General features: G+C 42.9%; 57 protein-coding genes (1 of these 57 only partly in view). 38 read left to right on the top strand and 19 right to left on the bottom strand.

Going from position 1 to position 57,671, the window contains the following annotated elements; translation table 11 throughout:
* Positions 1-13 precede the first annotated feature (13 nt).
* The 12 genes from ACOQON_RS17995 to ACOQON_RS17940 all read left to right on the top strand — a co-directional run bounded on the left by ACOQON_RS17995 (position 14) and on the right by ACOQON_RS17940 (position 15,251).
* A complete protein-coding gene (locus ACOQON_RS17995; protein WP_420576819.1) occupies positions 14-1,810 on the top strand; it encodes a tetratricopeptide repeat-containing sensor histidine kinase in 1,797 nt (598 codons plus the stop codon).
* 104 nt (positions 1,811-1,914) lie between these two features.
* Positions 1,915-2,532: a response regulator gene (locus ACOQON_RS17990; protein ID WP_420576818.1), complete on the top strand. Its 618-nt coding sequence runs from the start codon at positions 1,915-1,917 to the stop codon at positions 2,530-2,532.
* A 115-nt stretch (positions 2,533-2,647) separates the two neighbouring features.
* Positions 2,648-4,561 carry a PQQ-binding-like beta-propeller repeat protein gene (locus ACOQON_RS17985; RefSeq protein ID WP_420576817.1) on the top strand — a complete coding sequence of 638 codons (1,914 nt, stop codon included), beginning with the start codon at positions 2,648-2,650 and terminating at the stop codon, positions 4,559-4,561.
* 69 nt (positions 4,562-4,630) lie between these two features.
* Complete coding sequence (locus ACOQON_RS17980) at positions 4,631-7,819, top strand: caspase family protein (RefSeq protein ID WP_420576816.1); 3,189 nt, start codon at positions 4,631-4,633, stop codon at positions 7,817-7,819.
* A gap of 3 nt (positions 7,820-7,822) precedes the next feature.
* The gene (locus ACOQON_RS17975) at positions 7,823-8,590 is read left to right on the top strand and encodes a hypothetical protein (RefSeq protein WP_420576815.1); all 768 of its coding nucleotides are present in this window, start codon (positions 7,823-7,825) and stop codon (positions 8,588-8,590) included.
* Position 8,591: 1 nt separating this feature from the next.
* Positions 8,592-9,770 (top strand): CHASE2 domain-containing protein, encoded by a 1,179-nt coding sequence (locus tag ACOQON_RS17970; RefSeq protein ID WP_420576814.1) that lies wholly within the window; start codon positions 8,592-8,594, stop codon positions 9,768-9,770.
* Between the two features lie 112 nt (positions 9,771-9,882).
* A complete protein-coding gene (bioB, locus tag ACOQON_RS17965) occupies positions 9,883-10,866 on the top strand; it encodes a biotin synthase BioB (RefSeq protein WP_420576813.1) in 984 nt (327 codons plus the stop codon).
* A gap of 99 nt (positions 10,867-10,965) precedes the next feature.
* A complete protein-coding gene (locus tag ACOQON_RS17960; protein ID WP_420576812.1) occupies positions 10,966-12,075 on the top strand; it encodes an aminotransferase class I/II-fold pyridoxal phosphate-dependent enzyme in 1,110 nt (369 codons plus the stop codon).
* Between the two features lie 77 nt (positions 12,076-12,152).
* Positions 12,153-12,758, top strand: a complete 606-nt coding sequence (gene bioD / locus ACOQON_RS17955) for a dethiobiotin synthase (RefSeq protein WP_420576811.1) — start codon at positions 12,153-12,155, stop codon at positions 12,756-12,758.
* Positions 12,736-14,067 carry an adenosylmethionine--8-amino-7-oxononanoate transaminase gene (bioA, locus tag ACOQON_RS17950; protein WP_420576810.1) on the top strand — a complete coding sequence of 444 codons (1,332 nt, stop codon included), beginning with the start codon at positions 12,736-12,738 and terminating at the stop codon, positions 14,065-14,067. The genes bioD and bioA overlap by 23 nt, the downstream gene beginning before the upstream one ends.
* 151 nt (positions 14,068-14,218) lie before the next feature.
* Positions 14,219-14,548 carry a hypothetical protein gene (locus ACOQON_RS17945; RefSeq protein WP_420576809.1) on the top strand — a complete coding sequence of 110 codons (330 nt, stop codon included), beginning with the start codon at positions 14,219-14,221 and terminating at the stop codon, positions 14,546-14,548.
* Between the two features lie 151 nt (positions 14,549-14,699).
* Positions 14,700-15,251 (top strand): hypothetical protein, encoded by a 552-nt coding sequence (locus ACOQON_RS17940; protein WP_420576808.1) that lies wholly within the window; start codon positions 14,700-14,702, stop codon positions 15,249-15,251.
* 28 nt (positions 15,252-15,279) lie between these two features.
* Here the strand turns inward: ACOQON_RS17940 and ACOQON_RS17935 are convergent, their stop codons facing one another.
* From ACOQON_RS17935 to ACOQON_RS17920, 4 genes are all read right to left on the bottom strand, one after another.
* Positions 15,280-15,858 (bottom strand): hypothetical protein, encoded by a 579-nt coding sequence (locus ACOQON_RS17935; protein ID WP_420576807.1) that lies wholly within the window; start codon positions 15,856-15,858, stop codon positions 15,280-15,282.
* Positions 15,855-16,205 (bottom strand): STAS-like domain-containing protein, encoded by a 351-nt coding sequence (locus ACOQON_RS17930; protein WP_420576806.1) that lies wholly within the window; start codon positions 16,203-16,205, stop codon positions 15,855-15,857. The genes ACOQON_RS17935 and ACOQON_RS17930 overlap by 4 nt, the downstream gene beginning before the upstream one ends.
* Positions 16,192-17,292, bottom strand: coding sequence for a hypothetical protein (locus ACOQON_RS17925; protein ID WP_420576805.1), 1,101 nt, complete (start codon positions 17,290-17,292; stop codon positions 16,192-16,194). Before ACOQON_RS17925 ends, ACOQON_RS17930 begins: the two co-directional genes overlap by 14 nt.
* A gap of 121 nt (positions 17,293-17,413) precedes the next feature.
* Positions 17,414-18,502 (bottom strand): aminotransferase class V-fold PLP-dependent enzyme, encoded by a 1,089-nt coding sequence (locus ACOQON_RS17920; RefSeq protein ID WP_420576804.1) that lies wholly within the window; start codon positions 18,500-18,502, stop codon positions 17,414-17,416.
* Positions 18,503-18,646: 144 nt separating this feature from the next.
* Here ACOQON_RS17920 and ACOQON_RS17915 point away from each other — a divergent pair, with 144 nt between their 5' ends.
* From ACOQON_RS17915 to ACOQON_RS17885, 7 genes are all read left to right on the top strand, one after another.
* Positions 18,647-18,898 (top strand): hypothetical protein, encoded by a 252-nt coding sequence (locus tag ACOQON_RS17915; protein ID WP_420576803.1) that lies wholly within the window; start codon positions 18,647-18,649, stop codon positions 18,896-18,898.
* Positions 18,895-19,584, top strand: a complete 690-nt coding sequence (locus ACOQON_RS17910; RefSeq protein ID WP_420576802.1) for a hypothetical protein — start codon at positions 18,895-18,897, stop codon at positions 19,582-19,584. Before ACOQON_RS17915 ends, ACOQON_RS17910 begins: the two co-directional genes overlap by 4 nt.
* A 21-nt stretch (positions 19,585-19,605) precedes the next feature.
* Positions 19,606-20,364: a DUF6090 family protein gene (locus tag ACOQON_RS17905; protein WP_420576801.1), complete on the top strand. Its 759-nt coding sequence runs from the start codon at positions 19,606-19,608 to the stop codon at positions 20,362-20,364.
* A gap of 148 nt (positions 20,365-20,512) precedes the next feature.
* A complete protein-coding gene (locus ACOQON_RS17900) occupies positions 20,513-21,238 on the top strand; it encodes a DUF6090 family protein (RefSeq protein WP_420576800.1) in 726 nt (241 codons plus the stop codon).
* Between the two features lie 147 nt (positions 21,239-21,385).
* Positions 21,386-22,117, top strand: a complete 732-nt coding sequence (locus tag ACOQON_RS17895) for a hypothetical protein (protein WP_420576799.1) — start codon at positions 21,386-21,388, stop codon at positions 22,115-22,117.
* 39 nt (positions 22,118-22,156) lie between these two features.
* Positions 22,157-22,864 carry a DUF6090 family protein gene (locus tag ACOQON_RS17890; protein ID WP_420576798.1) on the top strand — a complete coding sequence of 236 codons (708 nt, stop codon included), beginning with the start codon at positions 22,157-22,159 and terminating at the stop codon, positions 22,862-22,864.
* Positions 22,861-23,547, top strand: a complete 687-nt coding sequence (locus ACOQON_RS17885; protein ID WP_420576797.1) for a DUF6090 family protein — start codon at positions 22,861-22,863, stop codon at positions 23,545-23,547. The genes ACOQON_RS17890 and ACOQON_RS17885 overlap by 4 nt, the downstream gene beginning before the upstream one ends.
* Before the next feature lie 197 nt (positions 23,548-23,744).
* On the opposite strand, the gene ACOQON_RS17880 is transcribed toward ACOQON_RS17885, so the two are convergent.
* The gene (locus ACOQON_RS17880; protein ID WP_420576796.1) at positions 23,745-27,032 is read right to left on the bottom strand and encodes a WD40/YVTN/BNR-like repeat-containing protein; all 3,288 of its coding nucleotides are present in this window, start codon (positions 27,030-27,032) and stop codon (positions 23,745-23,747) included.
* A gap of 223 nt (positions 27,033-27,255) precedes the next feature.
* On the opposite strand from ACOQON_RS17880, the gene ACOQON_RS17875 reads away from it, so the two are divergent.
* Positions 27,256-28,251 (top strand): WD40/YVTN/BNR-like repeat-containing protein, encoded by a 996-nt coding sequence (locus ACOQON_RS17875; protein ID WP_420576795.1) that lies wholly within the window; start codon positions 27,256-27,258, stop codon positions 28,249-28,251.
* Positions 28,248-29,216: a porphobilinogen synthase gene (gene hemB / locus ACOQON_RS17870; protein WP_420576794.1), complete on the top strand. Its 969-nt coding sequence runs from the start codon at positions 28,248-28,250 to the stop codon at positions 29,214-29,216. The genes ACOQON_RS17875 and hemB overlap by 4 nt, the downstream gene beginning before the upstream one ends.
* Here hemB and ACOQON_RS17865 read toward each other — a convergent pair.
* From ACOQON_RS17865 to ACOQON_RS17850, 4 genes are all read right to left on the bottom strand, one after another.
* Entirely contained in the window at positions 29,173-30,003 is an 831-nt protein-coding gene (locus tag ACOQON_RS17865; RefSeq protein WP_420576793.1) for a hypothetical protein, read from the bottom strand. The two genes, hemB and ACOQON_RS17865, sit on opposite strands and share 44 nt — an antisense overlap.
* A gap of 82 nt (positions 30,004-30,085) precedes the next feature.
* Positions 30,086-30,454, bottom strand: a complete 369-nt coding sequence (locus ACOQON_RS17860; RefSeq protein WP_420576792.1) for a co-chaperone GroES — start codon at positions 30,452-30,454, stop codon at positions 30,086-30,088.
* A gap of 34 nt (positions 30,455-30,488) precedes the next feature.
* The gene (rmuC, locus tag ACOQON_RS17855; RefSeq protein ID WP_420576791.1) at positions 30,489-31,838 is read right to left on the bottom strand and encodes a DNA recombination protein RmuC; all 1,350 of its coding nucleotides are present in this window, start codon (positions 31,836-31,838) and stop codon (positions 30,489-30,491) included.
* A 39-nt stretch (positions 31,839-31,877) separates the two neighbouring features.
* Complete coding sequence (locus ACOQON_RS17850) at positions 31,878-32,594, bottom strand: pyridoxine 5'-phosphate synthase (protein ID WP_420576790.1); 717 nt, start codon at positions 32,592-32,594, stop codon at positions 31,878-31,880.
* A gap of 50 nt (positions 32,595-32,644) precedes the next feature.
* Between ACOQON_RS17850 and ACOQON_RS17845 the strand changes: the two genes are divergently transcribed.
* The 10 genes from ACOQON_RS17845 to ACOQON_RS17800 all read left to right on the top strand — a co-directional run bounded on the left by ACOQON_RS17845 (position 32,645) and on the right by ACOQON_RS17800 (position 41,758).
* Complete coding sequence (locus ACOQON_RS17845; RefSeq protein ID WP_420576789.1) at positions 32,645-33,094, top strand: GatB/YqeY domain-containing protein; 450 nt, start codon at positions 32,645-32,647, stop codon at positions 33,092-33,094.
* A gap of 1 nt (position 33,095) precedes the next feature.
* Positions 33,096-33,665, top strand: coding sequence for a CvpA family protein (locus ACOQON_RS17840; protein WP_420576788.1), 570 nt, complete (start codon positions 33,096-33,098; stop codon positions 33,663-33,665).
* On the top strand, positions 33,662-34,339 hold the full coding sequence (locus tag ACOQON_RS17835; RefSeq protein WP_420576787.1) for a hypothetical protein: 678 nt from the start codon (positions 33,662-33,664) through the stop codon (positions 34,337-34,339). The genes ACOQON_RS17840 and ACOQON_RS17835 overlap by 4 nt, the downstream gene beginning before the upstream one ends.
* 5 nt (positions 34,340-34,344) lie before the next feature.
* Complete coding sequence (locus ACOQON_RS17830; protein ID WP_420576786.1) at positions 34,345-35,211, top strand: NAD kinase; 867 nt, start codon at positions 34,345-34,347, stop codon at positions 35,209-35,211.
* 157 nt (positions 35,212-35,368) lie between these two features.
* Positions 35,369-36,451: a DUF6089 family protein gene (locus ACOQON_RS17825; protein WP_420576785.1), complete on the top strand. Its 1,083-nt coding sequence runs from the start codon at positions 35,369-35,371 to the stop codon at positions 36,449-36,451.
* The gene (locus tag ACOQON_RS17820; RefSeq protein WP_420576784.1) at positions 36,408-37,145 is read left to right on the top strand and encodes a DUF6089 family protein; all 738 of its coding nucleotides are present in this window, start codon (positions 36,408-36,410) and stop codon (positions 37,143-37,145) included. Before ACOQON_RS17825 ends, ACOQON_RS17820 begins: the two co-directional genes overlap by 44 nt.
* An 84-nt stretch (positions 37,146-37,229) precedes the next feature.
* Complete coding sequence (locus tag ACOQON_RS17815) at positions 37,230-37,949, top strand: isoprenyl transferase (protein ID WP_420576783.1); 720 nt, start codon at positions 37,230-37,232, stop codon at positions 37,947-37,949.
* Positions 37,946-40,600: a BamA/OMP85 family outer membrane protein gene (locus tag ACOQON_RS17810; protein ID WP_420576782.1), complete on the top strand. Its 2,655-nt coding sequence runs from the start codon at positions 37,946-37,948 to the stop codon at positions 40,598-40,600. The genes ACOQON_RS17815 and ACOQON_RS17810 overlap by 4 nt, the downstream gene beginning before the upstream one ends.
* A gap of 24 nt (positions 40,601-40,624) precedes the next feature.
* On the top strand, positions 40,625-41,158 hold the full coding sequence (locus ACOQON_RS17805) for an OmpH family outer membrane protein (RefSeq protein ID WP_420576781.1): 534 nt from the start codon (positions 40,625-40,627) through the stop codon (positions 41,156-41,158).
* Between the two features lie 69 nt (positions 41,159-41,227).
* Entirely contained in the window at positions 41,228-41,758 is a 531-nt protein-coding gene (locus ACOQON_RS17800) for an OmpH family outer membrane protein (RefSeq protein ID WP_420576780.1), read from the top strand.
* Between the two features lie 49 nt (positions 41,759-41,807).
* Here the strand turns inward: ACOQON_RS17800 and chrA are convergent, their stop codons facing one another.
* The 6 genes from chrA to ACOQON_RS17770 are packed head-to-tail and all read right to left on the bottom strand — an operon-like array spanning position 41,808 to position 47,715.
* A complete protein-coding gene (gene chrA / locus ACOQON_RS17795; RefSeq protein WP_420576779.1) occupies positions 41,808-42,989 on the bottom strand; it encodes a chromate efflux transporter in 1,182 nt (393 codons plus the stop codon).
* 3 nt (positions 42,990-42,992) lie between these two features.
* Positions 42,993-43,955 carry an isopenicillin N synthase family dioxygenase gene (locus ACOQON_RS17790; protein ID WP_420576778.1) on the bottom strand — a complete coding sequence of 321 codons (963 nt, stop codon included), beginning with the start codon at positions 43,953-43,955 and terminating at the stop codon, positions 42,993-42,995.
* Positions 43,956-44,011: 56 nt separating this feature from the next.
* Positions 44,012-44,689, bottom strand: coding sequence for a DNA repair protein RecO (recO, locus tag ACOQON_RS17785; protein WP_420576777.1), 678 nt, complete (start codon positions 44,687-44,689; stop codon positions 44,012-44,014).
* On the bottom strand, positions 44,689-46,857 hold the full coding sequence (locus ACOQON_RS17780) for a hypothetical protein (protein WP_420576776.1): 2,169 nt from the start codon (positions 46,855-46,857) through the stop codon (positions 44,689-44,691). Before ACOQON_RS17780 ends, recO begins: the two co-directional genes overlap by 1 nt.
* Positions 46,808-47,395, bottom strand: coding sequence for a thymidine kinase (locus ACOQON_RS17775; RefSeq protein WP_420576775.1), 588 nt, complete (start codon positions 47,393-47,395; stop codon positions 46,808-46,810). The genes ACOQON_RS17780 and ACOQON_RS17775 overlap by 50 nt, the downstream gene beginning before the upstream one ends.
* On the bottom strand, positions 47,395-47,715 hold the full coding sequence (locus ACOQON_RS17770; RefSeq protein WP_420576774.1) for a 2Fe-2S iron-sulfur cluster-binding protein: 321 nt from the start codon (positions 47,713-47,715) through the stop codon (positions 47,395-47,397). The genes ACOQON_RS17775 and ACOQON_RS17770 overlap by 1 nt, the downstream gene beginning before the upstream one ends.
* Before the next feature lie 18 nt (positions 47,716-47,733).
* Here ACOQON_RS17770 and ACOQON_RS17765 point away from each other — a divergent pair, with 18 nt between their 5' ends.
* The gene (locus ACOQON_RS17765; protein ID WP_420576773.1) at positions 47,734-49,011 is read left to right on the top strand and encodes a hypothetical protein; all 1,278 of its coding nucleotides are present in this window, start codon (positions 47,734-47,736) and stop codon (positions 49,009-49,011) included.
* 4 nt (positions 49,012-49,015) lie between these two features.
* On the opposite strand, the gene ACOQON_RS17760 is transcribed toward ACOQON_RS17765, so the two are convergent.
* Positions 49,016-49,474 (bottom strand): heme-binding domain-containing protein, encoded by a 459-nt coding sequence (locus ACOQON_RS17760; protein ID WP_420576772.1) that lies wholly within the window; start codon positions 49,472-49,474, stop codon positions 49,016-49,018.
* A gap of 667 nt (positions 49,475-50,141) precedes the next feature.
* Here ACOQON_RS17760 and ACOQON_RS17755 point away from each other — a divergent pair.
* Positions 50,142-50,696 carry an RNA polymerase sigma factor gene (locus ACOQON_RS17755; RefSeq protein ID WP_420576771.1) on the top strand — a complete coding sequence of 185 codons (555 nt, stop codon included), beginning with the start codon at positions 50,142-50,144 and terminating at the stop codon, positions 50,694-50,696.
* Positions 50,693-51,499 (top strand): anti-sigma factor, encoded by an 807-nt coding sequence (locus ACOQON_RS17750; RefSeq protein ID WP_420576770.1) that lies wholly within the window; start codon positions 50,693-50,695, stop codon positions 51,497-51,499. The genes ACOQON_RS17755 and ACOQON_RS17750 overlap by 4 nt, the downstream gene beginning before the upstream one ends.
* Before the next feature lie 37 nt (positions 51,500-51,536).
* Here the strand turns inward: ACOQON_RS17750 and ACOQON_RS17745 are convergent, their stop codons facing one another.
* A complete protein-coding gene (locus ACOQON_RS17745) occupies positions 51,537-51,845 on the bottom strand; it encodes a hypothetical protein (RefSeq protein WP_420576769.1) in 309 nt (102 codons plus the stop codon).
* A 93-nt stretch (positions 51,846-51,938) separates the two neighbouring features.
* Here ACOQON_RS17745 and ACOQON_RS17740 point away from each other — a divergent pair, with 93 nt between their 5' ends.
* Positions 51,939-52,178, top strand: a complete 240-nt coding sequence (locus ACOQON_RS17740; RefSeq protein WP_420576768.1) for a hypothetical protein — start codon at positions 51,939-51,941, stop codon at positions 52,176-52,178.
* A gap of 171 nt (positions 52,179-52,349) precedes the next feature.
* Entirely contained in the window at positions 52,350-53,258 is a 909-nt protein-coding gene (locus ACOQON_RS17735; RefSeq protein ID WP_420576767.1) for a DUF4382 domain-containing protein, read from the top strand.
* A 76-nt stretch (positions 53,259-53,334) separates the two neighbouring features.
* Here the strand turns inward: ACOQON_RS17735 and ACOQON_RS17730 are convergent, their stop codons facing one another.
* Positions 53,335-54,027, bottom strand: a complete 693-nt coding sequence (locus tag ACOQON_RS17730) for a response regulator transcription factor (RefSeq protein ID WP_420576766.1) — start codon at positions 54,025-54,027, stop codon at positions 53,335-53,337.
* Positions 54,024-55,499: a sensor histidine kinase gene (locus ACOQON_RS17725; protein WP_420576765.1), complete on the bottom strand. Its 1,476-nt coding sequence runs from the start codon at positions 55,497-55,499 to the stop codon at positions 54,024-54,026. Before ACOQON_RS17725 ends, ACOQON_RS17730 begins: the two co-directional genes overlap by 4 nt.
* A 117-nt stretch (positions 55,500-55,616) precedes the next feature.
* Between ACOQON_RS17725 and ACOQON_RS17720 the strand changes: the two genes are divergently transcribed.
* Positions 55,617-56,450 carry a GLPGLI family protein gene (locus ACOQON_RS17720; protein ID WP_420576764.1) on the top strand — a complete coding sequence of 278 codons (834 nt, stop codon included), beginning with the start codon at positions 55,617-55,619 and terminating at the stop codon, positions 56,448-56,450.
* A gap of 6 nt (positions 56,451-56,456) precedes the next feature.
* Positions 56,457-57,671, top strand: partial view of a carboxypeptidase-like regulatory domain-containing protein gene (locus ACOQON_RS17715; protein ID WP_420576763.1) — the start only. Its footprint extends 1,431 nt past the window's final position; the window shows 1,215 of its 2,646 coding nt (coding positions 1-1,215); it begins with the start codon at positions 56,457-56,459; its stop codon lies beyond the right edge, outside the window.

Below are 57,671 nucleotides of genomic sequence, written 5' to 3'. Positions count from 1 at the left end.
CCAAATTAGATGGATGAAACCAACAGCCTTAGTAACCTTCTTGGTTTTATCATCAGCGCTTTTCGCTCAAAAAATTGATCAAGAACTACTTAATAAATTAACAGAGGTAAGGAAAGCAGACTGTGATAGTGCGATATCTCTGATAAACCAATACCAAAACCTCGCTATCAACCACCCTGAAGCAGAACTTAAGGCGGAGTTTTTCATGGAGGCTGGAATAACCCATTATTGTTTGGGTAATTATGATAGTGCATTGGAAAGTTATCAGCTTTCACTTGACCTATTCAAAAGTATTGGCTCAATATCAAGGCCCGTCGAGCTTTTGAATTTGATAGGGACTCTTCAAAAAAAACAGGGGGATTTTGATCTCGCTGAGAAATACTTCAATGAAGGCCTGAATTATGCTTTAAACAAAAATGATTCTCTTGGTATCGGAAACAGCCTTAATAACATCGGAATTTTACTATTTCAGCAAGAGAAGTTTAACCAGTCTCTTGTCTATTATTTAAAATCAACAGCAGTAAAATCCGCTATTGATGATACCATAGGGTTAAGCTACAACTATGATAACCTGGGGATGAATTATGCGGTATTGGAAAAATATGACAGTGCGCAGTTCTATTTTGATTTGGCTACAAAGTATAAGTTGCTAATTGGTGACCGTGCAGGCTATGCCATCGTCAAAAATAATATTGGAGAAATGCTTCTTGAACTGGGAAACTTGAATGGGGCAGAGCCATATTTTGATGAATCACTGAGAATTGCAAGAGACCTATCGTATGCCGAACTTGAACAGCATGTGCTCAGAATGAAATCAAACCTTGAGGAGCAAGGTGGGGATTATTTGAGTGCACTCAGCTTTTATAAGGATCATATAGGCATAAAAGACAGCCTATTCAATGAAAGAAAAAGTCAACAGGTAGCCGAGCTTGAAACGAAATATCAGACCGAGAAAAAAGAAGCCGAAATCCAGACACAAAAAGCAGAGATTCAACAGAAAAACTTGTTTCTTTTTGGTGCTTTAGGCGCAATTTTTCTCTTAATTCTACTCTTCATACAACACCGACAAAGCAGCAAATTAAAGGCTGAAAAGCTTGTGGAAGCGCATAAACGGATAGCTCGGGAGGCAGAAATTCAGGCTGCCATTGCTTCCCAGGAAAAAGAACGATCACGCTACGCTCGGGATCTACATGATGGGTTCGGGCAGATGATTTCCATACTTAATATGAACCTGCAAAATCTGCAAAAAGGAGCCAAACCCAATGAACGTCAAAAGGTGTTTGAAGAATCTTCAAAGGTGATTGACGATATGTATCATGAGCTTAAAAACATTTGCTTTGATTTAATGCCGCAAACGTTGATTAAAAAGGGATTGGAAAGTGCGCTTAAAGAGTTCGTCGATCGAGTGAATCACACTGGAAAAATCTTTATCGAGTTAAATGTATTTGGTTTGAAAGATCGACTTTCAGAAGTGCAGGAAATTTCACTTTATCGCATTTCGCAAGAGTGGATCAATAACATCCTTAAGTATTCAAATGCTACTAAAGTGACCTTGCAAATCACGAAAGATGATGATGAGATCACACTCCTCATCGAAGATGATGGTACCGGGTTTGATAAAAAACTCCTTATCTCCGGAAAAGGAAATGGCTGGAAAAACCTGAATACCAGAGCCAACCTCATTAAGGGAGAAGTCGAGTTAGAAACTCAACCCGGAGCAAAAGGAAATACATTAATCATCAATGCGCCAGCATACACCGAATCACCAGAAGCCGATGAAGTAGAGCAAAATACCATGGAGGTGGTATAGCTTCAGTTGCATTCCTTTCCCTTCTTTGACTTCAAATATTTTGAAGCTTAGAGGGAAAACGAATGAATTTGCTATCTTTCATTGGCAGAGACAAACCTGCCAAAATGAAAATTTTTCTAACTGACGATCATGCAGTTCTCCTGGGTGGACTGATTAAAATTCTTTCTGCAGAAGATGACCTGGAAATAGTTGGCTCGGCAGGCACGGTTAGAGAAACCCTTGATGAGCTCACACAGAAAAATGTCGACCTCTTAATTACCGATTATAACCTACCGGACGATGATGGACTCACGCTGGTCCGAAGAGTAAAACAAAAATATCCTGAAATTAACATCATCGTGCTCAGCATGCATGATGAAGCACATTTGATAAAAGAAATTCTGAAAGAAGGCATTAATGGGTACATACTCAAAAAAGACTCCCATGAGGAATTGGTCAGTGCGGTCAGGGCTGTAAAAAATGGCAAAGTTTATCTCAGCTCAGATGTAAACACTATGCTCATGAAAGGCCTGAATGGAACAGAAGAGCAAAAGCTTTTGACCGATCGTGAGCGGGAAATCTTAAAACTCATTGCCAAAGAATACACCAACAGGCAAATGGCCGAAGAGCTATTCATCAGTGAGCGAACAGTGGAAACACACCGAAAAAACATCTTCAGAAAGACAGGAACCAACAACCTTGTCGGCCTGATCAAATTCGCCTACGCAAACAACCTTATTTAAGCTTCACCTACGGGTTTCACGGTATATAAATATCCCACACTGAGTGGATTCCATCGGATGGATTATTCGCCAAACTTTGAATCGAAAATTAACCGCGAATAAACTTCGATCCGACATGAAACATTTATTAAAAACTATTTTAGGCCTTCTGCTAATGGTGACCTTTAGCCAGGCAAAATCGCAGGATGCCCTTTGGCAACTTGATTTCGACAGTGAAATTGAATGGCAAAACTCAACTGAAAGTGGAATCCTTTTGGTTGGAACCAAAGATTTTACACTACATGGCATTGACAGCCGTGATGGCAATATTCTATGGTCCAGTGAGGCGTTCGAGCAAGCCAAGAAAATGAAAGGTCCTGATGGGAAGAAAGTAGAAGCTAAATATGCTTTTGAAAACTTCATCCGTGTGCTGAGCGATGATGAATATCCTGAAGTATCCGATTACATTGAACTTAAATTTACCGATGGATATCAGTACAAGCAGTACGCTGTTATCAATATCCAAACCGGTGAAGAAGTAATCAGTCCGAAGATTGCTGAGATGCCAATTACGAAAGTTCCATTTTTCGGTGAAATGGCCACATTCAACTACAATGGAACTGGTTACATTCCTGCGTTGAGAATGGTAATTATTTCCACCACTTATGTGGATTACGAACAAAAAGGAAACCCTACTATCAACATTACAAAAATGGTAGATCTCCTTTCGCAAAAAATCATCTGGACAAACGATGACATAGCTGTAAATGGTTTCCCGGCACTACTTGAAGATGGCGACATTGTGCTTCCGGGCACAACAAAAATTGCCAAGATGAACCCAAAAACAGGAGCTGTGAAATGGGAATACAACACAAGTGAAAAGAATCAGACCTTCGAAAGCTTCGATTTAAGCCTTGATTTGTCTTCCGGTTACTTCTTTGAAAAGAAGAAAAACAACGGAACACTTTCAGCACTTAATATGCAAACAGGAAAAAAATTCTGGGAACAGGATTTGAAGCTCAAAGAAGTTCCTGTTATGTCTGCTATGCGTGACGGTGTGGTTGTCATCGATGACAAATGGTTCACTATGTACGACCTAAATAACGGAAGTGTCAAATGGGAGGTGAAGAAAATTGATGGGTATGTTGTTGATCTTGGAGATAAAGGTATTCTTGCCACTTCCAAAGACAAGCAATTGATCCTTCTGAACAGAGAAAATGGAGAGGAAATATGGAATCAAAAAATCAAGGGAATCAATATTGATCAGGTTGCTGCTACTGGCATTATGTATTCCGATGACAAAAGTCGACTTGGTTATATCCAGTTCGACGGAGAGTTGATCTGGGATAAAAAAGGAATGCTTGAAGTCCCTTCTTTGAGGTATAAGCCTGAGCTCACAAAAGAGTTAATGTTGATTGAGGGAGATCTATTTGAAATTGACCTACTTACTGGTGATTACAAAGTGCTACATAAGAACCTTTCAGGAAAATTTGACGGAGATGATGCAGCTCCGGAAAGTATTCAATTAGTAGCAGGCGGATACCTATTCTCTGATGCAAACAACCTCGTGATGCTGGAGACTGATGGTTCAGTTCGTTTCGATAAATATTGGGAAGCACCGGGGATGAGCCTTGCAGCTAAGATCGCACTAAGAGCCGCTCAGGCTTCTGTAATGGCAATGGGTGCTGCATCTCAAATGAAGTCCTCTCATATTGCTGCCAACTCTTACTACGGAACAAATGACTATTACAGCAAGATGTATGCTCAACAAGCTCAGGACTTGTTTAATGCCGCGAGCATGGTCGGCTCTGAGGCCAAAAAGAAATTCCAGGCTTCAGTAACCAAAGGAGACATCCGAATGATCCTGACACGCGTAGGTGAAGGTGGTCAGGGTAAAAGCTCAGGATTAGTAAAAGTTGACCGAAGAACAGGTGAAGAAATGGGAACACTTCTTCTTGGAGATAAAGATCCTGTTTATGATTTCGATCCTATTTCCGGCCAGGTTTTCTTCAAGTCTGACAAGAAACAAATCATTAGTTATAGTTTCTAATTTCTCATAAGGTTCAGCGATCAGTCGTTTTACGGCTGGTCGCTCTTATATATTAAAACCTCCACTGCCATGACAAAACTGCTGACCCTATTTTTGATATTTCACCTTAGCTTCTTGTATGCTCAACAAGGTGAGCTAATAATTCGACAAGGGCATACCGCCGGAATCAACATGGTGCAATATTCCCCGACTGGTGAGTATGTCTACTCCGCCAGCGACGACAAATCCATAAAAATGTGGGACGTTCAAACCGGAATAGATGTCAACACATTTAATGCGCATGAAGCTGAAGTAAACTCGATCCAACTATCCCGGGATGGAATGCTGATGGTAAGTGCCGACAGAGCGGGGACAATCATCCTTTGGAATGCGATTACCGGTGAGATTAAAACCAAAATCAATGCGCACAATGGCTCAGCTAACACGGCCAAGCTATCAAAAGATGCCACCAAAATCATCTCAGGAGGAGACGATGAAAAATTAAAAATATGGAGCGTAGCAGGTGACTCAATCAAAACCATAACAGGCTTCTCTGCCCCAATCATGAATCTGGCCATTTCTCCAAGTGGGGATCGGATTGTGACGGGTGGAGGTAAAAATAACGGTGTGGAAGTCAAGCTTGTGGATCCGGAAAAAGGCGCCATTCTGGCAGACGCACTGGATAATGTAAAAGGATCCGGAGCAGCATTAGCCTATACCAAAGCAATTATGACAGGGTTTGCCGTGATAGGAAATGTAGCCAATGGTAGAGTTGGTAAAGACATGACCACCATCTTCGTAATGACTTACTCCAACATGGAGTTTACTAACGATGGTAAACGAATTCTTTTCTCACAAAATATTTTCATCCCATTCTACTCAGAAAAAGGAGATGAAGAAGAAAATGGAAGTGCCAGTGTCTCGCTGGTAGAGCTCAGCGATGACCGAAACAATTTTGGAGAAGTCTCGAAACCCATCCGATGGAAAATCAATAATCCGCGTGGAGTCGCCGTGCTGAGCCAGGATCAAACGAAAGTCATTGTAAATGAGGAACGTTCCATTAAGGTCTACGACATTGAAAATGCGGACTTTCCAGAGCCGGGAAACAAAGAGGCAGTCAACTATGTCCCTCCGGTAGTTAAAGAAATTAAAAACATCACAAAAAACACCAATTGGCTGGCACTCTCGCCGGACTACAGAACCATCGTCACTTCCGACCAAAAAAGACAGCTAAAGCTTTGGGACTATGAAACCGGACGAAAAATCCGTGATATGGAAGGTTTTGTTCAGCCTGCCCTTGCAGTGGATGTCATGCCCGATGGCAAGCACATTTTGGTAGGTTCGCTGGATCGTGATATGACCATGTGGGACATTACCACCGGTACTCTGGTAAAAACTTTCGATCGGTCTTCGGACGTCAACCACATTGATGTATCCGCTGATGGCAATTACATGGCTACTACGGCTGTTCAAACCTCCTTTCTGAAAATCTGGAACTTCAACACCGGGCGTCTTTACAAAACCCTAAAAGAAAAGAAAGACAACATTGTCTGGGTAAAATTCAATCCGGAGGATGAAGACAAAATCTGGGCACTCACGGACGCAGATGACTTAAATGAATGGTCTATAAGTGACTTTAAAGACAAAAAATATAAGGGAGATTATCGTACGCTGGAAGATAAATTTGAGCGAGGCGAGTACTCCATTTCTTTCGATGGCTATGATGTCAATATCAAAAAAGGAGCTCAGGAAATTATTAGCGATACCCAACAGGGAGTCATCACAGATGCGGTATTCAGCATTGACTCTCGATTTGCCATAACGACCAATGAAACCGGAGAGATTGCGTTATACGACCTGAAAGAAGGAAAGAAAACAATGAGCATGGCACTCATAGGTGAAAGTGGCTTTATCGCGTATACGCCGGACTTCCACTACACCTCTTCAAAAAATGCCGCCAGGGCAATTGCATTTAAGGAGGGAAACAATGTATTGCCGTTTGAGCAGCTGGAGCTTAAATACAATCGGCCGGATATTATTGCTAAAACACTCGGTTATGCTCCGCAAAAGCTGATAGCTTCTTATGAAGCCGCTTACAAAAAACGACTGAAGCGGCTAGGATTTAGTGAGGATGATCTCTCCACCTCTAATGAGCTACCAAAGATTGACGTTGATATTCTTTCCATTCCATTGGAAACAGACCAGCGAATGCTCACTTTTTCAGCCCAGGCAAGCGATAAAAATCAATCCATAAATCGACTGCAGGTTTATGTAAATGATGTGCCTGCATTTGGATCAAATGGGCTATCCGTCAATCCCTCCTCTTCCCTTAGCAAAGACATCACCGTTGAGCTGGGAAAGGACCTAAACGAAATCAAAGTGACAGCCATCAATAGTAAAGGACTGGAGTCTCTGCCGGAAACATTCGAGGTTCAACTGACCACAGACTTTGCTAAGCCTGATCTTTACCTGGTTTCAATTGGTGTTTCTCAGTATCAGCAATCCCAACACAATCTGGCTTTTGCAGCAAAAGATGCCGCTGACATTATTTCCACAATGAAAGGCTCTTCTGAATATGAAAATGTTTATGAAAAACTCATAGTCAATCAGGAGGCTACCGATGCAAATATTCAAGCCATTCGAAGCTTTGTTGAACGAGCTCAAGTCGATGATGTCGTGATGATATTCATCGCCGGACATGGTGTATTGGATAAAGACTACACCTATTATTTTGCTACGTACATCATGGATTTTAATAACCCGGCCAGTGGTGGGTTATCCTACGAACAGCTTCAGTCACTAATTGATGGAATTAAATGCAGAAACAAGCTTTTGATGATGGACACGTGTCATGCCGGAGAACTAGATGAGGATGACATTGAAGAAGCTGAGGAATCCATCAGCTCGGTAGGTTCGGTTTCATTTCGTTCCACCGGATCGCTCGCAAAGCTTAAGGAAAACAGTTTTGGCCTGGATAACACTTTAGAGTTATCAAAAGCACTTTTTAGTGACATGCGAAAAGGAACTGGGGCTACCGTCATTTCAGCAGCAGGCGGAACTGAGTTTGCTGCCGAAGGAGTCAACTCACAGAACGGGCTTTTTACCAGCTGCCTTATTCAGGGGTTTAGAACACGCAGAGCGGACATCAATAGGGACAGAGATTATCGTGTTTCAGAAATACGACAGTATGTTGGCGAGCAGGTAATCCTATTGAGCAATGGCAAACAGGTTCCGACCTCTCGTGAGGAAAATATCAAAAACGATTTTAAGGTTTATTGAGCTATGAAAAACGTTCTCGTGATAATGATCCTGATTGCCTTTCAAGGTCAAAGCCAATCATATACTGTCATCCATACCATCGGTAAAATCTATGACACTCAGTCAGGTACCTATCTGTCGAAAGGAAGTAAAGTTTCGGAAAATGCCACTCTCAAATTTGAAACAGATGGTGCTAAAGCCGCCGTTCTGAGTTCTTCCAGGGGCCGCTTTGTTATCAAGCAAAATGGCACATCTTCATCGCAAAGTGATGCTGCATATGTGCTTACTTCTGTGATATCTCCGGTGAGAGGAAGGCTCAGTACAAGAGCAGGGTCCATTAATAACACACTGGACTTTCAAAAGCATTTTAATGAAGGATCTATTGCGCTGTTGGGCAGATCATACCGGGTCACCGTATCCTCAACGGGTTTTCCGATGACAGAATCCAGATTCTTCTATGTCCAATATGAATACGAAGGAGAAACAATAAATAAAAAGCTCAGCAGTGATGAAGATAACCTGGTCATTAATTTGAATAATTTCTTCTCTATTGACGGAAATGCCATTGATCCCTCTGCAATTAGTGATGCCAGATTACACTACTACGATGCAAGTAAAGGTTCTTCAAAATTTATCACCGATATGGATATCACTTATGTTTCTGACGAAATTCTGAGATCTATGCTGGATCAGTTTGAGGAAGATAAAGAAACTGCAGTGCTTGAAATAATTAATTCAATGTATGGCAAATGCTCTGAAGACCAATTGAAAGAGGCAATATCCCAGCTATAGCGTGAAAAAAGTAACCCTTATATCATTGATCATCCTCACCACCGTGGTGATGATGGGGGTCACATTTTATTTGATGAAGCTTCCGTGGTTGGCCAGTGACGAAAAGTTTCTCATCTGGAGCACAACAGCACTAAATTTTGAAAATCGTGAGCAACAGAATTCGGAAGATTTTGCACTCATCAACACTTCTTATGACCTCCAGCTAATCGATCGATACGATGAATTTGGATTTCCCATTGGCAATCAAGCCATCACCGATCGTCAGCAACTCGCACAGCTCTTTCAGGTTATTAATGCTGCTGAGAAAAAACCAAAATATATCATCGTTGATATTCATTTTGTGGACTCCTCTTCCTACGATCGTGAGCTGGCCACTGAGCTAAACAAATTGGAAAACGTGATCTTGTCCGCACATATCAATGAGGTAGGTCGACTGGAAAAACCTCTTTTCTCCGAAGTAGATTATGGCATATCAGACTACATGATTGGTAGTGCTTTTGATGGCATCTATAAATATCAACTGATCTATAACGATACTGCCAAATTGTTGCCATTAAAGGTTCATGAAAAATTAAAGCGGGTAGATAGTGAAAAGATCGGCCCTTTTGTTCGGATTGGCTCAGATTGGACGATGAATAATTTTATCATGAACTACCGGATCCTTCAAAAAGACATCTATGACCTTGAAGCAGGCTTTAACCCGGTCAGCATGGGTGAGCTTCTATATCTCTCCGATCAGGATATACAGGATTTTGTATCTGGGAAAATCGTGGTTATCGGGGATTTCTTTGAAAATGACATGCATGAGACGGTGCTGGAAATCACCTCCGGTCCTTTGATTTTACTTAATGCCTTTTTAACAATTCAAGCCAGTGACACGATAGCTAATATTTACTTTCTTCTTTTTTTGGCTTTGGCTTACGGATACATGAGTTACCTGGTATGGGTTGAAGGGGATTTAATTGAAAAGTGGATTAACAAAATCTCAGGTAAAAGGTTTACCAAATATTTAGCTGGATTTGCCAGCTACTTTCTAATCCTGACAGCCGTATCGCTGGTTACTTATTTCTTTTTCAACATTCACATCAACGTATTTTTTATAGCCATCGGCTTTTATCTCATTGATCGAATTTCAGGCCTTTTAATTTATAAAAAACAACCTGCAGAAAATAAATCATGAATTTTGGTGAGACTAATTCATGACTGAAGCCCCGGCTACCTTTTGTCGGGGTTTTTTATTGCCTCCCGGCCTATTTGCCTATTATTGCATACTAATTCAATCATACCATTTTATGGCAGAAGTACGACACAACTGGACCCTTGAAGAAATAGCTGACATCTACAATCGCCCTTTGATGGAATTGGTATTTGAGGCGGCAACCATACACCGAAAATATCACGATCCCAAAGAAGTGCAGGTGAGTAGCCTGATCTCAATAAAAACCGGCGGATGTCCGGAAGATTGTGCGTATTGCCCACAGGCAGCACGCTACCACACAGATATCAAAGTGCATAAACTGATGGAAGTAGATGAAGTGCGTGCCCAGGCCGAATCGGCTAAAGCAAACGGTGCTTCCAGAATGTGCTTGGGTGCTGCATGGAGAGAGGTTCGGGATAACAGAGATTTTGATAAGGTGCTGGACATGGTGAAAACCGTGAACAGCATGGACATGGAAGTATGCTGTACCCTTGGAATGGTGTCAGAAGATCAGGCCAAAAAGCTCGCTGATGCCGGACTTTATGCCTATAATCACAACATCGATACCTCGGAAGCATATTATGATGACATCATCAGTACACGGGAATATGACGACCGATTGAAGACGATCAATAATGTAAGAAAAGCAAAAATTACGGTTTGTTCCGGAGGAATCATTGGAATGGGTGAGTCTGCCGAAGACCGCATGGGTATGCTTCTGACTCTTGCAACTATGGAAGTCCACCCGGAATCTGTTCCAATCAATGCATTGGTGCCGGTTGAAGGAACACCTCTGGCTGAGCAACCGCGTGTAGCCGCACATGAGTTGATCCGTATGATTGCAACAGCTAGATTGGTGATGCCGGCATCTGTCGTGAGGCTATCCGCTGGAAGGGAAGGAATGAGCCTCACCGAGCAGGCACTTTGCTTCATGGCTGGAGCCAATTCTATTTTCGCCGGAGATAAGCTACTGACCACACCAAACCCAGACTTCAATGATGACAAGGAGATGTTTGATTTGTTGGGGTTACAACCGCGAGAAGCATTTAAGAAAGTAAAGAAAGAAGAATTAGCTTAAAAACATCCCCCTAACCCCCTTCAAAGGGGGAATTGGATTCGTGTTTTATCGATAATGTCCCCTTGAGGGGACTATAGGGGTGTTTCAAAACGAATCAGTTTGAACATTTACCAAAAAGCACTCGAAGAACGAAAAAAGCAACATCTTTTGCGTTCCCTTCCCCTCATGCCCGAGGGAATTGATTTTTATTCCAACGACTATTTAGGTCTGGCACGATCTCAAAACCTAAGTCTGGCTATCGAGGAAGAATGCAGAAACGCACCGAAACTAAACGGTGCGACCGGCTCACGTTTGCTTAGTGGAAACAGTAAGTATGCAGAGAAAGTAGAACAGGAAATTGCTGAATTCCACAAATCTGAAAGTGCCTTGGTTTATGCCTCAGGCTACATGGCCAATCTGGGCTTAATTTCAAGCCTGGCAACCAAAGAAACCACGCTCATTTGTGATGAATTGATCCATGCAAGTCTGATTGACGGGGCACGGTTTGGGTCTGCAAAGAAGGTTCGGTTCAAACACAACGATTTAGATGATTTCGCTAAAAAATTAAAAACAGTAAAAGGTCAGGTGATCGTGCTGGTGGAATCCGTTTATAGTATGGATGGAGACATCTGCCCGATTAGGGAGATTGCAACACTTTGTAATGAAAATGACGCTTTACTCATCGTAGACGAAGCGCATGCCATTGGCATTTATGGTGAGAGTGGTGAGGGTTTGGTTCAGAGCTTAGGCCTAGAGTCTCAGATTTTTGCTCGAATAATGACTTATGGTAAAGCTCCCGGTATTCATGGAGCGGCTGTAGTTGGGCCCAAATGGCTGAAGGAATACCAAACAAACTTTTCACGGTCTTTAATATTTTCAACGGCTCCCACGCCACACCAATTTGCAAGTATTTCAGGGATGTACTCATACCTTTCAAAGGTGAATGGAGAAAGAAAACAACTTTTCGAGGTGGTGAATTATTTCATCTCTAAAAGGGAAAAACATAGTACTAGTTGGCTCCCTTCTGAGACTCACATTCAATCACTCATCATTCCAGGTAATGCCGCCGTAATTGAGGTCGCTGACAAGCTGAAAGATGCAGGAATCAATGCGCTACCGATCCGTAAACCAAGTGTGCCGGAGGGGAAAGAACGTATTCGCTTCTGCCTACATGCCTACAATACTAAAAGGGAGATAGATTTGCTATTTAAGACTTTAACATCCCCCTGACCCCTTCAAAGGGGAAATAATAATAGTCGAGAGGGGAATGTCCCCTTTAGGGACTACAGGGGTGTTCCAAGAAAATCATGAAACAAAAAATAATTGTAGCTGGCATAGATACCGACACAGGCAAAACAGTTGCTTCAGTCATCCTATGCAAAGCACTTAATGCAGACTATTGGAAACCAGTTCAGGCAGGAGATCTGGAAAACACCGATTCGCACAAAGTGAAACGGTGGAGTCCGGAGACCATTATTCATTCGGAAGCCTATCGACTGACTCAACCAATGTCTCCACATGCAGCCGCAGCGATTGACAAAATCGCGATTGAGGAATCTAAACTCCAGATTCCTGAAACTGACAATAATTTGATCATAGAGCTCGCAGGTGGACTCATGGTACCTATGCGTGAAGATTACCTGAATATCGATTGGGTGGCCAGCACCGGACTGCCGGTCATTTTGGTTTCTAATTATTACCTGGGTAGCATTAACCACACCCTTCTTTCACTGTATGCTTTGAAAAGCCGAAACATCCCTTTGCTCGGAATCATTTTCAATGGTGAAAAAAATCCCTCTACATTTGACGTCATCATGAACAGATCAGGTGCAAAATGCCTATTGGAGATCAATAAAGAAGAGGAGATCAATAAAGAAGTAGTAGCACAGTATGCAAAACAACTCACCGTCTAATGTAGATAATTTCCCCCTTTGGAGGGGGACAGGGGAAGGATTCGAAGAAGACATCAATTTCGATCAAAACCACATTTGGCACCCTTATACCTCACTTACTAAGCCATTACCTACTTACCCGGTTGTTTCCGCATCCGGTGTTCGGCTCCAACTCGCCGACGGCAAAGAACTGGTAGATGGCATGTCCAGCTGGTGGACAGCTATCCATGGATATAATGTTCCCGAGTTGAATGAAGCTGCAAATGAACAGCTACAAAAAATGGCTCATGTCATGTTCGGTGGAATCACGCATGAGCCTGCGATCAAACTCTGCCAAAAGTTGGTAAAAATCACTCCTGAAGGATTGGAGAAAGTCTTCCTGGCAGATTCCGGATCAGTATCGGTAGAGGTGGCGATGAAAATGGCAATCCAATACCAGCATGCAAAAGGGCAGGCACAGAAAAATAAATTCATGACCATTCGAAACGGCTACCATGGTGATACAACAGGTGCCATGTCTGTCTGTGATCCGGAGGGGGGAATGCATCATTTATTCTCGAAGTTTCTGCCGAAGCATGTTTTTGTCAATCAACCCAATAAACGATTCGATGAGTCTTGCGAAGAGGAAGATTATGCTGCGCTCGAACAAGCCTTTCGATTGAATGCGGACAAATGTGCTGCTTTCATTTTAGAGCCCATTGTACAGGGAGCAGGTGGCATGTGGTTTTATTCTCCAGACTATTTAGAAAGGATCCGGGAACTCTGCATTCAGCATGATATGCTGCTTATCGCCGATGAAATCGCCACTGGATTCGGACGAACAGGTAAATTATTTGCCTGTGAACATGCGAGTATCTCACCTGATATCATGTGTGTAGGTAAATCATTAACCGGTGGATACATGACATTAGCAGCAACACTTACTACGCAACACGTGGCAGAGACCGTTTGCAATGGAGAAGCAGGCGTATTTATGCATGGACCTACATTCATGGGTAACCCGCTGGCTTGCGCGATAGCCAATAGAAGTCTTGAATTATTGCTTGAATGCAATTGGCAAGAAAGAATCAGCACAATTGAAAGGCAACTGAAGCGTGAGCTTCTTCCTATTGGAAATGCTCTGAAAGTAAAAGATGTTCGTGTACTTGGAGCAATCGGTGTGGTGGAGATGAACGAATCCGTAGATGTATCTACAGCACAAAAGTTCTTTGTAGAAAATGGCGTTTGGATTCGGCCGTTCAGGAATCTCATTTATATCATGCCTCCTTATATGATTGCAAAAGAAGATTTGCAACATCTGACAGCCACCATTACGGATTTCATTGTTTAAGGTAAGCCCTGTTCTAATTCCGGGATCATCGAAAAAATGGTGATTATTTGAGGTTAAAAATCTTCTGGATGTAATCAGAATCAAAATTTGTGTAAATTCATCTCCATTCAGCGCCTGTATCGATTCTTTTCTGAAACGGTAACAACTACTTATGCCTAAACTTAAATTGGTCTCTGTTGCATGCATGCAGACAGATGAATCTGACAAAGACGAAATCTATCTAAAGGTGAATGACAAAAAAATCTGGCCGGTAAAGCAAAAGTTTTACCCAATTGATACAGATGAGGAAGCCAGTATTCAGCTAAGCTTTAACGTGACACCCGGAAAATGCAGCATCGACCTCTGGGAATACGACTTCATTGGAAGCAATGAAATTTTAGGATCATTCATTTTTAAAATCGATCAGCCCGGCAGTTACTCCGAAATGATGAGCAACCTGAAAGGGGATGCCTCATACATTTTGAATTATGAAATATCCTAGGCTCGATTGATGTTCCTCAAATAATCAAAGCGGATCGTCATGCGATTCATCTAGCGTTAGGCGACCATTTATCTAAAAACTCTCCTCCTATTTGGAGGATTCATGACCAATCACTTTTTTTTGTTTGACCACCAATCAAAACCTAACGATAATGGAAGTAAGAGGATCTGTCATCAGTAACATTAAAGCCTATGTAGAAAAAAAGCATCCTGATAAATTTGAAGAATGGCATAGTTCTTTGTCAGAAAAATCTCGGGAACTGATGGAACGCCCCGGTACCTCCAAATGGTACCCCATCAAAGAGGGAATCCTCGAGCCTACAGAAAAAATGTGCGACCTGTTTTATCTCAACGCAAGGGATGGAGCGTGGAAATCCGGCAGATTCAGTGCCGAAGAGGCTTTGACTGGTATTTATAAAGTATTCGTGGTGGTGAGCACACCTTTGTTTTTAATCAAACGTGCTTCCCGCATCATGGGCACTTTTTATAGACCTACAGAAGTAAATGTGGTAGACAATGATGACAAATCCATGTTAGTCCATTTTACCAAACTCCCTACAGAAAGCAGATACCTTGAATATCGGATTGCTGGATGGATGGAAAAGGCATTGGAAATTTGTGGCTGCAAAGAGTTATCTGTTAAAACTCCAAAATCCATCGCCAATGGTGATGAGGTATTTGAAGTGGATATTTCTTGGAAGTAAAACTTAAACAAAAAAGATTGGTATCGATTTAAGAGGTTTTATTAACTTCTATTTGCCATTTAAATAAAAAGAACTTCAATTCATTTGTTTCGGTACGGATTGCCTCTAGTCTCTGCCTGCTATACTTTGTTTTACCCTCTTCAATTTTTAAATCTGTATCTCCGGCAGGAGATGTATAAGTCATTAATTTTCTTACAGACCTTATAGAATGAACTATATCGCTCACATTCGATATTGGTGATACACCATTTTTATTAGATTTTTCCAATAGGTTCTTGAGGTATTTGATGTTAGCATAAATCTGCTTTAAATCAGAGTTAATAGTATCTAATTCAACTTGTACCCCTTTTACATAGGTGTGTAGACCTTCTATTTCATCGGATAAATATCCTATTTTCTGAATTATAAGATCTTTTTCAATTCTCCTATTTTCCTTTTGCTTTTCAAGAACTTCTACGAAATATAAGCCTAAAATTACAGTGGTAAGTATTGAAGCTAGCTCAACCAAGTTTACCTCATGGTCAAGTGATATTTCACCCCAACTATTCAATAATGAATGGAGATAAAATCCAATCGCTGGCAACAATATCCAGAGAAATTTTTTCACTTTTCCTTTTCTTTATCCTCAAAGGCATCTTTGAGATAAAAAGAAATATCATCCTTCAAAAAGTCCTCCTCATCACTAATTATTTCGATAGTATCTAAAATCTCTTTGTAAGATTCATTTTCTTCGCGTATTAAGCCTCCAAATGCTTCTTCAAGGAAGGATGTCCCATATCCTCGTGTTCCGTCCAAGTCAACAATAAGCTGAGTCCCTTTCTCTTTGGCCTCTCTATACTTTCCAATAAGAATCTCCTTTCTAAATAACTCCCCAGAGTTCTTTCCTTCCTTGATGTATCGTGGACCTGGTCTATCAGAAAAGTCAGTTGCTATCTTTATTCTAAGCGGCTGCATTGTAATTAAGGTTTTCAGGTAATAACTCCCAATAAACAAAGGTTCCACTAAAGTTAGTTTTTAATTGTTTAAAATCATTATTCGAAACATCCGCAAACACATTATTCGAGATTATGAAGAGATTGGAAAACGAACCTCGCTTTAGAGCATCATTAATACCTGGCAAACCCTTTCCTCTATAATGTTTCCCTGTTACAGTTTTATGCAAATCTCCTCTTAAAATCAATTCTAGCAGATGTGGATTCCCAGTTAAATTAAATGCACTGATCATTTTTGAAATGGCTCCATAGAACTTATTTCCTTTCGGCTTTTTCCCCAAACTTTCGAAAACACCTACACCATAATCCACGAAGGAAAAAGTTACTTTATTTTCCCTTTTAACATGGTTTACAGACAACCACCAATGTTTTTCTCCTTCAGCATCTACCGCAGCATGATTATTAGTGTTTTGCATTAGTTCAATTAATGCCCTCTGAACTCCTTGACACCTTTTTTTAGTTCCCCATACCGTCTCTGATGCTTTTTCGATTAAGTCTGCACTCAAATCAGAATCTACATTCTTCCATGCGTGAGTATGTATTGAATTTGTTCTATCCTCAAGAATTTGATACCTATCAGAGTCTTGAAATGATCTGAAAAGATTTTTTATAAAGCCTGACTCTCTTAATATTCTATCTGCCTCTCTATTTAATGGATAATTTCCATTGAACTTAATGCCTTTTGATTTGAACCTTATAAGAATGGATAACATTAAGACAATTGCATCGTACTCTATTTCCTCAACATCCTCCATCCGAACAAATACTTTTTGATCTCTTTCATAGCAATTTTTAATCTCATCAATAAAATCAATTACTCGGTCTGGATTTTTGATCAAGGAAAGGTTTGAAGGAGGAAAAATAAACTTATAGCCAGGATACCGAGTTTTATAGGCCGCATTTTTTTTCCTATTTTCTTCGTCAACACCTTGCTCAGCTCTATTTTTCTTTCTTTTGTAATCTCTAAATTCGAGACGTCTTCGAAGAGACTTCCTAGCTCTCCTCTTGTTGTATTTTTTGTATTTACTTTTTGTATAGTGCTTCTTCATTCTTAATAGAAACCAGAATTTGTTCTACTAATAGGACGCTATAATGAAGTGGTGAAACAAACATTACGCTTAACTCACTAAATTAAATATTCTTTTCTTTCCGGTCCTCCCGTTTAATACCCTACATCAAAACACTAAGCAATACATCAACCTCCTCCTCAGTATTCATCGGCCCTACACTAAACCGCAATGTGCCTGTCTCATTCGTACCAAGCGCTTCATGAGCCAATGGAGCACATTGAAAGCCAAGACTTCCCTTGATTCCACCTTGCCTCCAAAGATCCTCTTTAATCTCATCAAGAGACCTATCTGTGCTCGTGATGGAAACAGCACCGGTATATCTGCCATGGGTTTTGCTTCCCACAATTTCAATCCCTGGAATCTTACTTAGTCCTGCCCTCATCGTTTCTACCAGATGGTTTCTGTGACTTTCCAATTCATCCCAGCCCTTAGTCTCCAGCCATTTGATTCCAGCCGTTAATCCTGCAATGTTCATCATTGGGGCAGAACCTGTGTCACAATAGGTCGGAAAAATCGATGATTTCTCCCCAGGAGTGATCTCACAAGCGGCACTTGGGCAGGTCATAGTCACACGTTCTGAAATATATAACCCTCCGATTCCTTGGGGTCCAAAAGGGCCTTTATGACCGGCAAAAACAAACATATCCGGATCAAGACTTGAAATATTGATAGGAATTATGCCTGCTGTCTGTGCACCATCCAGTAAGCAAACAACTCCATACGCTTTAGATAGACTAAGAATTTCTTCGAATGGCAGGATTTCACCCGTTACATTACTGGCCATAGAAACAGCCACCATTCGCGCCCCTTTTTTAAGCTCTTTTTCCAAGCGTAAAAGATCAAAAGGACCTTCTTCCGATCTTGGTATAATAACTCCCTCAACTCCTCGATCCTGCTGAAACTTGAAAAACCAGCGGGATAATGCATGGTGTTCCATCGAACTGATGATCAGTCGATCGCCGGACTCCCATGGAAAATCAGTGAAGGCGGTGGCAAGTCCCTGGGTGCAGCTCTGAGTGAATAAAAACCGGTCGGGTTTAGCAATGCCAAAAAAGGATGTGATCGTTTTGATCCCTTGTTCAAAAACATTCAACCATTGGTCCGGGGCGGTTTGGTTAAAGTGATGGATGGCATCATTTACTTCAGCTGGCTTGGGCCAGGTTGTACCTGCTTGATTAAGGTAAATCATAAATTGAAGTTAAACAAAGGTTGATTATCTTAAAGGATTCAAACCACCGCTAACAAAATCCTTTAATTGAGCATCACAAACTGATCCTGATAAATACCACCTGAAAATATGCTCTTCCTTCTCCGAAAAATCCGCAGAACGCTTATGGCTAAAAACAAAATCACAACCTACATAGCCTATGCCGTAGGGGAAATCATTCTGGTTGTTATAGGCATTTTGATTGCCGTGTGGATCAATCGGACCAATCATCGTAAGGTGGTAGGCATTGGCGTTTTAAAGATGATCGAGCAGGAAAGTAATCTGAGTTTTGGTACCACTAAAAATCCATACCTCAGATCAGCTGCCAATGACTCCTCTATTCTCGAACGACTAAATTCAAAAGAACCAACAAAATGAATCGTATTCTCAACACCCTTGCTCAAAAATGGCCCGAATACTTGTTAGAAATTCTGGTAATTACCATCGGTATTCTGGGAGCATTTATTTTAAATAGCTGGAAAGAAGATAGAGCAGAAAGCGTCTATGAAATATCGATAATCCAGGAGTTGATGACCTCAACAGAACGAGATAGTCTACAAATTTCCTATATCATTAGAAGATATGATCAACATGATTCAGTAGTCACTTTACTTAAAGAAAAAATGCTTATGGATGTACCGTATAATGACACCCTTGCAAGTATGTTTTCCAGAGTTTCTTATTTTGATATTATCAGTACAGACTTTACGGTATTTGAAAATTTAAAATCTACGGGTATTACATTGATAAAAAACCAGGAATTAAGAACAGCGATTCCCCGGTATTACGGCCTCATATCTCATATAAGGTTGGTACACCAAGAGTTTATATTGCCCATCTATTTCAGAGAGAACATCTATCCAAAGTATTTTCGGTCATTCTCCTGGCGGACGGGAGCAGTACCGGTTGATTTTGAAGCTCTCAAAGATGAGCCTGAAATGTATGTCGCCTTGGACTATGTTATGAACGATGTAGGCTTTTATAAAAGAATCTACCAGAGTTTACAACAAAACAATGCTCAACTAAGATCAGCCCTTCGAAAAGAGCTAAACTCAAGAAAGTAATCTCATCAAAAGCTAATGGCTATGAAACGAATCTTTACCACCCTCAAAGAAAAATGGCCAGAGTATCTGCTTGAAATCCTGGTGATTACTATTGGTATTTTGGGGGCTTTCGCCTTAAATAATTGGAATGAAAGTAGAAAACAAGGAATCGAAGAAAGAGCACTTTATAGTCAACTGCTATTGGACTATGAGGCCAATTTGGAACAACTCAATCAAAAGATAGAGCTCCATAGAGCTTGTGTTACTTCGGGATTTGCTGTTCTGGAGGCGATGGATAATCAAAAAGGCGATCTTGACAGTGTATTGATGCATCTTTCGGTCCAGAGCATTGATGTTACTTTTGACCCAATCATCAATGACCTTAATAGTTCAGGGAAAATAAACTTGATTTCAAATCCTGAACTTAACAGACTTGTTTCCAATTGGTCTTCTGAATTAGCAGCCTTGAAGGAAATGGAACTGATGTGGCAAGGGAGAGTATATGGTCAGTTTTTAAGCCTTCTAATGGAAATGGGAATAGAGCGAGACGTCCAAAGTAAGTTTTGGGATATTGACAATATTCACACAGACTGGCTTCTTGATAAAGAAATTGCTGAGTTTATACCAATGACAAAATCCAGAAAACCTCCCGACCTTCAGGCGATTCTCACCAACAAGAAGTTGGAAAGTATCGTAGCACACGGAGTTGTTATGAATCAAGGGGCAATAGAACAAAGTTTGGCATTGAAAACGCGAATAGAACGAACAATCTCTCTACTTAAAGAGAAAATAGAATCATGAAACGCATCCTAACTACCCTTAAAAGAGAGTATTTCCAAGAACGTCATTCCGGATTGTGAGGAACGAACAATTCCGGAATCTTTTTTATCTTAGATAAGATTCCGGTATTTCTCCGTCACACTTCGAAAACCGGAATGACGCACCGCCTATGAAACGAATCTTCACTACCTTCAATGAAAAATGGCCAGAATACATCCTGGAAATCCTGGTAATTACAATCGGTATTTTGGGGGCCTTTGCGCTCAATAGATGGAAGGAAAACCGCGATAACGCCGTTACTGAAGTGCAAATATTGAAAGAAATCAGAGGCAATCTCAAAGATGACTTATTGGGAATCCAGGATGATCTGATGCATATGGAATCTGTGAGGCAAGGGGGATTACATATTTTGGAATTCATTGAAAACAATGACGCTCCAACAGTCGATTTTTCAAATAGCATGGCCCGCTTAAGGGTCACTCCACATTTTGACCCTAATAATTCCGGTTATGAATTACTTATTTCCAAGGGTGTAGGCATTATTCAAAATGACAGTTTGCGTCAATCCATAACCAAGCTGTTTGAGTCCACCTACTCCTACTATCGTCGATATGAAGATGAACGTGTTCAGACCAGAATCCATCACATTACCCCTGGCTTAATGGAGTATTCAATGGCTGATATAGATGTCTGGGATAATACATTCCTTGGCGACTATGGAACCTTTGAAGTTTCACCTTCTGACTATGCTCGCCTAAAGGAAGAGAAGAAGTTTCGAAAACTTGTTCGGATGATATTGAATGAAAATGAGGGAGTAAGATATCGGGCGAGGAAAGTAGAGAAGGGAATTAAGCAACTGATAGAAGACCTCAACATCGAACTCGAACAACTATGAAACGAGTCCTAATCACCTTCAATTTAAAAACGTCATTCCTGATGTAGTGTAACGGAATTCAGGAATCTCATTAAATTAGAATGCTAACTAAAAAGAGATTCCGGTATTTCTCCGTCACACTTCGAAAACCGGAATGACGCACCGCCTATGAAACGAATACTTACCACCCTAAAAGAAAAATGGCCCGAATACTTGCTGGAGATTCTAGTAATCACAATTGGTATATTGGGAGCATTTGCGCTGAATAATTGGAATGAGAACAGGAAGCAAGGGGCGTCCGCAATGGCCAATCTTTCCATACTAAAACAAAACCTAGTTGATGACAGATCTGAAATTTTAAGCCTGTTAAACAATGTCAACAGCACACTTGAATCAGCCGACTCTTTGCTCGGTCAGTTCAAAATGATCATCCCAATTGATGAGCGAACTACCTATCATATCAATAAGCTCATACTCGAATACAACTTTAGCCCGAATACAAATGGATTAAAAATTTTAAATGCAAAAGGAGATCTTGCCTATTTTGATAATACACTACAAGCGGACATCATGAAATATTATAGTTTGGTGGAAAATATTATTGAGCGTGAAGGAATCACTAATCAGTTTATCAAGGACAAGTATGAAATCCATTATTTTAACCATTATTCGTTCACTATCAATAGCACCAATCAGCTTTTAGCCGTGGCTAATTACTATACAGATGATCTTCGCAAGATTCAAAAGATAAATGAATCAGATTTAAGAGCAGACAGAAAGCTAGAAGGTCTGGCGTTTGGCAGAAGATACCAATGCATTACACAGAAACAAGCGTATGAAAATGCCATTATTCATTTAGATCTGCTCATTTCCAAAGTGGAGAATCGTTTAACTAATTAAACAGTGCTTTTCCTCTTCCGCAAAATCCGCCGAAAACTTATGAAAGAGAATAAAATCAAAAGCTATCTTCTGTATTCCATTGGAGAGATCGTGTTGGTGGTTGTAGGAATCCTGGTTGCTGTGCAAATTGACAATCTCAACGAGGCTCGCAAAGAGCGTAAAAAAGAAGTTCATTATCTCACTAATATTCGGGCTGATCTTGTAAGCAATTTGGGTATCATAGATCACTTTCTGGAGGAGTGGGGACAGTGTATTAACTCCGCTCAGATTGTGGTCGAACACATTGAGGGGAAACCAATAACAGACTGGGATACATTCAACCGGCATTGTATAAATGTTTGGAATTGGGAACGCTTTTATCAAACTAATAACACCTTCGAAGAACTGACTTATTCGGGAAATCTCGCCATTATTTCAAATGACTCTATAAAGAGTCAACTGTTGAATCTGGACGCGATGCTTCAAAGACTAATAGCAGAGGAAGATCACTTTCGTTTTGACTCGGAAGAGATCATCTACCCTCCTTTATATGAACTTATTGATATGCACCCATTGATACAGAACTACATGGGAAAAGATGTGACGTTCACTATGGATATGTATGTGGAATACTTCAGTGATACGAGGGTCAAAAATGGTTTCTTGATGGCTATTCTGGAATTCTCAACCATGAATAGCCAACTAAGAGAGCGTAAAGAAATCACTCATAATCTTATTGAAATTATTGATAAAGAAATAACCAGATGAAACGAATCCTCGTAACCCTCTCCCAAAAATGGCCCGACTATCTGCTAGAAATTTTGGTTATCACGTTTGGTATACTCGGAGCTTTTGCTCTGAATAATTGGAATGAAAATCGTAAACTGTCCAATAAGGAGCAAGAGCTATTACAGGAGTTGAAAGAAAGTCTGGTTGAATCAAAAGGAGAACTTGAACGAACCATAAGAATCAATCAAACCAAACTTGAGGATCTGAGATACATACTTGGGCAGGTAGAAAAGGATGCTCCATATGATCCTAAAATGGACACCATCTTTGTGAACATAAACACATGGATTAGTCCATTTCTCAAGTCTACCGCTTACGAAAACCTCAAAAGTGTAGGTATCGATATCGTGACGAATAAGGAGCTGAAGCGAGCTTTGACCAACTTGTACGATTATGAATTTCCCCTTTTAGTAGAAGATTATGACAAAACAGAATGGATGAATGCAGAAACACTGACCTATCCATATTTTAATCGAAGGTTGCGCTATCTGTCCAAAGGTGTAGCCAGGCCTACTGATTTCGAATCCATGAAGAATGATCCCGAATTTCTTAACATCTTGAGTAATACCATGAGATATCGCGAAGGAGGTATTCGACTCTGCAATCTCACTGTTCAGAAAGTCAATCAGGTAATATCATTAATAAACTCAGAGCTTGAATGACACGATTCACCATCCTCATCTTAGAAAATAGCCTTAGAACGTCATTCCAGATAGCCTGCCCCGTTCTTGATACGGGGAAGCATAAGCGGAATTCAGCCTGCCTGCCCTTAGATTGAGCTGGCTAATAAAAGTACTATTTTCAAGGGTTCTTAAAAGATTAAGTAGCCAGGCTTGAAGCCCAACTACTCAATATCTGCTTAATCTTTTATTTCAACTATCCTTCCTGGCGTCCATGGAGCCTGATTCGCATCCAGCTCTGAATTGATCGCCGGTACATCTTCATTCATAATCGTTTTCAAACTAGAAATCACCGGATCGAGGTATTTCTCAGCAAGGGCTTTCACCTGCTTCGACGTTTCTGTTGGATCTGTCCAGCTGGATGTACCTGTCCAGATCGCTGTATTTACCCGGCTTGCCAGCGAGGGTGCCTGATCGATTTCCAGCTGCCGCTTGATCGGGTCACCGAACATCGTCAACCGGATGTCATCTAGCTTCATTTCCAGCTGATCAATTTTCTCATCAAGAGAAGCACTTTTCACCATACGTGCGGCAGCCTGATAATATTTCAAAGCCTCTTGCAACTGGTTGTAAGCACTTCTTGCTCCATTAGCAGATTTAGAAAGATTCATTAACTGCTGATGAAATGATAACATAGCCGCAGGATCAGTAGGAGGCACAGATCGATTGTCAAGTGTTTTCACCTCAAAGGAGACGGGTTCGACAAGAGACGTTACCTCACCATCAATACTTTTCGCAAGCTCCAACGTGTACGTTCCAGGCAGCACCATGATTCCGGAAGATGGGTTCTTGGTCGGGTCGGCCAGGCTCGTGCTTACTTCATCAATGCTAGGATACTTCAGATCCCAATGAATCCGGTTAATTCCCTCCGCCGGACTTTGTCGTATTTCATTCACGACCGCTCCGTTTGCATCTTTTATGGTGAAAATGAGGAACGGGGCTTCTTCCTCATTCTCTCTTTTTATCTGCGAGTACGCAGGGTAGTAAACCGTCTCTCCGGCCTTTCTTCGTTCTGCTTCAGATTTTTCTCTTTCGCTTTTAGCCGTTGGGTATTTTTCCTTCAGGTAATAGGTGAAGGCTGCCCCAAACGGCGGATTTTCTCCAAGGTAGTAGGTCTCTCCCTGAAAACCTTGCGGTCCTAACCATGAAATAGTATTGCTGGCTCCAATGGGACTGTAAGGCTCGTATTGCAGGGCTTCCGAAACAGGGAAAATATGGGCTTCCTTATTCAGAAGTTCATTGGACAACTCACGCAGTGCAGAATAATCATCCATGATGTAAAAGCCTCTTCCAAACGTACCCAGCACCAAATCCTTTTCCCTCTCTTGAATATTAATGTCGCGCACAGCAATGGTTGGCAATCCCTTGGACAACTCTTTCCAGTATTTTCCGCCATCCAGTGTGGCATAACAACCAAACTCTGTACCTACAAACAGCAGGTTGCGAGCCTCGGGATCTTCTGCAATTGCGTATACAGACCCTCTTTCAGGAAGATTGGCATTGATAGAACTCCAGCTTTGACCGAGATTTGAGCTCTTCAAAAGATAGGGTTTGAAATCACCACGCTTGTGATTGTTGAAAGCGACATACACGGTATTTTTATCATGGGTTGATGCGATGATTTCATTCACATAGGTCATATCTGGCACACCCGGGAATGAGCTGTATTTTGTCCAGCTTTCACCTCCATTAGTGGAGACATGCACCAACCCGTCATCCGTCCCGGCATACAGCAGGTTCTCGTCCAATGGAGATTCTGCAATCGCTACAATGTTTCCATAGGGAGTTGTAGAAGCATTTTTTGCCACTGCGTCCATGGGCCAGACTTTGCCCATGACCGGAAGCTTGTTTCGATCGATCCCTCGGGTAAGGTCACCGCTCACCTCTCGCCAGCTCTGTCCTCTGTCATCGCTACGGTGTAAGCGGTCCGAAGCATAATAGAGCCTTTTGTTATCGTGACTGCTGATCAGCAGCGGCGCATCCCAATTCCAGTTGTACGAATAGTCTCCGTCCGGTGGTTGAGGTACAATATTCTGCTGCTCGCCTGTTTTTCGGTCGAACCTTGACAGATTTCCGTACTGTGACTGACTGTAGATGATGTCAGGATTCTCCGGATCGACATGCGGCTCAAAACCATCCCCCAGAACGGTAACAAACCAGTTGCGGTTTGTGATTCCGGTAGATTCTGTCGTCTGGGACGGGCCTCCCAAAGTGAAGTTATCCTGTGTTCCTCCATAAACGTAGTAGAAAGGATAATCAGTGCTTACTCCTAACTTATAGAATTGCGTAACCGGCAGGTTGGGGAAGAAACGCCAGGTTTTTCCTTGATCCCAGGATTCATATACCCCGCCATCATTTCCATTGAGTAGGTAGTTGTTATTGGTTGGATCAATCCATAAGGCATGGTTGTCGATGTGTTTGTTTTTCTCTCCGACATTGCTGAAAGTTTTGCCGCCATCATCAGAAACACCAGCAAACGTGTTCATCACATACACGCGATCGACATCCACCGGATCGGCAATGACTTCCTGATAGTAGTTCCCGCTGGAGGAGTAGTCACTTCTTCGTTCCCACGATTCTCCCAAATCTGTGGATCGATAAAACCCTCCTTTATCTTCCTGTGCTTCTACCACTGCATAGATCACATCCGGATTGGCCGGGGAAATGTCCAGTCCAATTCTACCCAGATCACCACCAGGAAGTCCTTTTGTTATTTTTCGGAAATTCATTCCACCATCAGTCGACTTATAAACCGAAGACTCAGGTCCTCCACTGATGTAGGTAAATACATGCCTTCTTCGTTGATGAGCAGCTGCATAGATCACATCCGGATTCCTTGGATCAAGGTGCACTTCATGAACACCTGTGTGCTCACTGATATCCAGGATTTTGTTCCAGCTTTCACCTCCATCTGTGGTTTTATACAGCCCACGATCTCCGCCGGCACTCCATACCGGACCTGTAGCGGCCACATAGACCACATCTGAATTTCTGGGGTCAATGGCAATCATTCCGATGTGCTCAGAGTTCTTCAACCCTTTATGTTCCCAGCTTTTTCCGCCATCCACACTTTTGTAGATGCCGTCTCCATAGGAAACACTTCGCTGGTTGTTGTTTTCACCGGTCCCAACCCAGACCACATTGTGGTTGTTGGGATCCATCTCTACCACCCCAATCGAGTAAGAGCCCTGATCGTCAAAAACCGGATCAAAGTTGAGTCCCCGGTTGGCGGTTTTCCATACACCACCAGCCGCTGTTGCTACATAAAACTCACTCGGATTATCGGGATTAACCGCAAAGTCAGCTATTCGACCGGAGGTAAAAGCCGGTCCGATAGAACGGAAGGATAAACTGTTCCAAGCTACATCATAAAGGGGCGGTTTTTCGTCTTTCTTTTGAGCAAAAACGAAGCAAATAGACAGAGATAGAATGAATGAAAGTGAAGGGTAAAAGATTGATTTTTTCATGGGACTAATTCAGATTAAATGGAATAAAGAAAGGTAAGAAAAAACTTCAAAAGAATAGGAAACCATTACATGAATGGCAGCTCAAGCTGACATTAGTTATATTTATTCATCTTGTGAAACACACCTTCATAATATTCAATTTTCAACACAAGATTGAAACAGAATAAGTAACCTAGAATCAATCATGAAATCCATTCTTAAAATTGGCCTGATTTTAATTTTAATGAGCTGCACAAAAAAAGACCTGAGTCCAAGGTCCGAGTTGTTACAGCCTCCAACTAACGCCCACCTACAGGCCATCAGTATTGTAGATGAAAACACCACTTGGATTAGTGGACATGATGCCACATTTGTACTGACGAAGGATGCAGGTAAATCCTGGGAGCTTTTTACTCATCCTACCGGAGACTCCCTCCAGTTTCGAGATGTTCATGGATTCGATGATGAGAAGGCTATTCTTATGACAGCCGGGTCAGGTCCTCTTTCTCGAATCTTCACTTTTACGGTCCCCGATCAATGGGAAGAGAATTTTGTGATGGAAGATTCACTCGGATTTCTTGATTGCATAGATTTCTGGGATGATCAAAAAGGTATTGCTTACGGTGATGCAATAGACAATTATCCCTACATTTTGCTCACTTCAGACGGTGGTAAAACGTGGAATAGAGCCGACTCTACAAACATGCCAAAAGCAGGAAAAGGTGAAGGAGGATTTGCAGCAAGTGGTACCTGTGTAACGACAGGTGAAAACGGAAAAGCCTGGATCGCTACCGGAGCAGGCGGTAACTGTAGATTTCTGATCACCGAAGATTACGGACAGTCCTGGAAGGAAGTAGACTCCCCTCTTGTAACCGGGGATGCGGCTGGGAATACTTCTGTATCATTCATAGGGGATGTGGGGGTTGTTACGGGTGGTGACCTTTTGGTAGCGGATGATTATACAGATAATTGCGCATTTTCAATCGATGGTGGAAAAACATGGAACCTTTCGGGAGAACCACAAACCACTGGCGCTTTTTATGGAAGTGCAATTACGAAAATTGAGAATCAAACGTTCGCTTTCGCAAGTGGGCCAAATGGCATTGACTACACAACAGATTTAGGGCAGACCTGGATCACTTTGGATTCCACCAACTACTGGGCAATTAGTATCAAAGGAAATATCGGATATGCGAGTGGCCCGGCTGGAAAAATTTTGAAGATATCTTTGCAGCCATGAGGCGACCAAGAAGAAACAGAGCATCAGCAGCGATAAGAGACCTGGCCCAGGAAACAACTCTAACTACTAATGATTTCATCTTTCCGCTTTTCCTTTTAGAAGGAAATAAAAAGAAATCTGAAGTGGAAAGCATGCCCGGTATTTTCCGACTATCGGAAGATTTGATTTTAAAAGAAATTGAGGCCTGCCTTAAGATGGGTATTAAAGGCTTTGATATTTTCCCGGTGGTCGACGAAAAGTATAAGGATAAAACAGCAACCAAAAGCTATGATCCTAATTTCTTCTACCTTAAGACACTAACCAAAATCAAAAAAGAATTTCCTGAAGCGCTCATCATCACCGATGTAGCAATGGACCCCTACAGCAGTGATGGCCATGATGGGATTGTAGAAGGCAGCAAAATTCTCAACGATGAGACCCTTGACATTCTTGGACAGATGGCATTGGCCCATGCTGAGACCGGAGTGGACATGATTGGTCCGTCGGATATGATGGATTTTCGGATTGGTTATCTAAGGAATATACTCGATGAACAAGGATACACCGATACAGGCATCATGAGCTACACAGCTAAATATGCCAGCGCTTTTTATGGTCCGTTCCGGGATGCATTGGACTCTGCACCAAAATTTGGAGATAAGAAAACCTATCAGATGAACCCGGCAAATAGTGATGAAGCAGTGCTTGAGGCAGAGCTGGACTTCAATGAAGGAGCAGATGTGTTAATGGTAAAGCCGGCTTTGGCTTATCTCGATATCATTCAACGATTGAAATCTAACTTCAATATTCCGATTGCTGCATACAATGTTTCTGGTGAATATGCCATGATCAAAGCAGCAGGGGAAAAAGGATGGTTGGATGCCGAAAGAGCTATGATGGAATCTTTGCTATCTATTAAGCGAGCAGGAGCAGATATGATCCTTACTTATTTTGCGAAAGAAGTTGCTGCACATCTTGGCCAGTAGCAGTCAAAATCTCCTGATTTCTAATTAAGAATTTCTCAAAGAGCGGCTTGTAAAATTTGCCGTTAGGCATGGCTAGGGCTTCTTGCCAAACAGGTAGAGCAAGGTTGGGACTAAGCTCCAAATCCAGTGCTTTAAGAATTAAATCTGCCGCTTTCTTTTCGTAATCAGGCGCGGACTTCAGCTGAACAGTGTATGTTTTGGACTCCACTGTCTCTCCCGCAAATGTGCTGGATATTTTGAAATTAAAGATCCCATCACTTAATCCATATGTAGTGGGCTTTAGCTCATATTTATGAAGCTTAGTTCTGAAGTCCTGAATCTTCGTCCCGTCGCTGGTTTCTACAGAAAGGATGTAGTTCAACACGGGCTCATCATGTAGATGCCAGAAAAGTTCAAAAGGCTCGTTTTCATTCCAAACCAAGTAACCTGAACGATCAAACGGAGGGTGTAAAACTGTGATGATTTTTGTGGGATCCAACACAGTACTATCTAAATAGAGCAAATCCAACTGTGGGCGCTCACTCCGATCCTTAAGTTCTTCTGGCTTGAGATAAAATGTAAAAATCTTTTCCACATGTTCATAAGTAGTTCCTCCTTTATGAACTAGGCTTAGAAATCCACCCTCATCTACCTCAATAGAAGTGACATCATCAACGAACTGCAAAGGCTCCACAGGTGTGCCATATACACTTGCATTCTTGGCGACCAATACCTGAAACGGTTTTTCGTCTTGCGCTGATAGGTGTAGAGTCGTAGATAGAATTAGAAGGCCAAGGAAAAATCGCATCTTCTTATTCGGTTAATCTTCTTTAAAAGTAAGAATTAACCGAACATTATTTAAGAAAATCCTAAAAAAATGCAATTTTCAATCAAAAGATATCTTCCTCTCTCTCCAACATTAATATGGAGGATTGAGGTACAATGAAATATTTTTCCTGATTGTACTGAACCTCAAAGGCCCCTTTTTGAAGGAAAATGGCTAAGTCCCCTTCCTTTGCTTGTAGTGGGATATACTTGATTTTTTCGTCTTCTGGTTTCCAGTCCTCCTCTTCCACTGCATTGGGAATCGGATAGCCAGGACCCGCCTTTACAATGTATCCACTTTGCACCTTTTCCTTTTCATGAACACCTGGCGGCAGATAAATTCCACTAGAAGTTTTCTGTGGCTCTTTCACCGGCTTAATAAGCACACGATCACCGACCACTATGATATTTTTCAGCTTATTATCTGAAGTCAATTCCTTCTCGTAAAATTAATCTGCAAAATTATTGTTAAAACAACTTTGGCGAGTCTTCATCATCTTTTGCACCTGCGCGGTGCAGCAGCTTTTCATCCATCGCTTTGGATGTTTTTGATCCAAGCTCTTTCAGTCGTTCAGTCTTCCTGATTAGGTTGTCTTTTCCTTCTACTAGTTTGTTCATGGCTTGGCCATATTGCTGTTTGGACTTGTCAAGAGATTTCCCAACTTCAATTAAATCGTCAACGAAAGCCTTAAACTTATCATAAAGAGCTCCACCCTGACGAGCTATTTCCAGCGCATTTCTATTTTGATACTCATGCTTCCAGATGCTCGAAACAGTTCTAAGGGTAGCGACCAAAGTAGCCGGACTCACAATGATAATGCTCTTCTCGTGTGCCTCATTATAAAGCTCTCCGCCATGTTGCACTACCAATGCAAATGCAGATTCGATAGGAACGAACATCAGTACATAGTCCAATGATCCACCATCAAAAAGCTGATGGTAATTTTTCTCGGATAATCCTTTAACATGTGCTTTAACGGAAAGGATATGATCTTTCAAGTGTTGTTCCTTGCTTGTTTCATCCTCCTCGTTCATATATTTCTCATAAGCAAGCAAAGACATTTTCGCATCGACAACAAGGTTTTTATTGTCCGGTAGTTTGATGATCACATCCGGTCGTAACCGTTTTCCCGCCTCCGAATGGAGGGTTTCCTGAACGAAATACTCCCGATCCTTTTCAAGCCCGGATTTTTCGAGAATTCGCTCTAAAATCACTTCCCCCCAGTTTCCCTGCATTTTTACATCACCCTTCAGCGCCTTGGTGAGATTCTCTGCTTCTTTGGTCATTCTGTCATTGAGCTCCCTTAAGCCGATGATTTGCTCACGTAATGCCGTGCTACGCTCCAGACTCTCCTTATTGGTTTGTTCTACTTTCTTTTCAAATTCCGTCAGTTTTTGACCCAGCGGATTTAGTAGTTCATGCAGATTGGTCTTATTTTGATCAGTGAATTTTTTACTCTTTTCTTCAAAAATTTCATTCGCTAGATTTTTGAATTCTGTAGTGAACTTCTCCTGAAGCTGACCCAGCTCCCCTTTTTGTTCTTCCAGTCTGACCTGAAGGTTTTGATAGTTCGCTTTTAATGTAGAGTTCTGATTGTTGAGATGTATAACCTCCTCTCTTTCCCTTCGAAGCTCCTCATTGATTTGCTGAAGCTCTTCTGCCAGCTTCTTCGAGCGCTCCATTTCGAGTTTCAACTGAATCTTCAACTCCTCATGCTCGGGGACATTTTGCGAATTTCTTACTCGAAATATCAACCAGCCCAATGGCACTCCAATGGCTAAACCCACAACCAAAAAAATCAAACTCGAAATTTCCATCAATCAAAAATACACATTTTACTAAAATGTTTAGCAAATTTAATTAGTCAACTCACGTAAATACATCTGAATGGTATTTTCCAGACCAAAATAAAGCGCATCGCAAACCAGTGCATGCCCAATGGACACTTCCTCAAGATACGGAATTTGTTGCTTTAAATACCTCAGATTTTTCAAGTCCAGATCATGACCCGCATTTAGTCCCAAACCAATTTCATGTGCATGTTGTGATGATTTTACATAGTCTGAAATGGCCTTTTCCTTATCTCTATGATAGGCGGAGGCATACATCTCCGTGTATAATTCCACTCGATCCGTGCCGCATTCCTTGGCGCCATCCATCATTTTGTTCTCCGGCTCAATAAAAATGGATGTGCGCACACCCCAGCTTTGGATCTGACTGATAATGTCGGATAACATTTTTTTATGCTTGATCGTATCCCAACCTGCATTTGATGTCAAAACATTCGGAGGATCAGGAACCAACGTGGCTTGAGCCGGCCGTACTTCTTCAATGATTTTTAAAAACCGATCATCCGGATAACCTTCTATGTTAAATTCAGTCGTAACAATATCCTTAAGGTCATAAACATCCTTTTTGGTAATATGACGCTCATCAGGTCGAGGATGCACAGTAATTCCCTGGGCCCCAAATCGCTCACAGTCTTTAGCAACCTGAACCACGTTTGGATTATCTCCACCCCTCGCATTTCTCAGGGTTGCGAACTTGTTGATATTTACACTGAGTTGGGTCATAGCTTAAGAATGTTTTTCTTCGCAAAGTTGTTCATTTAAAAACAATGATTATGAGTTTAAAATCCACAATCGAATCAGAGATAAAACAAGCAATGCTTAAAAAAGACAAAGATCGTCTTCGGGCATTGCGATCCATTAAATCACAAATCTTGCTTGCTGAAACCGAAAAAGGTGGAGGTGGAGACCTTTCTGAAGATGCTGAAATGAAACTGCTCACCAAAGCAGCAAAGCAGCGAAAAGATTCTATTGAGGTATTTGAAAAGCAAGGAAGGGATGATTTGGCTGCCACAGAAAAATCTGAACTTGATGTAATTGAGAGTTTCCTTCCAAAACAACTTTCTGAGGAGGAGGTTGAAGTGGAAGTAAAGAAAATCATTGATGAAGTTGGCGCTTCCGGCCCGCAAGATATGGGAAAAGTAATGGGCACTGCGACCAAAAAATTAGCCGGAAAGGCAGACGGAAAAATGATTTCAACGTTAGCTAAAAAACTGTTGAGCTAATTTGAGCACTTTTGACATCATCTTATTGGTTTTCCTGGGATTCGGTGCGATGAAAGGTTACATGCATGGTTTCATCGTTGAGCTTTTTTCGTTCCTGGCATTTTTTATTGGATTGTTTCTGGCTCTCGAACTTACCGTGCCAGTCTCCTTAGGTCTTTTTGAAGGTAGCCGATTTTTTGATGTGGCCGCAATTGTTGTTTTCATAGCATTATTTATCCTGCTGAGTATTGTAATAAAAGCCGGAGCTAAAGCTTTAAAAAACGCAGTAGACATGACCATTTTCGGCTCTGTTGATAATCTTCTCGGAGCTTTTGCCGGAATGTTGAAATGGGCGTTTATTTTAAGCATTCTTTTTTGGGTTTTCGATTCAGTGGGGTTTGATATTGAGAATAGATATGCAGATAATGCTATCATTTTTCCGTATATTGTTGGTATCGGCCCAACGGTATTTGGATGGCTAAGTGAGGTTATTCCATTGGTCCGGGATTTGATAGATTCAATGGATAGCCTGCCTAACGGAAAAGACACGTATATGTCTGGTTTGCTAGAATCAAAAAATATGAAGATTTGAATAACGATACGATGATTGCCGAACAACTCATAAACTACATGGTCCCTCCGCTTAAACCAGGTGATGATATTGCTCGTGCAAAACAGTGGATGGATGAATTCAGAGTCAAAGTGTTACCAGTGGTTGAGGACAATAAATTTCAAGGCTTTGTCTCCGAGGATTTACTCTATGATTCAGAAATATTACATCCTGAAGTGGGGGCGTATCCTTTGATCGGCCAATCCTGCGTTGTTTCTGCTCATAGTCACTATTATGATATTTTAAGAATTCAGAATGATCATCAGCTGGAAATGGTAGCTGTGGTCTCAGACGAGGGGTTCAAAGGTGTGGTTTTGATTTCTGATATTCTCAAAGAGTTTGCAAAAACTGCTATTGTTAATGCTCAGGGAGCTATCATTACCCTGCAAACAACTCTCAATGACTATTCTTTATCAGAAATAGCCAGAATTGTTGAAATGAATGGATCCACCATTTTAGGTGCCAATGTAAAGCCTAACCTTGAAGACCCTTCACTCATCGAGATCGTTCTCCGAATTAACCATCAGGATGTTAATCAAATTGCCACAGGGTTATCCAAAAGCCGCTACAAGGTGACCTCCTCTTTCAATACTGAAGATAACTCCTTCGATGAAAAAGACCGATATGGAATGCTTATGAAATTTCTAGATCCATGAGGCTCATGAAAAAGATAGTCTTGCATGGCTTACCCGTAGAGCGAGATTCTGAAAAATACCTAACCCAAATAATTGACAGGCTTAACAAAGAAGGTGTTGAGATTTGGTATACCTCGCTGTTTCACTCACGAAACAGTAAGTTGCTGAAGGAGGCCCTAAATTTGACCGAAAACATCACATCAGAGTATGATGCTGTTTTTAGTTTGGGAGGAGATGGCACTTTTCTGGAAACATTGCTATGGGTTGGAAAAAGTGAAGTCCCAATCCTTGGCATTAACATGGGTCGATTAGGCTTTCTAGCATCCATCGCCAAAGAGTTCATTAAAGAATCCCTATACCTTCTTTTCAAAGGAAAATACGAAATCGAGAAACGATCACTTTTATCCTTGGAGAGCAACCTCGGCCTTTTTGATGGCAAAGCGTACGCATTGAATGAATGTGCTATTCTACGGAAAGACACATCCGCCATGATTATGGTAAAATGCTACATCAATGATCAGTATTTGAATACCTATTGGGCGGATGGACTAATGGTCGCTACACCTACAGGCTCTACGGGATATTCGCTGAGTTGTGGCGGTCCGTTAATGATGCCAGACTCAAAAGATTTCATAATCACGCCGGTAAGTCCGCACAACCTGAACGTTCGCCCCCTTATTGTATCCGATGATTCAGAGCTAAAGTTTGAAATTAAATCCAGAAATCGAAGCTTCCTTGTATCATTGGATTCCAGATCAGAAACCATTGAAAATGATGTGAGCCTGGTCGTAAAAAAAGCATCATTCGATGCTAAGTTGATTAGAATTGAGGGTATCAATTTTCCGGATACGATCAGAAACAAGCTTGGCTGGGGGTTTGACAAAAGAAATTAACTTCGATTTCTACTATTTTTTGGTGAATACTCTCATTTAAAGGATGAAAAAGTCTATTCTTTCACTACTTTTAGGCGTTGATAATTAGGTAATTAACCACCTACCGATAACGTAAGAATTAACAAAAGCATATTTTTGTGTTTTTAAAGCGTCTAATATGAAGCTCAAAAGTCTTTTAGTGATTATCCTTTCAGTGGCCATGCTGGGGCTAGCGGATAATGCCGAAGCGCAAAGAAACAAGTACAAAAAAAGAAGGCAAACCAATCGTAAAGTGTCTCACTATAAAGGAGGACTTACAGGATATGGACGTTTCGAGCCGTACATCTTTGTGGGTGCCAATGTGAATGCAGGTAATTACTTTGGGGATTTGGCACCTGTTAATAAAGCTGCAAGTACAGATGTATCATTTACACGTCCGGGGTTTGGATTATGGGGAGGCTACAAGTTTCACCACTCCATGGCAGTAACGGCTGGAATAAACTGGGTCCGGGTTTTTGGGGATGATTTCGCGTCTGATCCCGGATCGGAAGATGGGTTTTCCAGATACGCAAGGAATCTGAGTTTTCGAAATGATATCAAAGAATTCAGAGTTGCCCTTCAACTATTTCTGTTTCCTAATTACGGCGGCCCAAATCAACGTTTGCCATTTAATGCATACCTATCTTTAGGTGCTGCAGTATTTCATCATGAACCAAAAGGAAAAGTCCCTGATGCAGATTATCAAAGTGCTCAGGATGGATCGGTGGCTGCACCTCAGGCAGGTGAGTGGGTAAAGCTAAGACCTCTTGGTACAGAAGGTCAGAATCTCGGAATAGTTGATGCGTATAAAAACATTGAGTTGTCCTTGCCGATTGCGGTAGGTGCTCAAATGCGAATTCCAAATACACAACTCACCGCAGGCTTGGAGTTTGGTCTCCGGTATTTGTTCACAGACTACATTGATGATGTGAGCACTAACTATGTCGGACTCGACCAGTTTGATGATGACCTGGCTAGAATCATGTCGGATCGTGCTTCTGTTCCATTTAGTTCTAAAGGAGAAGCACGTGATCTAACAAACCTAAGGATTATCAACAACCACGGAGAGGGACACAATTACTTCATCGAGGGGAACGTTGGGACTGGTATAGACGGATCAAAAAGAGGAAACCCGGATAACAATGACATGATCTTTGTTACTCAGATCAAAGTGTCATATGTATTGGGTAGTACTACTCGTCGAAGAGCTAAATACAGATAAAATATTGCGAAAAGCATTTTCATTTTCGTTTCTTATTGTAGCCCTTTCTACATCCGCTCAGTTTATTGAGTTTGGAGGTGGTGTTGGATCAATGAATTATGCCGGTGATATCGTTCGTGGATACAGTTTTAGCACTTCTTCTTTGGCCGGAACCGGTTTCTACCGGATGAACTTCTCCGAAATTCTTACTTTGAAATTGGCTTTAACAATAGGCAAAGTTCGTGGATCAGAAACACCCATCGATGCATTCGCTGAAGAAAGAGGACACTCGTTTAGCTCAACGATACTTGAAGGGTCAGCCGTTTTTGAATATCATTTCCTCGACTTTAAAACAGAGGATTCACCAGTCAACTATTCCCCATACATCTTTGGAGGAATTGGTTTCTTTAATTTCAATGACGCTCCTGATAACACTGATGTGGGTTCTATTCAACCTGTTATACCTATGGGAATAGGGTTTAAATATCTAATCCAAAAGAAATATACAATTGGGATTGAAGCAGGAGCCAGAAAAACTTTTTTTGATTATTTAGACGGCATTTCTGATAGCGATCAAAGGATCAAAGACTATCAGTATGGCAACCCAAAGGACGATGATTGGTACTTTTTTACCGGAATTACCTTTAGTGTAACTCTCTTCAATATTCCTTGTCCATTCCCATACAGACCAAACCAATCAATTCTTTCTCGTTAATAGAAGTTAAATCATTGATTTACATTCCCTTTAAGTAAAAAAAAGCCCATTTTTGTAGCCTTTTTGAAAAATGCGTTGGAGGAGTTGAGAAACCAAATATCGGATACCAATATCCCTGCTCATATAGCAGTGATTATGGATGGCAATGGACGATGGGCCCAAAAGCAGGGAGTGAAGCGAATATTTGGCCATCAAAACGCCATTGAAGCTGTGAGAAATGTGACCGAAGGGGCGGCTGAATTGGGTGTTAAATTCCTGACTCTATATGCGTTTTCAACGGAGAACTGGGAGCGTCCCAAATATGAAGTTGATGGGTTGATGACTTTATTGGTGAATACCATAAAAGATGAACTCCCGACACTTCAGAAAAATAACATTAAACTGACCACCATAGGAGAAATCACAGGATTACCCGCTAATGCACAAGAAAAGTTGAAATCTGCTATTGACTTAACCAGTAACAATTCTGGAATGCAGTTGATATTGGCGCTCAACTATAGCGGAAAGTGGGATTTGGTTAATGCAATGAATAATCTTTTGAAAGAAGGTAAGACCCGCATCGAACCATCTGACATAGATCAGCATCTATCCACTGTAGGTATTCCTGACCCTGACTTGTTAATAAGAACAAGCGGAGAGATGAGGATCAGTAATTTTTTATTATGGCAAATGGCCTACACAGAACTTCATTTTACAGAGGTTCTTTGGCCTGATTTTAGAAAAAGAGATTTATACGAAGCTATCATTTCCTATCAGCAAAGAGAAAGACGATTTGGAAAGACGAGTGATCAAGTGAAAGCATGAAGAAAGCATTAATAATCGTATTAGCCATAATGGCTGTTTATGAGGTGAAATCACAGGTGGTTTTTGGTCGTAACCAGGCACAACCATCAGGTGGTGTTTCCATTAACTACTCCAGTCCGAAGGAATATGAAATAGCTGATATTGAAGTCAGGGGCGTTCAGTTCCTTGATAACAATGCACTTATTTCTCTTTCCGGATTGCGTGTCGGAGATAAAATCAAAGTGCCCGGAGATGACATAACCACCGCCATCAAGAAACTATGGAATCAGGGTATCATTGGGAACGTTGCAATATATGCTTCCAAAGTTGAAGGAGATAAAATCTGGCTTGTCATTGAGTTGACAGAGCGTCCACGCTTGACAAAATACATCATAGAAGGGGTTAATAAAACCAAGAAGGGGGAGATTGAAGATAAGATCGGCCTTATCCGCGGAAAAGTACTAACCGATGTGGTAATCAAAAACACAGAGTTGGCAGTAAAGAAGTATATGGAGAGCAAGGGCTATCTAAACGCACAAGTTAATGTTGTCCAGCAAAATGACACCATCTTACGAAACAGCGCTTATCTGAAGGTTACCATCAATCAGGGTCAGAAAGTAAAGATCAGAAACATTCGATTTGATGGAAACGAACAATTTACCTCTGCCAAGCTTCGATCCAAGTTAAAAAGCACTGGAATGGTGCCGAAGTTTTCACTTCCAACAGAAATCATCGAAACAACAGCTAAGTTACTTTGGCCCCCAAATATGATTGATTTCATTACGAATTCGAAGAAAGTATCAAAGGAGGAATTAAGGGAATACACTGCCACACATGTAAATCTCAATTTCTTCAAAAGCTCCAAATTCGTGAAAGAAGACTATGAAGCGGACAAAGATTTACTTCTCGGCTTTTATAATTCAAAAGGATATCGTGATGCGGAAATCATTTCCGATACCACATATGATATTTCTAATAAGTACATGAACATTGACATCTCCGTTGAAGAAGGAAGCAAATATTACTTCAGAGACATCTCCTGGTCAGGAAACTATCTCTATACTGACGATCAACTTCAGCGTATTTTAGGAATCAAAAAAGGAGATGTCTACGATCTCGACTTGGTAAACAAAAAGCTAAACTTCAATCCAAATGGGGCTGATATCAGCTCATTGTACATGGATGATGGTTATCTATTTTTCAACATTAACCCCGTTGAAGTTGCCGTTTCACAAGATTCTATCGATTTGGAAATGCGCATATATGAAGGAGCTCAGGCAACCATAGACAAAGTGATAATCAGTGGTAATGATAAAACCAATGATCACGTAATTCTCAGGGAGCTAAGAACCAGGCCAGGAGATAAATTTAGCCGGGCAGAGTTGATCCGAACGCAAAGAGAACTCTCGCAGCTAGGATATTTTGATCCTGAGCAGGTGAATCCAAATGTAGTGCCAAACCCGGTAAATGAGACGGCTGATATTGAATGGCAGCTTGTAGAGCGGTCAAATGACCAGATAGAATTATCCGGTGGATGGGGTGGGGCCTTTGGTTTTGTGGGTACTTTCGGGGTAACATTCAATAACTTCTCAGTACGAAATATCACTAAACCAGAACATTGGAGAGGACTACCTGTTGGTGATGGCCAAAGCTTATCCCTTAGGTTTCAGGCTAACGGAAGGCGCTTCCAAAGCTATTCTTTCAGCTTTGTTGAACCGTGGCTTGGAGGTCGCAAACCTAACTCTTTCGGTTTGAGCTACAGCAAGTCTATCCAGCGAATAATTGATTTTAGATCAGATCAAACCTCAGGATGGCTAAAAGTGACAGGTATCTCTGCTTCCTTGGGTCGAAGGGTACAGTGGCCGGATGACTTTTTTACTGTGAGCACGGGTATTTCATATCAGCGATATGATTTACTTAATTTCGGCAGTCGTTCACTGGGATTCAACACCGGAGACGCTAACAGCTTTACATTCAATGCCACCTTTGCAAGGAACTCCATAAACCAGCCGATGTATCCGCGAAACGGTTCAAGCATTTCATTGAGTGCATCATTTACACCTCCATATTCTTTATGGAGAGATTTAGATTACGAAAATGCTACACCGGAAGACCGATACAAATGGCTTGAATACCATAAATGGAATTTTGATAGTAAATATTTCCTGACACTCACTGGTAAACTTGTGCTTTCAGCAAGAGCTCATTTTGGTTACATAGGTACTTATACCAGCAAAACTGACGTAGGTCCATTCGAGAGATTCCAGCTAGGTGGTGACGGACTTACTGGTCAGAATTTTTTGCTTGGAACGGATGTGGTTGGCTTAAGAGGGTATCCCAACAACTCAATTACCCCAATTGACAGGGAAAATAATATTGAAGGTGGGACACTCTTCAATAAATACGTAATGGAGATTCGATACCCGATATCTCTTGCACAGTCAGCTACTATATATGCGCTTACTTTTGTTGAAGGGGGAAATAACTGGGATCGATTTGCAGAGTTTAATCCTTACAACATAAAAAAATCAGCAGGTGTAGGCCTTAGAATCTTCATGCCAGCGTTTGGTCTTATGGGAATTGATTGGGCGTATGGATTTGATAGGGTTCCAGGATCACTTCAAAATGCGGGTCCACAGTTCCACTTCTCCATTGGCCAACAGATTCGCTAATGAGAGTGTCTAAATATTAACGCTATGAAAAAGATATCGCTACTGCTTTTTGGACTGTTTTTCACCACGATTACATTTGCGCAAAAATTTGGGTATGTAGACACCCAGTACATTCTGGAGAAAATGCCTGAGTATAAAGATGCGCAGGCGGAGATTGAAAAGCTGGCGAAAGGATGGGAAAAGGAAATCCAGGATCTCTATCAACAAGTAGAAGCGATGGAGGTGGAGTTAAAAGCAGAAGAAGTGCTTTTGACCAAGGAAATGTGGGAAGAGAGAAACGCTGAGATCGAACGAAAATGGAAAGAAGTAAAAGAGTACCAACAATCCATTTTTGGTTTTGACGGCTTATACTTCCTGAAAAAGAAAGAATTGGTAAAACCTGTGCAGGATCAGGTTTTTGAGGCGGTGGAGAGAGTAGCTAAAAACAATCGACTGCAAATCGTATTTGACAAGTCGGGCGATCTCGTCATGATTTATACAGATCCTATCCACGATTACACAGATTTTGTGCTAGAAGATCTTGGATTGGTAGAAAATCAGAGTGTAGAAAATAATTAAGCATAATAATTGAACCTAAACAACCATAAGGGCTAGAGCCCAAACCATAAAACGAAAAGTTAATTTGATATGAAAGCTAGAATTTTATTAAGTACTGCCCTTGCTGTAATCGGTTTTGGAGTAGTGGCGCAGTTAAAAATAGGCTATACAAATGTAGAGTACGTTTTGAGCCTAATGCCGGAAGCAAAACAAATCGAAAGTGAGCTATCTGCTTATGACAAACAACTATCTGCTCAGATAGAGGCAAAATACGCTGACTATCAGGCGAAAGTTGCTGACTACCAGCAAAATGCAGCAAACTATACAGATGTTGTGAGAGCAGACAAGGAGAATGAAATTGTAAATCTTCAGACTTCAATCCAGGAGTTCGAGCAAAACGCTCAAAACTCCATGATCAACAAAAGAAATCAGCTATTGCAGCCTGCATTCGAAAAAATCGGAACAGCAATTGAGCAAGTATCGAAAGAAAACGGATACACGCATGTTTTCAACATGACTGCAAGTGGACAAAGTATCCTTCTATATGCTCGAGAAGAAGATAACGTGACCAACCTTGTATTGAAGAAGTTGGGCATAGATCCGCCTGCTGGCAAAAAATAAAATCAGAGGATTTTTACTGAGCCCTGTAGGAAATTCCTGCAGGGCTTTTTTATGCGATCACAATTCCAAAAATCAGCCCCCCGAGAATGATCAAGGGAGTAGGAACTTTTGTGAAATGCATCATTCCTACGGTTCCGAACAAAAGAATAAAATTGATCATCTTTTGTTCCATCGGCATAAACAAGAGAAAGGCTGCAGCTATCACCATTCCGGCACTCACCGCCGTGATCCCCTCCAGCGAAGCTTTAACTATCCGGTATTTCTTTAGCTGCTCCCAAAAGCGGATGATAAAGAATATCAAAAAAGTGCCCGGCAAAAATATTCCTACAGCCGCCATCCCAGCTCCGAACAATTGACCACCAATACCCAAATCCCGTGCACTTAGAGCACCTACATATGCACTGAAAGAAAATACAGGTCCGGGAATGGCCTGAACAAACCCATAGCCCGATACAAATTCCTGAGAGGTGAGGTATTCTTTAAATTCCACGAACTCAGTATACAGGAGCGGAACCAGCACCTGGCCTCCGCCGAAAATCAGACTTCCGTTACGATAAAAATTCTCAAACAGTTTGATTGGCTGATACTGGGTTACACCCCCCAGTACCGCTGCGAAAATCAGGACAGAAATCCATAAAATCAGATTGGCCCACTTAATATTAATTCGTTCCTTTTCCTCTATTGGCTGACGCTTGTATTTCCATGTAGTGGCCAGTCCACCAAAGATGATCAAAGCTGGAAAGGCATACGGTGACTTGAATACAAAAGAGGCAAAGGCGGACAAGATCATCAGCCCGACTCCAATTTTTGTGTTCACCACTTTGATGGCAATACGATAAGATGAATACGCTACAATACCTACGGCAATCGGTTCGATGAACCTTAAAAAATCCAGGGAAATATTCATCTCCTCCGCTGTAACCATAAAAATGGCCAGAGAGGTCATGATACAAAAAGCCGGAAACATCCAGACTAGCAATGTCAGATACGCCAGATTAGGGCCGCCGATTTTATAGCCCAGGGCAGTAATGGTTTGGGTAGATGTCGGGCCGGGCAAAATCTGACAAAGGGCATACAACTCGATGAGGTCCTCCTCTGTGAGATAGGCTCGCTTGGCCACCAGCAGATCTAAAAACATTCCGAAGTGACCCTGAGGCCCCCCGAATGCCGTAAGGGACAACACTGAAACGTCTTTCAGGAAAATGATATTTCTGACACGCTTAATTGACATGATCTATGCCTTCAAACCGATTTCTCTTAAACGTTCATCCAAAAACTCGCCAGCCGAAATATCCTCAAACGCCTTGGGATGCTCGTCATCGATACAGTTTTCAAGACAGGACAGATCCATCTCAGAGACAGGATGCATAAAAAATGGTATGGAAAATCTTGAGGTGTGCATCAGCTCTCTTGGTGGGTTCACTACGCGGTGGATGGTAGACTTCAGCCTTCCATTGGTATGCCGCTCCAGCATATCACCCACATTCACCACAATCTGCTCCGGAAGTGCCGTGATGGGGATCCACTTTCCATCTCGTCTTAACACCTGCAAACCATCTGCGCTGGCACCCATCAACAAGGTGATCAGGTTGATGTCTCCATGTTCCGCTGCTCGCACAGCATCCGGCGGAAGGGAATCCGGATCTACGATAGGGAAATAATGAATAGGCCGTAAAATGCTGTTCCCTTCCTTCACTTTCTCATCAAAGTAGTTTTCCGGAAGGTCAAGGTATAGAGCAATGGCTCTAAGCATATGAGTGCCGGCCTGCAGCAATGTCAGATAGGCTTCTGTCGTATATTTTTCTAATTCCGGTACCTCTTTCGGCCAGATATTATCCGGGTAATCCGGACGTTGATTTTTTGGCGGCTGCCCCACATGATAAAATTCCTTCAGGTCTCCCGTGTTTCTCCCCTTCGCCTTTTCTCTGCCCTTGCTGATATACCCACGCTGACCAGCCAGTTCGGTCTTCTCATATTGTTTTTTTACATCATCCGGAAGCCGGAAAAAGCGCTCCACAGAATCATATAAATTGGTTGTGAGCTCATCAGAAAGACCATGGTTCTTGATGGAAACAAATCCAATGTTGGTGTAAGCTTCGCCCAGCTTTGCTACAAACGCTTGTTTTTGCTCGGGCGTACCGTCCTTAAAATCAGCTAAATCAAGTGAGGGTATTTCATCAAATAAAATTTCCGCCATGTCTTAGGTTAATTAGGACTTACAATTTATTAAATCAGAATAAAACCTGCATGAAATCAATTCAAAATACTTCGCAACACTTCCAGTGACCTGGGTTTATGGATGTGTGCGTGATGCTCATAATAATTGAGAATTTCATCCAATACCTCATTTCTCGACTCCCTGGACATTCCAAGCCCAACGCCGTACGGCTCATTCATCAGTACCTCCATCCGCTTGTGCACCTCTGACGAGGGGGACAGGCGATCGGTCGAGCTGAAAAGGTTATCAATTTCATCAATGGCATAACCCAGATGCGGCCCTATCTTCAAAAGAAACTGCAAGTGAAAATTTGCCACGCCCGACTCCAAAGCATCCAACACCTTGATTGATTCTTCAGCAAAAGAAAAGAGGTGAGGGTTGGGTGATTGTTCGGACTGAAGCAATTTCGAAAAAACCTCAGTCAAAAAAAGTGTGATTGAACTTTTGATCGGGTCGTGATGGAGGTGATGGAGCGGATAATGGTTTTTGAATTCTGAGATCCGCTGAAGGTCGCGGGTCTCTTTCACATAGAGGATCAGGTCCAGAATGGAGAATGGCTGGAAGTGACCAATGCTTTTCTTTGTCTTTTGACTCCTGATCGAGTTGACAATGTAAGAACCGTATCCGCTTTCTTCGGTGAAAATTCGTGCAATGATGGAGCTATCCCCGTATTTGATATAGCCTAGAACAATCCCTTTTGACTTGATGATCATCAGCGTACCACGGCTATTTTCCCCACATACGTCTCCTCTCCGTCTGAGGTAGCACTGAAAAACAGATAGATGCCTGTTGCGACCTTCCTTCCACGGATATCCATCAAATTCCATGAAGCTGAGCCCCCGCTTGCATTCAGCTCTTGCACCAGGTTTCCATTGATATCCGTGATTTTGACGATGGCATTCCGAGCCAGTCCCGTAAGCCCTACCAATCCGAGGTAGTCGGGACGTACAGGATTGGGGAAAATATTCACATTGCGATGACGTGCTGACCCCCAGGAAGAGGCACTCCGGTAAGAGACCATCCCCTGATCGGTATAGATAAAGACCTCTCCATTGGTCCCATTGTACGCCAGCTGGATAATTCGGTCAGATGGCAATGGACTATTCCCTTCATTAAAAACCGCCACCTGCTCGGAAGTATTTTCATCGTACACCCAAAGACCACTGTTAGTGCCAAACCAGATCCGATTGCCTCCGTCGGTAATCACCGCATTGATTGCTTCTCCCTCGAATAAGACCCGGTTTTCAAATGATGGGAGAATCGCTTCCGTATCAGAAAAAACAAAAGAGGCGCTGGGGTAAAAGGCCGGTCCCTGCGATGTGGCAATCCATGCATTGTCCTCTACCGTGATGTCAATATCAATAAAGGAGGATGGAAGCCCGTCGCTGGTGGTAAGCAGATCCGAGGTTCCTTCATTCGGCTCAAAAACCGTGATCGACCCGGAAGAAGATCCCAGCCATGCCACACCTGTTTCAGACAAGTCAATGGTTAGAAACTCATCATCGAACAGCAATGTACTTGCATATGAAGACCAATTACTCTCCTCATCCAGGGTATGAATGGGGTTGCTATTGCCAAAGCTCGAAACCCACAAACGATCACCAGCTGCCAGCGAGGTGATTACCGTATCCGGTTCCGCAGAGCTACCGGGAATATCAGCGATCATTTCCGCTGCGGTTTCATCATACAAGCCATCCCCGATGGAAGAATAATAATAGTTGCCATTATATCGGGCTACATCCGAAACATTAGTGAAGCCATCGATCGACCGGGGCTCCCACTGCCCGTCTGAAAAAACAGAGAATTCCGCCTGCTCCTCTGAGCCATCATAGGAAAATACCGATGGGGCATGAAAACCAAACGCTTCATTGGCAAGCACTCTGACATTGGAGAAGCTATCTGATACAGGCCCATCTGGAGAAAAGGAATCACCTGAGGCATCTACCAACCCCTGCTCACCATCAGCCAAAAAGAACGTGCCGTTGATTTGAACCAGCTCATTAACCATCGTAGCGGTGGTCGAGAGCTGCATTTCAAATGTGCTGCCATCATATCGATATATCGTGCCGCCAGCATCGGAGGTCCACAGGTCTTCCTCATCGGAGAAAAGGCTGTTTGCCCCTGCTGGGAGATCTGCCCCCGTATCATTCCATGAGCTGGAAAGCTGAAGAAGATTGGTACCAGAGGTAGCAAATAAATCATCACCGACCTTCGTCAGGTTGGCATACCCGGCACTACCAGCATATCTGTTCCAGTTGCTGAAGTCCAACAGGTTTTGAGAGAGGCTGCCCGATTGTATGCCCTCCGTCGTTCGGATGAACAGGGAGTCATTTCGGGTATATATCTGCTGCACCTCCACTTCATTTCCTCCGGAACCAATATTCACAAAATTTTCCTGGACGGTAGCATCCGAGGTGCTTACCACAATTACCCCCAGGTCTGTCGCAAGGAAGGTTTGTCCGCTCTCGAAAGCCATATCATTGATGGTTTTATTGACATCCAGTGTGCTGTTGGCCAGATCATCGATGGACAGAATCTGATCTTCGAAAACAAAATCCACAACCCCGGATCGGTAACCTATCACCAACACATTAGCACTTTCATTGTAAGCCAATGCAGACACACCCACATCCGAGAGCCCATCGATCTTGGAGAGCTTTCGGGTTTCTCCACTAGCAAGATCCCTGGAAAACAGTCCGTTTTCAGAAGCGCAGAATAATCTATCCGGGGTGACTGCAAGGTGTTTTGCATTCATGTAGCTAAAATGTGTGCGCCAGGTGCCCACAGCGATATCCTGCGCTGAAACACACCAACCCAAAAAAAGCATCAGGCTACTTAGTGCCCATCGCCTCAAAGAAGCATGATCTGCAAAGCGCTTCATAAATATCCTTTTCTCCTAAAACTATCGTTTGTTTCGATTTAGTACGTCGGTGTGAGTAAGACGCCACATTCCCGCATTTCATGCAAACGGCATGCACCTTGGTGATGTATTCGGCGATCGCCATGAGCGCATCCATCGGTTTGAACGGCACCCCTTTAAAATCCATATCCAGTCCGGCTACAATCACCCGCTTTCCCTGATTTGCAAGCTTATTCACCACATTCACGATCTCCTCATCAAAAAACTGGGCTTCATCAATGCCCACGACTTCACAGCCTCCGGACCGGAGAAGAATGTCATTGGCAAAGTTGACCGGCGCAGAAGGAATCGAAGAGTCTTTATGTGAGACGATCTTGGTTTTATCGTATCGCTTGTCCACCGCTGGCTTGAAAATCTCTACGTGCTGATTGGCCAGCATAGCCCGGTTCAGTCTCCGGATCAGCTCCTCGGTTTTTCCTGAAAACATCGACCCGCACACCACCTCGATCCAGCCGGCCCGACGCAACGTTCCTTTTCCGATATGTGGCTCTACAAACATTATTCAGTGTAAGTCAAATGTGGCAGTTGTGTTTCTTTTGGCACCTTTACTTCAATGTCTCCCGACACCTGTGCCTGGCAGGTGAGGCGCTCATCCTCTCGCAATTTATTCAATTTAGCATATTGCAGCTCAGGTCTGGTCCGGGGAGAAAGATGCTCCATTCCCGCTACAATTTTCGCCTTGCAGGTCGTACACCTTCCTTTGGCGCCACACGCATGCATCCAATCGGTGGCAGTAAGCAAAATATCCAGCAAACTTTCCCTTTTATCATCACAATGAATAGATTTACTTTGTAGGTTAACGATTTTTACCGTGGGCATCCTTATCAACATTCAAGAATGCAAAAGAAACTAAACGAAGACTTTATTGACGGCTATTGTGAGAAATTTGCATCCAAAGTGACTGCCGATTTTTTCAAGGACGGCCAGGACGTAATCACCGGGAAGGAAATACTCAAAGTCACCCCATCCAAGCAGGTCAATTTTTTTGTGATCAAGTTGCTCTTCCGCTACTGGCAGGAGGAGACCAAGAAGTTGGAAAGCCCCTTCTTCAACTACAAGCATGAAGAAGTGCGTCAGGCGATGATCCAGTTCATGAACGTGCTTTCTCAGCATATCGAGATCAACAAATCAAAATTTGAGACACTTCTCAACCACGCCGTAAAAGACACCATCTACCTGGCTGCCATGCCACAGGCATATGTGGAGATCGATCTGGATAGCCGGGGCGTGGAGAAAATCGCCGATAAATCCGTGGAGGGTACGGTGAAGTACCTGAAGATTCACAAAAAAGAGATTCAGAACTTCCTTTCTGACATGAAAGGGCTGACCATCGACGATGTGATCGATGAGCTGCCGGAGGAGTTTGATGACTTTGACACCACAGAAGCCGTTGCTGAAGAATGCAAGCTGCTGTCAGAAGTACTTGAAATATCCGTTGAAAAAGTTTTTTCAGACGATCCTGCCATTGATGAAGATGAGTTTGACGAAGATGACCTGTTTGAACCGGGAGAAGAAGATCTTGTAAGCGAACGAAAGATGCCTAAGAAAACGGCCCCCGATGCACAGTTGGAAAGCGAGGGGGTGGAGATGAGTACGGATGATGATGCCATGACGGAAGAAGACATTGACGATGGTTCAACAAGGCGGGAGGAACCGATAAAAGAAGAAAAGGAGGAACCAAAATCAGAAGCTCCAACAGACGAGGATGAAGAACCGGAAGAGGAGGAGCCGGAAGAGGAAGAAGAACCAAAGAAAAAGGTACAGCCTCCGGTGATGCTGGAAGATGATGATCGGGAGGATGATTTTCCTGAGGAAACCATCAATAAACAATTCGAAAAAGAGGAGGAAAGCCTGGCGGAGCACCACGAGAAGGCTCCAAAAGAAGGAGGCATCCTGGAATTGATTTCTTTAAATCATCGGTACATGTTTATTAAGGAGCTCTTCCGCAACGATAAGAACGAATTCGAAAACGCACTCTACGAACTGGAAGAATACGACTCCTTTGATGAATCAGTCGAGTTTCTGGTGCAAGGCTATGCCAAACACAATGAGTGGGACATGCAATCAGATGAGGTCAAAGAGTTTTTGAAGGTGTTGTTCAGGAGGTTTAGGTAATCCCCTATTCCTCTGATGTCATCATACTTAAAGCCCAGTCACTGATCAGCTGGCGTTGTTCATCAGTAAGTTGCGCCTCTGGGTGTAGCGGCGTGTAAGATTCCAATGGCATCTCACCCTCCAGGGTCTCTTCACTGATCTCCTCCAGCTTATGATTTTTTCTCTTTATAGACATGCCTGCCCACTCAGAAAAATTAAGCTCCTCTCTGCCATGCTCCACATGATCAAATACCCACCAGGACAAAGGTGTCACATAGGTATACCATGGATATTTGGTTTCCATCGAGTGACAATCGTAGCAGGCATTACGAATAAGTGTAGCCACCTCCGCATCTACCATCTCATTGGCAAATAAATCACCAGGATTATTTGCCCGAACTTCCGGTGGAGTCCCGCGAAAGAATTGTAAGATGATGACAGCTGCTGCCAGAATCATTAGGGCCGGTTTGATATATTTTTTCATATGGATCGTTGCTATAAGCCTTTTAGAAGGGTGCAAATTAAAAATATCACCCCATTTATTGTTCACTACTAGTAGTGATTCTGTCTACTGACGCTAATCCGCAGGCTGGGACCATCAACACTCATGTCACTCCCGCAGGGAGTCTATGCCCCAAAAGAAAAATGACTTTCTAGTATGGAGCTCCCAATCGCCGGAACGGCGAACCAACGGCCTTATTTATACTATACCCCTCTGGCCGGGGAGGCCGATACTTTTTGCTTAATCAATTTTAACTCCCTAATGCCGGGGAGGCACTCACTTTTTCCAGGCAAAAAGTAAGCAAAAGCCTTACTAAAATCAATCCAGCCAACCCACTGCCCTACACGTGATTTTAGCAGTTCGCTGCGATGCAGCGATAGTGGCAGGGACGCACCATCTGCATTTCTCCACCTAATCGCTGGCACGGCGAAACAATGGCCTTATGAATAAAGCCTTGAAGAAAATGAAGAATGAAGCCGTGAAAAGACTCGACTGTCTGAGGGAGCAATAGCAAGTGAGTTTCGAGGGTTTTAGGCGTAATGAATCATTTTTAGGATTTATTCATACAGCCTTGATTTTTTGGTTCTTTTGTATCAAGACAAAAGAAGAGCTCCCCCTAACAAATTATCCCTTATTTTTAACCCCGAACATGTCTCTGCCAAACCAACAAATAGATCAGGACCAATTGGTCGCTCGCTTGCGGGTGAAGGAGGCAGATGCATTCAGCTATTTATATGACAACTATTCAGCAGCGATATACGGAGCAATTTCCCGCATTGTGAACGATGAAGATGTGGCGCAGGAAGTCTTGCAGGATGCTTTCATGAAGTTCTGGGATAAGATTGATCAGTATGACTCGTCCAAAGGCCGATTCTTTACCTGGATGGTCAATATCAGTCGCAATCTGGCGATCGATAAGCTGCGATCGAAGGAAATGAAAAAGGTCGGGAAAACCGACAACATTGAAACCTACGTAACTGGTATAGAGCGTGGAAATTTAAATTACCAAAACATCGATGGCATTGGCTTAAAAGAAACACTTGCCAGCCTTCGGGAGGAAGAACGTTTTATCCTGGAGATGGCGTATTTTAAAGGCTATACCCAATCAGAAATATCTGAAGAATTTGATATCCCCTTGGGGACGGTGAAAACCCGTCTTCGGATGGGATTGAAGAATATGAGAAAAGTATTGCAAGTAGAGTGAACATAGAAGAATATATATCGTCAGGCATACTGGAAGCCTATGTGATGGATCAGCTCTCCGCAGCTGAACGTACAGAGGTAGAGCAGATGGCCGCCAAGCACCCTGAGGTACAGGAGGAGCTTGACGCGATTGAGCTTTCTATAGAAACCCTTGCCTTTGCCACTGCAGTGCAGCCACCTGAAGGGGTGAAAGAAAAACTCATGCAACAGATTGGTAGAGCGGAGACGAAAGAAAAAGAAGCTCCCGTGGTACAGATGCAGCCTGACAAGGGGGTAGGCATCCTCCGCTTTGCAGCAGCAGCTTCCGTGCTGATAGCTTTGGCCTCTACGGTGATGGCCTTTACCTACTGGAAAAAATGGCAGAGCGCAGAAGACCAGCTGTCAGATATGATTGCCCAGAATGCACAGTTTGCAGAAAACTACAACCAGGTAAACCAGCAACTGGACGACATCCAGAGCGCCGTTGCGATCATGAACAATAGGTCTTACAAGCGAGTGGTGATGGCCGGAACTGACAACTCTCCTGACGCGCAGGCAACCGTATACTGGAATGAAACAACAGCCGATGTATACCTTAGCATTCAAAACCTTAAAGAGCTATCTCAAGGCCAGCAATACCAGCTTTGGGCGATCATTGATGGTAAACCCGTAGATGCAGGAGTCTTTGACCCGAACAATGGCAGCTTCCTCGTACAGATGAACAATATCACTTCCGGTGCAGCCGCCTTCGCTGTGACCATCGAGCCACGTGGTGGTAGCCAAAACCCCTCACTTGAGACCATGCAGGTGGTGGGAAATGTATGATTTAGTAGCTAGTGGATTGTAATTGGTAGTTAAATTCTTACCTCCCACACGAATGCTGCTCGGCACTTACTGACCGGGTGTTTTTATTGAGTGTGAGCCAGTCTGTAGATTTATGGCAATTGTGACATAGCGGCACAATACGCCAGGTGTTGTCTCCGCTCTTGCGTTTTACATGTGCGCCTACTTTGGCAGGATTGGTGCAGTTTTTTGTGCGGCAGGTGCCTACATCCTCTTTAGTGATGCGCTCCCAGTGCTTCAACCAGGAGCTGCAGCATTCGCAGGCTCGTCCATGATTTTTATGAATCACTTTTACTTCCATAGCTAAAGTAAGATAGTTGATCTTCAAATAACATTCAGGTTCAGGGATGGCACGCGCTTTTGTTTCAGTATAGGTTTTGAAGAATTATCTCTCAGCACTTTATTTTATACTTGCAAGCCCATGATCAAATTCTTCAAAAAGAAACCGAAAGAGAAACAACCGCCGCAGCTGATGGACATTGACGGCATGCCAATTGAAGCAGGGGACCAGGTGTTCTCTCAGCGCTATGACCTGGGCCAATGCACCGTGGAGTTGGAGGGGCTGGAGTTTTTCTACGTTTCACAGCACTCCGAAAAAAAGGTGAGCTATGTCAAAATGATTGATGCCATCACCGGACATCAGAAAGTGAAAAAAGTCTAGACCACCAGGCCATACCCTTTTTTTCTTCGCGTTTCGGGATTCCATTTCTCAAAATGAGAAACTTCATTTATAAAAAATGCCATCTACAGTGCTATATCGCTTATTTTCTTCACGGTATGCTATTTGGCATAGGTAAGAAAGAAATTTTTTTTAACCAGTAAAAAGTAAATAATGGAAATAAGAAAGCGAATGAAATCAAGACTGTTGACACTGCTCATAACTGTATTGATGGTAGCTGCCATAAGTAGCTGCTCAGATAGCACCGAGATTGATAACAATGGAATGACCACCGCTCGAATGCAGGTAGCACTTGTGGATGATCCGGCTGAATATGACGCTATCCTCATTGATGTGCAAGGAGTGGAATATCGAATCGACACGGACTCCACTGAGGAAGGTGAAAATGAAGGAGAAGAAGATGGAGAAGAGAATAGTGAAGAAGAATCGGACAATGACGGAGAGTGGAACACACTGGAAGTGACTCCAACCGTTTATGACTTGCTGAAACTGAATAACGGTGAAGAAGCAATCCTGGCGGATGAAGATATTGAAGCCGGAGAGCTGGAGCAAGTACGTCTGATCCTTGGAAATAATAACAAAATTGTCATAGATGGTGACACCTCAGACATTTTTGTACCTTCTGGTAGTCAAACCGGACTGAAAATTAATATAGACGGAGAAGTAGAAGACAACAAATTCTACCGACTGGTACTTGACTTTGATGCTGCACAGTCTGTGGTCGAGCTTGGAAATGGCGAACACATCCTGAAGCCTGTGGTGAGAGCAACGCTCACTGAGGTTGATGAAGAAGATGTATTTGGCAGCATCTCTGGAGTGGTTATGCCGGATACCGTTTCAACCGTGGTGTATGTTTTAGACATCAATGATGAAGATACCATCAGCACCACCATGCCGGAAGATGACGGAGCATTCCTGATCGACCTGCTTCCTGAAGAAACCTATAATGTTTATGCCGTACCAGAAGAAGGATCGGAATTTACAACGGCTTCAGAAATGAATGTAGTGGTAATTGCAGGCGAAGAAACTGAATTAGACACATTAAATCTTGGCGGTGAATAAACATCCTTATCCATAGGATGATCAGTCGAACCCCTGGAGCATTTCCGGGGGTTTCTTTTTGCCTTGTCGCCAGATATTAGCTTCCAACCACCAACTTGTACCCATACCCACGCACATTGATGATCTCGACCGTAGGATCCTGCGCGAGCTTTTTACGCAGCTTGCTGATGAACACATCCATGCTGCGGGCATTGAAGAAGTCATCACTGCCCCAGAGTGATTTGAGGATGACCTGACGGTTGGTGAGCTCGTTGACGTTCTTAATCAGCGCATCCAGTAGCATCGCCTCACGGTGGGTTAGCCGTTCTTCCTCCCCGGTGGGCTTATGGGTCAACAGCTGCTTCTGACAGTCAAACATGTAGGCACCCACTTCCTGCACGCCGTTCTTTGATCGGGGGGCTTTGCGTGCAAGGAGTGCATGAATCCGAACAATCAACTCCTCCATGCTGAAAGGCTTCTTCAGGTAATCATTCGCGCCATAGCCAAAGCCCTCCACCACATCTTCGGTGCGCGACTTGGCCGTTAAAAAGATGATCGGGATGAATTGATCCTGCTTACGCAGCTCCTTTACAAGGGAGAACCCGTCCAGCTTCGGCATCATGACATCAAGTACCAGCAGGTCCGGCTGTTCCGACTCATAGGCGGCTTTCGCCTGCTCTCCATCTTCGCAAAAGATCACGTCAAAACCACGAGACTCCAGGCTCTCCCGTACGATCATGCCCAGGGCAGCTTCATCCTCGGCCAGCAATATTTTGGGTGCCTCACTCATACCTGCAGCTTAAATAGCGTTTGATTGTTTGCCACCCCCAGCGTCAGCTGACCACCATGGAGCTCAGCAATGTTACGGGCGTAATACAAACCAATCCCGAATCCTTTCACGTCGTGCTTGTTGCCTGAAGGGATACGGTACAGCTTGTCAAACACCTTGTCGCGCTGTGCTTTCGGGATGTTGCCGCCATTGTCTTCCACTTCCCAGATGCATGAACCCTCTTCCTGCTTCAGTCGAACAGTCACATGGTCACCCCCGTACTTGATCGCATTATCGACGAGATTGCAAAGGGCATTTTCCAAATGAAAGCGATCGATGATCCCCTCATGTACTGTCAACTCTGTCTCAAAGCTGATCTGCTTCTCCTTCTCTACCATGCGGAATCGGTCCACCATTTCTTTGGTCCACTTCACAACCTCCGTCTCTTCTTTGTTCAGCGAGAGTTTACCTTGATCAATGGTGGCGGTCTCCAGCATCTTCTCCACCATGTCATTGAGCTTACGGAGCTGGTCATTTGACAAGGCCAGATATCGCTTGGTCTTTTCCGGATCGTTGGTCTCGTTAAAACTGGTGACGCCTTCCAGTGCAGAGAAGATGGTCGCAATGGGCGTCTTAAACTCGTGGGTGATGTTGCTGATCAGGTCATCTTTGATGGCTGCCAGCTGCTTTTGCGCATTGATGGTTCGGTAGAGGTGGATCAATGTCCCGACTACCAGCCCGATGAGGAGGACAGATAATATCAACTCACTGATTCCATTTCGGAGAATGATCAATGTGGCATTTTCAAAGTCTATCCCGATGGAATGTTCACTTCCCAGGTAAGCAGAGGTAGACGTTGCTGAGAGGTAGTTTTGCGTTTCCATCTTCCCGATGGTGGTTTTTCTCCCTTGCACCTTTTGATTCAATGCAAATGCAATGTCCAGGTTTTTATTCGCCAGTTCTTCCTTCACCTTGCCATATAACTCCCCGATGTTCAGCAGCTCTTCACTGATCGAGATCATCACCTTTTGAGTCAGGTTACGAAACTCCTTTATTCGCACAGAACCAGTGTCATTGGTGAGTTGCAGTCTTTTGATCTGATTACTGTTGTTCGCTTTGAGAATTGAATCAATCCTTGCGGAATCTGAACCAGAGCTACTATCTGACCAGACATGAGTAAAGCTGGAAGCTGACAGTTCAATAGAATCAGAAAATAAACGATCTATATTATCAAATCTGGAAGCAAAGCCCAAGGCTCTTCTTCCTCCGACAATGGTATCCGAATCTGTTTGAGTCAGGATGTAAATGTTGCTCTTCGCTCGGTCAGCAAAGTAGCCTTCGATGCTGGCATCCAACGACTGCTGAACATCCTGGATAAAGCGCTGCTTGTTCATCTCGTAATTCTGGATGGTAAAATACACCTGGGCGCCTATCAGCACTACGGCAGTCACCACGATGAGGATCAATATGTACCGATATGATCGTTTTGTCACAGCACAAATATACGTGGGTCGTGTGGCCCGCTTTTAATGCGTTAACACACGTTAACACTGCTTAACCGTGTGTTAGCACTCATTCTCATTGGTTTGCTGAAAACAAAACACACGACAATGAGAAAAATGATACTACTTCTCTCACTGGTGCCAGGCTTGCTGGTGGGGAGCTCAATTATGGCCCAGAAATTTGAGGGGGTCGCCAGCTATAAATCATCCATGAACATCGAATCTATTAATGTGGCCGGAAGAAATATGAGTCCGGAAATGCAGGAGTCGGTTCGTAAGCAGCTTATGCAGCAATCGCAACGAGATTTCACATTAACCTTCAACCTCCAGGAAGCCACCTGGAAAGAAGAGGCTGAGCTTGACCCTGTAACAAATCCTTCTTCGAATGGGGGCTTCCAAATAACCTTGCGAACTGGTAACTCTAAAAGCTACATCAACCCAAGTAACAATGAATTCCTCGAAGAGACCGAAATCTTCGGAAAGAAGTTTTTGATCGAGGATGAGCTGGAGCCTTTCAACTGGAAGATCACCAAAGAGACCAAAAAGATTGGTGACTATACGGTGATCAAAGCCGAGTTTCAGGACATCAATGAGACCCTGTCCATGACCCTTGATGGCTCAGAACAAAAAACGGAAACGGTAATGGACACCACCATGATCACTGCATGGTACACGCCTGAGATCCCTGTTTCGCAAGGCCCAAATAACACGTGGGGGCTACCCGGGCTTATCCTGGAGCTCAAGGACGGAAACATGACCTACCTGTGCACCAAAGTGGAGCTCAACCCCTCCGAACCGGTAGTCATTGAAAAGCCGGATAAAGGCAAACGAGTGACCCGTGAAGAGGCAAATCAAATCCGTGATGAAAAAATGCAGGAGATGATGAAGAAATATGATACGGGTGAAGGAGGAGAAACACGTGTGATCAGAATCGGAGGATAAGCACAAATGAAAGGACTACTATTTTACTGTTTTCTGACCCTGTGTGCCTTTTTCGTCCTGGGTCAGAATCACCTCTTACTCAAAGGTCAAACACGAGACACGACTCTGGCACCCGTTGCTTTCGCCAATGTGATGGCGATCGATACCGCCACCCAGGAGATGAAAGGATTTGCCGTCACGGATGTCAAAGGCAATTTTCAACTTCGGCTGGAGCAAGGCAGGGTCTACGAATTACAAGTGACATTCGTTGGGTTTGTTCCCATCAGTCAATACCTGAAGCTGGATCAGCAGCCCGACGATCCTTTAGTGATCATCATGAATGAGGCGGTCAATCAATTGGATCAGGTAACCGTAGTGGCTGAGATGCCCGTGCTCGTTCGCGGCGACACCATCTCATACAAGGCGGAAGCCTTCACCAAAGGTGATGAGCGCAAGCTGGAGGATGTGCTGGAGGAGCTGCCCGGATTCAATATTCGCGACAATGGGGATATTGAAGTGCAGGGCAAGCGGGTAGATAAGGTGCTTGTGGATGGTAAGGAGTTTTTTGAAGGGGACACGAAGCTGGCCACCAAAAACATCCCGGCCGATGTGGTGGACAGGGTGCAAGTGCTACAAAACTTCAATGACATTGCTCCCATGCAGGGATTGAGGGATGACCAGCAGCTGGCGTTAAACATCGAACTGAAGGGAGACAAAAAGCGAATGGTTTTTGGAGACGTGGAAGCAGGAGGGGGACCCGAGAAACGGTTCTTTGGTCATGCCAATACATTCTACTATGCCCCTGAAACGAGTATCAACTTTATTGGAGATGGCAACAACGTAGGTGAGCTGGCGCTCACACTCAACGACTACTTCCGGATGACGGGTGGTATGGGTTCGCTTGCTTCCCGCAACGGTACCACATTCAGGGTCAATGCCGGAGATATGGACATCCCCATGACCGACCGAAATTCGGCAGCCAACCTGACCAACTACCTGGGAGCGTTAAATTTTACCACACGTCTCTCGGATAAGGTGCAGCTCTCCGGATTTATGATTGGCTTTCACAATGATGTGGACATGGCTTCCAACTCACAGCGGACGTACCCGCAGCTGGAAGAACGCACGGAAGAGGAGCTAACGACGGCTTCCTCATTGGACAACCGATCCGGTCTTGGGCGGTTTTCGGTGAAGTACACCCCCAACTACAACCTGCAGGTGGACTATAATTTCTTTGGAAAA

The sequence above is a fragment of the Ekhidna sp. genome (genome assembly GCF_965221965.1).
Taxonomy (GTDB): Bacteria; Bacteroidota; Bacteroidia; order Cytophagales; family Cyclobacteriaceae; genus Ekhidna.
The sequence above is the reverse complement of the archived record's forward strand: the minus strand, read 5'-3'. Positions and strand labels throughout refer to the sequence as shown.

Coding starts and splice junctions, on each gene's coding strand:
- ACOQON_RS17995 (WP_420576819.1), top strand. CDS start 14: ATGAAACCAACAGCCTTAGTAACCTTCTTGGTTTTATCATCAGCGCTT.
- ACOQON_RS17990 (WP_420576818.1), top strand. CDS start 1,915: ATGAAAATTTTTCTAACTGACGATCATGCAGTTCTCCTGGGTGGACTG.
- ACOQON_RS17985 (WP_420576817.1), top strand. CDS start 2,648: ATGAAACATTTATTAAAAACTATTTTAGGCCTTCTGCTAATGGTGACC.
- ACOQON_RS17980 (WP_420576816.1), top strand. CDS start 4,631: ATGACAAAACTGCTGACCCTATTTTTGATATTTCACCTTAGCTTCTTG.
- ACOQON_RS17975 (WP_420576815.1), top strand. CDS start 7,823: ATGAAAAACGTTCTCGTGATAATGATCCTGATTGCCTTTCAAGGTCAA.
- bioB (WP_420576813.1), top strand. CDS start 9,883: ATGGCAGAAGTACGACACAACTGGACCCTTGAAGAAATAGCTGACATC.
- bioD (WP_420576811.1), top strand. CDS start 12,153: ATGAAACAAAAAATAATTGTAGCTGGCATAGATACCGACACAGGCAAA.
- bioA (WP_420576810.1), top strand. CDS start 12,736: ATGCAAAACAACTCACCGTCTAATGTAGATAATTTCCCCCTTTGGAGG.
- ACOQON_RS17945 (WP_420576809.1), top strand. CDS start 14,219: ATGCCTAAACTTAAATTGGTCTCTGTTGCATGCATGCAGACAGATGAA.
- ACOQON_RS17940 (WP_420576808.1), top strand. CDS start 14,700: ATGGAAGTAAGAGGATCTGTCATCAGTAACATTAAAGCCTATGTAGAA.
- ACOQON_RS17930 (WP_420576806.1), bottom strand. CDS start 16,205: ATGCAGCCGCTTAGAATAAAGATAGCAACTGACTTTTCTGATAGACCA.
- ACOQON_RS17925 (WP_420576805.1), bottom strand. CDS start 17,292: ATGAAGAAGCACTATACAAAAAGTAAATACAAAAAATACAACAAGAGG.
- ACOQON_RS17920 (WP_420576804.1), bottom strand. CDS start 18,502: ATGATTTACCTTAATCAAGCAGGTACAACCTGGCCCAAGCCAGCTGAA.
- ACOQON_RS17915 (WP_420576803.1), top strand. CDS start 18,647: ATGGCTAAAAACAAAATCACAACCTACATAGCCTATGCCGTAGGGGAA.
- ACOQON_RS17910 (WP_420576802.1), top strand. CDS start 18,895: ATGAATCGTATTCTCAACACCCTTGCTCAAAAATGGCCCGAATACTTG.
- ACOQON_RS17905 (WP_420576801.1), top strand. CDS start 19,606: ATGAAACGAATCTTTACCACCCTCAAAGAAAAATGGCCAGAGTATCTG.
- ACOQON_RS17900 (WP_420576800.1), top strand. CDS start 20,513: ATGAAACGAATCTTCACTACCTTCAATGAAAAATGGCCAGAATACATC.
- ACOQON_RS17895 (WP_420576799.1), top strand. CDS start 21,386: ATGAAACGAATACTTACCACCCTAAAAGAAAAATGGCCCGAATACTTG.
- ACOQON_RS17890 (WP_420576798.1), top strand. CDS start 22,157: ATGAAAGAGAATAAAATCAAAAGCTATCTTCTGTATTCCATTGGAGAG.
- ACOQON_RS17885 (WP_420576797.1), top strand. CDS start 22,861: ATGAAACGAATCCTCGTAACCCTCTCCCAAAAATGGCCCGACTATCTG.
- ACOQON_RS17880 (WP_420576796.1), bottom strand. CDS start 27,032: ATGAAAAAATCAATCTTTTACCCTTCACTTTCATTCATTCTATCTCTG.
- ACOQON_RS17875 (WP_420576795.1), top strand. CDS start 27,256: ATGAGCTGCACAAAAAAAGACCTGAGTCCAAGGTCCGAGTTGTTACAG.
- hemB (WP_420576794.1), top strand. CDS start 28,248: ATGAGGCGACCAAGAAGAAACAGAGCATCAGCAGCGATAAGAGACCTG.
- ACOQON_RS17865 (WP_420576793.1), bottom strand. CDS start 30,003: ATGCGATTTTTCCTTGGCCTTCTAATTCTATCTACGACTCTACACCTA.
- rmuC (WP_420576791.1), bottom strand. CDS start 31,838: ATGGAAATTTCGAGTTTGATTTTTTTGGTTGTGGGTTTAGCCATTGGA.
- ACOQON_RS17850 (WP_420576790.1), bottom strand. CDS start 32,594: ATGACCCAACTCAGTGTAAATATCAACAAGTTCGCAACCCTGAGAAAT.
- ACOQON_RS17845 (WP_420576789.1), top strand. CDS start 32,645: ATGAGTTTAAAATCCACAATCGAATCAGAGATAAAACAAGCAATGCTT.
- ACOQON_RS17830 (WP_420576786.1), top strand. CDS start 34,345: ATGAAAAAGATAGTCTTGCATGGCTTACCCGTAGAGCGAGATTCTGAA.
- ACOQON_RS17825 (WP_420576785.1), top strand. CDS start 35,369: ATGAAGCTCAAAAGTCTTTTAGTGATTATCCTTTCAGTGGCCATGCTG.
- ACOQON_RS17820 (WP_420576784.1), top strand. CDS start 36,408: ATGTATTGGGTAGTACTACTCGTCGAAGAGCTAAATACAGATAAAATA.
- ACOQON_RS17810 (WP_420576782.1), top strand. CDS start 37,946: ATGAAGAAAGCATTAATAATCGTATTAGCCATAATGGCTGTTTATGAG.
- ACOQON_RS17805 (WP_420576781.1), top strand. CDS start 40,625: ATGAAAAAGATATCGCTACTGCTTTTTGGACTGTTTTTCACCACGATT.
- ACOQON_RS17800 (WP_420576780.1), top strand. CDS start 41,228: ATGAAAGCTAGAATTTTATTAAGTACTGCCCTTGCTGTAATCGGTTTT.
- chrA (WP_420576779.1), bottom strand. CDS start 42,989: ATGTCAATTAAGCGTGTCAGAAATATCATTTTCCTGAAAGACGTTTCA.
- ACOQON_RS17790 (WP_420576778.1), bottom strand. CDS start 43,955: ATGGCGGAAATTTTATTTGATGAAATACCCTCACTTGATTTAGCTGAT.
- recO (WP_420576777.1), bottom strand. CDS start 44,689: ATGATCATCAAGTCAAAAGGGATTGTTCTAGGCTATATCAAATACGGG.
- ACOQON_RS17780 (WP_420576776.1), bottom strand. CDS start 46,857: ATGAAGCGCTTTGCAGATCATGCTTCTTTGAGGCGATGGGCACTAAGT.
- ACOQON_RS17775 (WP_420576775.1), bottom strand. CDS start 47,395: ATGTTTGTAGAGCCACATATCGGAAAAGGAACGTTGCGTCGGGCCGGC.
- ACOQON_RS17770 (WP_420576774.1), bottom strand. CDS start 47,715: ATGCCCACGGTAAAAATCGTTAACCTACAAAGTAAATCTATTCATTGT.
- ACOQON_RS17765 (WP_420576773.1), top strand. CDS start 47,734: ATGCAAAAGAAACTAAACGAAGACTTTATTGACGGCTATTGTGAGAAA.
- ACOQON_RS17760 (WP_420576772.1), bottom strand. CDS start 49,474: ATGAAAAAATATATCAAACCGGCCCTAATGATTCTGGCAGCAGCTGTC.
- ACOQON_RS17755 (WP_420576771.1), top strand. CDS start 50,142: ATGTCTCTGCCAAACCAACAAATAGATCAGGACCAATTGGTCGCTCGC.
- ACOQON_RS17740 (WP_420576768.1), top strand. CDS start 51,939: ATGATCAAATTCTTCAAAAAGAAACCGAAAGAGAAACAACCGCCGCAG.
- ACOQON_RS17735 (WP_420576767.1), top strand. CDS start 52,350: ATGGAAATAAGAAAGCGAATGAAATCAAGACTGTTGACACTGCTCATA.
- ACOQON_RS17730 (WP_420576766.1), bottom strand. CDS start 54,027: ATGAGTGAGGCACCCAAAATATTGCTGGCCGAGGATGAAGCTGCCCTG.
- ACOQON_RS17720 (WP_420576764.1), top strand. CDS start 55,617: ATGAGAAAAATGATACTACTTCTCTCACTGGTGCCAGGCTTGCTGGTG.